This window comes from Chitinophaga sp. HK235, assembly GCF_018255755.1.
Taxonomy (GTDB): Bacteria; Bacteroidota; Bacteroidia; order Chitinophagales; family Chitinophagaceae; genus Chitinophaga.
The window spans coordinates 3,056,590-3,114,260 of the sequence record NZ_CP073766.1; the positions used below are offsets into that span (position 1 = coordinate 3,056,590).

A 57,671-nucleotide genomic window follows, 5' to 3' on the forward strand; every position below is an offset into this window, starting at 1 on the left:
CCAAACTTTACTGCAAATTATCAATATTTTTCCCGACGGCGAAGTACCATAATATTTATGTAACATTGCAACGCTAGTTCAATAACCATGGAAAAGATCATTCAAACCGACTCCGGCATCAGGATCGCACCGCTGTATACGCAGCCTGTGGCGATGGATGAGCTGCCTGGCGTCTTCCCCTTTACCCGCGGTATTCATGCCACGATGTACAGGGACAAACTATGGACCATGCGGCAATATGCCGGTTTCAGCACGGCGGAAGAGTCCAACAAAAGATACCACTATCTCCTGAGCCAGGGCGTGATGGGCCTCAGCGTGGCTTTTGACCTCCCCACCCAGATAGGCTATGATTCAGACCATGCCATGTCTGAAGGAGAAGTTGGCAAAGTAGGTGTAGCTATCGATTCGCTGGATGATATGGAAATTCTTTTCAAAGGTATTTCCCTGGAACAGATCTCTACTTCCATGACCATTAATGCCACTGGTTTTATACTGCTGGCATTCTATATCGCCCTTGCCAAAAAACAGGGTGCTGACCTGAAAAAGATCTCGGGTACCATACAAAACGATATCCTGAAAGAATACGCGGCCAGAGGCACTTTCATCTATCCTCCCAAACCTTCCATGCGCATCATCACCGATATCTTCGACTTTTGCAGCCGGGAAGTACCTAAGTGGAACACTATTTCCATTTCAGGATATCATATCCGTGAGGCAGGTGCCAATGCCGTACAGGAACTGGCTTTCACACTTTCTAACGGTAAAGCCTATCTGAAAGCAGCGCTGGAAAAAGGACTTGATATCAATGTATTTGCCAAACGTCTTTCTTTCTTTTTCAACGCACACAACCACCTCTTTGAAGAAGTGGCCAAGTTCCGTGCTGCCCGCCGTATGTGGGCCAACATCACCCGGGAACTGGGCGCTACCGACCCGAAAGCACAGATGCTGCGTTTTCACACACAGACAGGTGGCAGTACCCTGACAGCCCAACAGCCACATAACAATATTGTACGTGTGGCGGTTCAAACACTGGCAGCTACTATGGGCGGTACCCAGTCACTCCATACCAACGGATTCGATGAAGCCCTCTCTCTCCCTACAGAGGAGGCTGCCCGTATCGCCCTGCGTACTCAGCAGATCATCGGTTATGAAAGTGGTGTGGCCGACACTGTAGACCCACTGGCAGGCTCTTACTATGTAGAAGCACTGACCAATGAAGTAGAAAACAAAGCCTGGGAGCTGATCCACAAAATAGATGCGATGGGTGGCGCTGTCAGCGCGATAGAACAAGGTTTCATACAGGATGAAATCGCGCGAAGCGCCTATAAATATCAGCAGGAAGTGGAAAACAATGAAAAAATCATTGTTGGTGTCAACAAGTTTGTTGTGGAAAACAATCAACCGCCGGAAGTATTCCGGATTGATGACAGCATACGCCAGATGCAGTCTGACCGGCTGAAAGCCCTGCGTGCACGCCGCGATAACCAGGTCGCAGAACAATGCCTGCAGCGCATCAGCGCGGCAGCACAGACCACCGAAAACCTGATGCCGCTGGTCATCGATGCAGTGGAAAACTATTGCACACTGGGTGAAATAGCAGATGCCCTCCGTCATGTTTGGGGTGAATACAATGCTTAAACAATGACGAATTGTTAATTACGGGTTACGGATGAATAATTTATCTCTTAATTCATAATTCCTGATTGACAATTCGTCATTGAATTATATATTTTTGAGTCTAAAAAAATTTGAACTTGATCTATTACAATAGCTGTCCGCTTTGTGGTTCCTCACAAATACACGAAGCACTCTCCGCTAAAGACTATACTGTATCTAAAGAAACATTTCCCATATTTCATTGCGGAGGCTGTGGCGGCCGTTTTACTCAGCATGTGCCGGACAACGCCAACATAGGCCGGTATTATCAATCTGAAGAATACATCTCCCATTCTGAAACCAAACAAGGACTGATCAATCGCCTCTATCACAGTGTCCGTAAAATCACGCTGCGTTCCAAGCAAAACTGGGTACGTTCTGCAGCCCGCATCAAACAGGGCAACCTGCTGGACATTGGCTGTGGTACCGGCGCTTTCCTTCATTATATGCAGACAGGCGGCTGGACCATTACCGGCCTCGAACCGGATGAAAATGCCCGCCGTAATGCACAGACACTCTACAACATCAAGCCGCTTCCCATCGATCAGCTTTTCACACTGCCGGAGAAACAATACGATGCCATCACCATGTGGCATGTGCTCGAACATGTTCATGAGCTGCACCGTTACCTGGATCGTATCCGTCAGCTGCTGAAACCCGGAGGAGCCCTGCTGATAGCTGTTCCCAACTACACCTCCTCAGACGCATCACATTATGGTGAATACTGGGCTGCCTATGATGTGCCCCGCCATCTGTACCATTTCTCACCCGATTCCATGGCACAGCTGCTAGCCCAGCACAACATCAAACTGATCAAAAAACACCCGATGGTATTTGACGGTTTTTATGTGAGTCTGCTTAGTGAAAAATATAAAACCGGTAAAAGCCGCCTCTTTGCCGGCTTCTTCCACGGTTTCAGGTCTTACCGGAAGGGACTGAAAAATGTGGATAGATGTAGTTCGATAGTATACGAATGTAACGTTGATTAATGCTGATGATGCTGATGCTCCTGATAAGCGAAGGTTTTATTTAGTGATTAGAACGAATAAAGCGAAGGGCCCATGAATCAAAGTTCATGGGCCCTTCGCTTTTATCTCCATTTATCAGGAGCATCAGTTACATCACATTAATCACGGTACTAGTTTCATTTCATCTACCAGTCTGGTGCAACCGGCAAATTTGTCTACAATAAACAGCACGTAGCGGATATCCACCATGATATTACGGCAGATAGACGGGTCGTAGTTGATGTCGCTCATGGTGCCTTCCCAGGTACGGTCGAAGTTGAGGCCGATCAGATGACCATTGGCATCGAGGGCCGGGCTACCGGAGTTACCGCCGGTGGTATGGTTGCTGGCAATAAAACATACCGGCATTCTACCATTAACGCCATAACGGCCATAGTCCTTGTTTTTGTACAGGTCTCTGAGTTTGGCCGGCACATCAAATTCATAATCGCCGGGCACGTATTTTTCCATTACACCATCGAGGTAAGTATAAAAATCATAGTGGATGGCATCGCGGGGGCTGTAGCCGTCTACTTTACCGTAGGTAACACGCAGCGTGCTGTTCGCATCCGGATAGAAACGTTTTTTACTGCCCATTACGTCCATCTGCGATTGCATGTAAGTACGCTGAAGGCGGTTGATGTTGCTCTGCAGATCGCTGAGAGGTCTGCTGACATTGTCTACAAAACCTTTGCGTAATGCCATGGCCATACGGGTGGCCGGATCTTTCCACATCTGCGCCACAACAGCATTATATGGTTGCTGCACAAAAGCCTTGAGTTTATCCAGGGAGGTAAGACCAGACAGGTTAAATATTTTATCAGCCAGGGCGCGGCCGTCGTTGTTGCTTTCAGCGGAGAGCTGAGCATATTCTGCGCCAGCGTATTGTTTGGGAACGCCTTTGCCATACAGTTCCAGCAGGCTGGCACATACATCGTGGTCTACCTTGGCATTGTAGTTCTTATAAAATGACTGCATAGACTCCAGGAACTGCTGACGCAGTGATTCATATTGCCCCTCTCCTTTTTCGCGTACATCGGCGAGGAAGTCTATCAGGCGGTCAGCTGCTGTGAAGATCTCTGCATTTTTTACCAGTTCGCTGTAATAATCACGTGTCTGGGCGTAAGGCTGTATCTGGCGGTACAGTGCATTGAGGGTGTCCAGTACACCGGCATATTGTTGTTTGAGTGTAGCATTGCTATTAAGCAGCTGGCGGTAGGTAGCTTCGTACTGTTGTTTTTTGCTGATGCCATTGCTTTGTTTGATGCCCAGCATCTCCCCCTGCCATTTTTTCCAGGCATTGGCGGTAGAAGCGTATTTGGCTGCGTATTGAATTTTGATCTGTTCGTCTTTACGCATATAGCCGTCCATGATTTTAAGGGCGGCATCACGCATTTCCACTTTGGCAGCATCCAGCACCTGTACGGTCTGTTTTACGGCTTCAGAAGGCAGGTATTCAGAAGTGCGGCCAGGGAAGCCCAGTACCATGGTAAAATCGTTGGGTTTTACACCTTTCATGGAGATAGGCAGGAAGTGTTTGGGTGTCAGTGGCACGTTGTCCTGAGAATAAGGAGCAGGACGGCCATCTTTGCCGGCATACACGCGGAACATGGAGAAATCGCCGGTATGACGGGGCCATACCCAGTTGTCGGTATCAGAGCCGAACTTACCGATGGAAGAAGGGGGAGCACCCACCAGGCGTACATCGCGATAGGTTTCGGTGACAAAGAGGAAATACTGGTTGCCTTCAAAGAAGGGTTTCACCATTGTTTCCTGCCAGGATTCCTTTTTGGTATTCTGTCTGATTTCGTTGATACGTTTATCGATGGCCGACTGACGCTCCCGCTCACTCATGCCGGGTTTTACGTCCTGCAGAGCGGCTTTGGTAATATCATCGATCCGGACGATAAAAGAGACAAAAAGACCAGGGTTAGGCAGTTCCTCAGTGGCTGTTTTGGCCCAGAAACCATTTTCCAGGAAATTATTCTGGAGGGAAGAATGCTTTTGGATAGCATCATAGCCGCAGTGGTGGTTAGTGAGCAGCAATCCCTGGGAAGAGATTACTTCTGCGGTACAGAAGCCACCAAAGCTAACGATAGCGTCTTTGAGGCTTCCCTTGTTGATGTTGTAGATATCCGAGGCATTGATTTTCATCCCCATTCCCTTCATCTCTTTCTCATTAAGGCCGGACAGCAGTTGAGGCAACCACATTCCTTCAGTGGCATAAGTCAGCTGGGAAAGCAGCAGGAGTGCTGCCATCACAAGCGGCTTCACGATTCGTTGCAACATATCTGATATTCTTTTTATAAAACCGGCAATTTACTACAATTCAGGGAGGGCAGAAAAGATAAACCTGTGTTTCTGATCATTCATCGATATAAAGCTGCTATTGACAGAGATCTGGTAGGCCATACAATGGATTTGACGCAAATTCATGTCAATTTCAGAATATCTGTTGAGCATGCTCCGGTCCAAAGTGATGATCATAATGTTGCATATAACCGGCTGGGCTATATGTATGAGCTTTCCGCTGCTCTTTATCAGGGGGCAGGCCTGGTATAACCAGGTGCTGGCGGTGCTGTTGTCTGTTGTGTTGAGCCTTGCCATCGAACTCACCTGCCGGCGATGGCGGTCATCTGAGCATGCCTTACATCTCAAAGCCGGGAAAGCGGCGGCAGAGCTGTCATTTCTCAAATCACAGCTACATCCGCACTTTCTGTTTAATACACTCAACAACATTTATTCACTGGCCATATTACAGCATGAATATACCGCACCCAGCATCCTGAAGCTGTCTAATATGATGCGGTATGCCACTACAGACACGCATCGTGACTTTGTGTTACTGCAGCGGGAAATAGAGTGCATACACGATTATATAGACCTGCAGCAGCTGAGGCTTACCGCCCGTACGCGGGTGAAGCTTTCCGTTTCCGGTAATCCGGGGTTTAAATGTATTGCTCCGATGCTGTTGTTGCCTTTTCTGGAAAATGCTTTCCGGAATGGTGTCAGCAGTCAGGAGCCTTCTGATATTGTGATACAGCTTCAGACTACAGACCAGGGCATCCATTTTTATTGCAGTAACAAACTTTTTTCGCAGGAGGTATCATCCAACGAAACAGCCGAAGATATCAGTCATACACGGGAACGGTTGCAGCAGCTGTATCCGCAGCGGCATCTGTTGCATACAGCAGCAGACAACGGAATATACACGGTGAAACTGGACCTTTATATTTAGACTGTGGGCAAGATGTGCGAATAAATAACACAGTGCAGTAAAGTTGGCAAATACAGGCAAGCAGCGAAAGCAAAAGAGCAAAGCGCAGCAAAAAAAAGTTTTTTGCGCGCAATGCTCTCTTTGCTCATATATCGAGAAAACCTTAGTGGTACAGATAATTTAAGGCAATGATATCATTGGCATTAAATGTACGGTTGCCACCGTTGGAGCAGGCCAGCATCCAGGAATTGGCGTCCGGGCCGGAAGGTGTGCCGGGAATCTGTACAGCGCCTACAGTTGAACTACCTTCGTTTACAGCAGAACCGCCGCAGCTGTAAGAACGGTCCATGTAATCAGTATGACGCATACCGATACAGTGACCAATTTCATGCTGGATTACAGAACCCACATACAGCACGTTGGGGTTGGAACCATAGGCAGCAGCGTTAGTATTCATTTTAACGGTGCCATAAGGATTTCCGGTGCTGGTAGGGAAGCCGGAAGAGCCCAGTGTAATGTAACCACCGCTGGGGCCCTGGTTAAAGCCCTGAATGGTGATGTCAGCAGTACCGCTGGTAATGCGTTGGAAAGTCATGCGCAGGCCCAGCCTGTTGTAACGGGCAATAGCAGTGTCGGCACCAGCAATGAAAGCAGTTCCCAGTTTGGTCACTTTCACGGTGATCACGCGGGGCAGTGCGGTCACCAGTTGGTTGGTGCGGTACTGTTCACTGTTGGCGATGCGAAGTGTAGGAGTACTAACTTTTTCATTCAACTGTTCAGCAGTGAGCAAGATGTCACCTTCTACCAGATAACCATCTTCTGTTTTACGAACGTTGTCGGTGCTAAAGCCATTGGCTTTGATCTGAGCCAGCACCTGATCAGAAACGGGGTTGGGCTGAGATTCCTGTTGTGTGTTGTTTTTGTTACAGGAAGAAATCATTACACCTGCGGCCAGACAGGTAATTACGGCGAGGATTTGTTTTTTCATCAGTTCGGATTTTGGTATAAAAAGAAAAAAATATTCCCTGGCTGGTTGTTACGTAACAGCCAACGTTCAAGATACTTTCATAATGATGACTACAGTGCTCATCTGTAGACGCAATGCAACTGACAACAGGGCAATGCTACCGACAAACAACAAGTTGCATGGCGTTACATATCCAGGAAAAAGCGGGCTTTCAGTGCTCTTCTTTTAGCAGACATATTACAGCTGAGGTACGTGTTAACAATACCGGCATGCAAATTTTAATGATTGACTATGATTCAGTAATTCCGGCGGACCCGGCGACTCAGACTTGCTCTTCAGTTAACCAATGGTAATTGGCCTCTCGTATGGTTTTCTTAGATTTCGTTGCTCGTTTTCAGTTAATTTATCGTGCTACCAATATTACAACTTTCGTTTTAACTTAAAAAAAATTTTTTGTGTGTTGTGCATAAAAAATTGTGTTGATAGATTTATTGCAGTAGCTTTAATTAACATCGTAATCATCTGTCGCCGCTAACCTGCATGAAAAAGATCATTACCAAAGTCTTGCCAATACTGGCACTACTGCTATCCCGCCATCAACCCGCCGCCGCCCAGCTAAGAGTGGCGGAAACAACGATACTACAACGATATGCCCTTGATACCTTGACAGCACTCCCAACAAAGGTCCCACTGCTGGTAAAATTTATCAAGGTCCCTGACGAAAAAACCCTGGCACGCTGTGGCGTTATCAAAGCTTTATCCAGCCAGCATTATATTGTACAGACACTTCCGTCGGACAGCGCCCTGCTTAAAAAGGTGCAGTACAGCTATATCGCAGGGCCTAACCGGAAAGCTACCGATGCACTGCTGGCAAAGCTGGAATCATTGCGGGCCACAGACAGTATTACGGTACAGTTGTCTTACACTGGCGAACATTTTACCTCCCCCCTCACAACAGTAGTCCGTATCATTGCTACCTACCGGGTGGCGGTCGTAAAGGTGAGCAAAAAGGACTGGCCGGCGCTAATCGGTCGCACCGATATTATTGCGGCGGATATCATACGACAACCGGCTCCTGAAATCATCATCAATACCATCAACCCTTATATAAACCGTATTAACGTAGCGCAGCAACAGTTTCCGCAGGTACGCGGAAAAAGTATAACCGTTTCCGTTAAAGAAGATTTATTTGATACTACTGATATTGACCTTGTGGGGAGATATGTACTGTCTGCCGGCAGCTCCGATATTAACAGTCCGCATGCCACCATTATGTCCACACTGATTGCCGGTGCGGGCAACAGCGGTATCAACGCGCTGGGCGTGGCACCCGCTGCCAGACTAAGCTCTGTTGGCTTCGGTATGCTTTACCCCGACGACAATACCTATTACCGGCAATTCGGGATCACGGTGCAGAACCATTCGTATGGCTCGGATACCAGTAACCGTTATGGGGCGGAGGCTGCAGCCTATGATCAGCATATACTGGAAGCTGATACATTGGTACATGTATTTTCCGCCGGCAATGCCGGTGCCTCTGCAGCCAGAGATGGCCGCTACCAGGGACTTCCCGCTTATGCTAATCTCACGGGCAACTACAAACACGCCAAAAATGTGATCGTGGTAGGTGGCACAGACGCCAACTTCCAGGTAAGCGCATTGTCTTCCAGAGGGCCGGCCTACGACGGACGTATCAAACCGGAGGTAGTGGCCTATGGCCAGGACGGAACTTCCGGTGCCGCAGCTCTTACCAGCGGCATCGTTACCCTGTTGCAGGATGCCTACCGTCAGCAGCATGGGGTAGCCCCCTCATCTGCCCTCATCAAAGCCCTGATGATCAACAGTGCCGTATTACCCGCAGGTATACGGCCCGCCTATACACATGGATATGGCAGTCTCCATGCAGCAGGCGCGCTGGCTACCCTCACTGCCGGACATTACCGGCAAGGAATGGTCACCACCAACAGCGATGCTACTTTCGACATACAAGTTCCTCCCGGTCTGCAGCAGGTAAAGATCACCCTCTACTGGAATGATCTCCCCGCCGCCCCCGACGCACCGAAGGCACTCATCAACGATCTGGACATGCAAGTTGTTACCGCAGATAACAAAAGCTGGCTTCCCTGGGTACTCAATACCTTTCCTTCCCTTGACAGTCTGAAAAAGCCTGCCCAGCGAGGTATCGACAGCCTCAATAACACTGAACAGATCAGCATCGACCAGCCGGCGGCCGGTAATCTGCATATCAGCATCACTAAACGCAAACTGGCTACTATCAATCAATCCTTCTATATCGTATACAGCTTCGAGACACAGCCTTCTTTCGCCTGGCAGAACCCCGTGGCCGGCGCTATTCTGCCCGCAGGGCAACAAACACCCCTGCAATGGGAAACAACGTATAGTGGTAACGGTGCCCTCTCCTTCAGTACTGACAACGGCGCCACCTGGAATACCATCGCACCGCAGGTGCCGCTACAACAGCCCTGGAACTGGGTGGTACCACAACTCTTCAGCCAGGTGTTACTCAAACTAACGTTAACGGATACTTCATTTGTAAGTCCTCCCTGTTATATTTCGCCACAGCTCACGCTGAGCACCGGCTTTAACTGCAGCGATACTGCCCAGTTGTACTGGAATACCCTGCCTTCCGCCACCGGATATCAGGTGTATATCTACAATCAGGGTACCATGAAACCTTATCAGCTGGTGAAAGACAGCTTTATTTTTATTCCGAAACGAACCGTTTCCTCGGTGTATTATGCGGTGAGTCCTGTTGCACCGGCAGGCTGGGAAGGTGCGCGGAGCTATGCCGTGGATTATACCCGACAGGGAGTGGGTTGTTATGTACAAACATTACTGGCCGACAAAACGATTGATAACCAGGTATGGTTGTCTTTATCCCTGGGCTCCACCTATCTGTTAAAAAATATTTACTGGGAAAGGTATTCGCTGACCGGCTGGACGCGGCTGGGTACACAGCTTGTGAGTAACGCCACCAATTATAATTTTATGGACAGCCATCCTTATGAAGGTATAGTACAATATCGGGCGGCCCTGGAAACTGTTGATGGCAGGATATTCTATTCGGATGTGGCAGCGGTGAACATCCTATTGCAGCATGATATACTGGTGTTTCCCAACCCGGTTATCAGCCAGTTGTATATACTGGATGCCCAACAACGCAACAAGCAGCTGGTGCTGATTGATATGAGCGGACGGACCGTCATGCGGAGAATACTCAATGGTATGCAGGAAACTATTAGTATGGACCAACTGCCTCCGGGTGTCTATCATTGCAGCATTTTCCTGGGCAATCAGCGCATTTATTCGGGGAAGATCGTCAAACAATAAGCTACCACATAAAAAAGGGCCGACCAGATGATGGTCGGCCCTTTGTATAGTAATATAAGTTTATTACAGGTGGATTGCTTCGCCGTAAGCTACTTCGATCGCATCTTTTACAGATTCGCTCATAGTAGGATGTGGGTGGATGGAATCCAGCACTTCCTGGTAAGTAGTTTCCAGTTTGCGTGCTACTACTGTTTCCGCGATGATTTCAGTTACGTTGGCACCGATCATGTGGGTACCTAACCATTCGCCGTATTTAGCGTCGAAGATTACTTTTACGAAACCTTCAGTAGCGCCTGCAGCAGAAGCTTTACCGGAAGCAGAGAATGGGAATTTACCCACTTTCACTTCGTAGCCTGCTTCTTTAGCAGCTTTTTCAGTGTAACCTACAGAAGCGATTTCAGGAGCGCAGTAAGTACATCCCGGAATGTTCATGTAGTCGATGGTTTCAGGTTTGTGAGCGTATTTTTTCTCGTTGTAAGCGATAGCTTCCACGCAAACGATACCTTCTTTGGAGGCTACGTGTGCCAGCGCCTGACCAGGAACCATGTCACCGATAGCATAGATACCAGGAACATTGGTCTGGTAGTATTTATCTACTACTACGCGGCCTTTGTCGGTTTTGATACCCATTGCTTCGAGGCCGATGTTTTCGATGTTGGCAGCGATACCTACAGCGCTCAGTACCACGTCTGCTTCCAGGGTGATTTCACCGGTCTGTGTTTTCACTTTTGCTTTCACACCGTTACCAGCAGCTTCTACCGCTTCTACAGAAGCGTTGGTCATGATTTCGATACCTTTTTTCTTGTATATTTTTTCCAGTTCTTTGGAGATGTCTTCATCTTCCACCGGAACGATACGTGGCAAGAACTCAACGATGGTTACTTTGGTACCAAGGGTAGCATAGAAGTAAGCGAACTCAACGCCGATAGCGCCGGAACCAACCACGATCATGGATTTAGGCTGCTGAGGCAGTACCATCGCCTGACGGTAGCCGATCACATTTTTACCATCGATCTTCAGGTTAGGCAGCTCACGGGCACGTGCACCGGTAGCCAGGATGATGTGTTTAGCTTCGTGTACAGTAGCTTTACCGTCTTTGTCAGTAACTTCCACCTGTCCTTTCGCTTTCACTTTACCGTCGCCCATGAGGACGTCGATTTTATTTTTCTTCATCAGGAACTGAACGCCCCTGCTCATTTTATCAGCAACACCACGACTGCGCTTGATAACAGCTTCAAAATCAACTTTCGCATCTCCGATGGTGATACCGTAGTCTTTTGAATGCTGCGTATATTCGAAAACCTGTGCTGTTTTTAATAACGCTTTGGTTGGAATACAGCCCCAGTTTAAACAGATACCACCCAGGCTCTCTCTTTCCACTACCGCGGTTTTAAATCCCAGCTGCGAAGCACGGATAGCAGCCACATATCCACCAGGGCCACTACCAATTACGATTACGTCGTATGCCATATTGTTTAATTTTAATTGAAACTTGCCAAAGGTAAAACAATAATTGGGAATTGCGAATTACGAATTTGGGCGAAGATGTAAGCGGAGAAGGGACTTACCCGTTCTTCGATTACAACTTCGCCCATATTCACAATTTATGATCGGCGATTCACCATTTTATCTCAGATCCACTACTTCTACGCCAGGATACTTTTTAGCATCAAATGTAAAGGTTGCATCCGTTACATTGGCATTAGGTGTAAAGCTGGTGATTTCGTAAGTGTAGTGGTTACCGTTTTTCTCGAACACCTTCATCTTGGCGATGCTCTGGTTCTTTTTGTCTACGGAAACGATTACCTTAAAAATATTCTTGGACTTATCTGTAGGTGTCAGCTCTATATTTTGCAGCACCTTGCCTTTTTCATTGGTTTCTCCATCCAGGCGGTACAGATAATCTTTATCGTAGAAGTTGGTGAAGAGCTTAGCGGGAGTCATAGCGCCGCTGCTCTGGTCTACATTGTTGATAGTCACTTCATTCACATCCTTGGCATATGTCCAGGAGGTTTTGTTATCGCTGATGATTTCCTGGCCGGGCAGGGTAACTTTATATTTAGCTCCTTTCAGGTAAACGGTACCCTTTTTGGAATCGTTTACACCATTCTTGGCTCCTTCCACTCTGAGGACGAAATTCGCAACTACGCTTTTTAAAGATTTGAATTTATTGCTTACGCCATCCAGGACTGTTTTGGCTTTCGGATCGTTGGCAACCTTAGACTGGGCCATGCCGCTGAAAACGATACCACTTAACAATAATCCTGTCAATACAAATTTCTTCATTGTAGATTTTTTTGATTTTCTAAACCTGCCATGTCAAATGCCATGCCGGTTGTAATGTTGGTCCTTAATGGAGTGCAAAATTCGCGTTATTTTATCAAATGCGTAACACATCTCCAAAAAAATTAATACATTATAACAAATCGTTAAGGATTTCCTGTAGCTCGGAGTCGGTCTTCACCAGTACATCCCTGGCTTTGGAACCCATATTGGGCCCTACAATACCGGCAGCCTCCAGCTGGTCCATCAAACGGCCGGCCCTGTTATATCCCAGCTTCATTCTCCGTTGCAGCAAAGAAGTAGATCCCTGCTGGGTTTGAACGATCACCTGTGCAGCTTCTTCAAACAGCGGATCTCTGTCTGCAAGGCTCAGCTCCTTACCCTCGCTGTCTTTGTCGTCTACATATTCCGGCAGCAGGAAAGCATCGGGGTAACCTTTCTGATGACCGATAAATTCGGCTACATTTTCCACCTCCGGCGTATCCACAAAGGCGCACTGAAGACGGACCAGTTCCCCATTGAAAGACACCAGCATGTCCCCCTGGCCTATCAGCTGCTCGGCGCCGCCTATATCCAGGATGGTGCGGGAGTCTATTTTGGAAGACACTTTAAAGGCTACACGAGCCGGGAAGTTGGCTTTAATAGTACCCGTAATGATGTTTACAGACGGGCGCTGCGTAGCGATGATCAGGTGGATACCTACCGCACGCGCCAGCTGGGCCAGACGGGCAATCGGCATTTCCACTTCCTTGCCGGCCGTCATGATCAGGTCGGCAAACTCATCGACCACCAGTACGATGAAGGGCAGATAACGATGTCCCTTCTGCGGATTGAGCCTGCGCTGGGTGAACTTGGCATTGTACTCCCGGATGTTACGGGTACCGGCTTCCTTCAGCAGGTCGTAACGCAGGTCCATCTCAATACACAATGCATTGAGTGTATGGATCACCTTTTTGGTGTCGGTGATAATGGCATCATCTTCTCCGGGCAGTTTGGCCAGAAAGTGCTTTTCTATCAGCTTGTACAGCGACAGCTCTACCTTTTTAGGGTCTACCAGCACAAACTTCAGCTGGGAAGGATGTTTTTTATACAGTAGTGATACCAGCAAGGTATTGATACCTACTGATTTACCCTGACCGGTAGCACCCGCCATCAGCAGGTGAGGCATTTTAGCCAGGTCAGCAATAAAGTTTTCGTTGTCGATTTTCTTACCCAGAGCGATGGGCAGGTCCATGGTGCTGGACTGGAATTTCTCAGATGCCAGCAGGTTTTTGAGGGACACAATGCTCTTTTTCACATTGGGCACTTCAATACCGATGGTACCTTTACCCGGAATGGGCGCAATGATACGGATACCCAGGGCCGACAGGCTCAATGCGATATCATCTTCCAGGTTTTTGATACGGGAGATACGTACGCCGGCGGCTGGTACGATCTCGTACAACGTAACGGTAGGACCTACCGTGGCGCTGATTTTCTGGATAGAGATATCATAGTTTTTGAGGGTGTCGATGATCTGGTTTTTGTTTTTCTCCAGCTCGCCGGTATCCTGTACAATGATTTTATCGGCGTTGTGATTTTCGAGCAGATCGAGGCCGGGATAGCGGTAGTCGCGCAGATCCAGGGAAGGATCATAAGGATCTACGGGCACAGTGGGGCGCACCGTTGCCAGCTCTTCTGTATCGTCCTCTTCATCCTTAAATGTTTGCTTTATCTCAAATGCCACTTCCTCTGGCTGATTTCTCTTCTTAGGTGGTGCAGGTGATTCTTCCGGCACTTCCTCCACATACAGGAGCGGGCCCGGGTCTTCTTCCTCCTCTTCCTCTTCTATCATTTCCGGTTCCGGAGGTGCAGGCATCTTAGCCACCGGTGGCTGTGGTGGCGGTGTTGGTGCTACCGGCGGCATGTAGGGTACATGGGCAGGCATCACCGGTTCTTCCTCCTTCTCAATCAGCTGCATAGGAATCTCTTCAAGTTCTTCTTCTTCCTCCTGCAGTTGCGGAGCCAGTGGTACATTGCCTTTCAGGCTGTTGCCTCTGGCGGGTTCTGGTACCGGAGCTGTTGCCTGCATGTTGGTGGCGGGCGTAACGGGCACTGGAGTGTTTGCCACTACAGGAGCCACCGGTACGGGTTTAGGCGGTTTTACCTTTTTCTCCGGCCATTTAAAGTTGAAGTTAAATTTCCAGATGAGCCAGGAGAAACCGGCTACCAGCAAGAGTAATGCAGTACCTGTTTTACCAACAAATCCGGAAGTCCATTTGTCGAGGGCATTGCCCAGGGCTCCGCCCCAGGGGAAATCGGCTCCGTTGGCCACAAAAGCCATGGACATACTGATAAACAGAAGGCCAAAGATGATGTATTTGACATTGCGCCAGACGCGGAAAACGCGGCGGCCTACAATAAAATTGACACCTATGATAAAAAAGAAATAACAGAACAGATAGGCAGCAATGCCTACCCCATTGTAAAAGAAGTTGTGTGACACGTAGGCTCCCAGGCGGCCCAGCAGGTTATCCACCTTCACATCTCCGATGAGGAGTTCTTTGGTGGAATAGCGGAATACTTTGTCCTGGTCATCTTCCCAGGTGAAGAGATACGAGGTGAAGGCAATGAAGCAATAGACAGACAGCAGCAGAAAGAACACGCCCATTACTTTATGGGTGCGTTCGTCCTTAACGAGTTCTTTTACTTTCACCTCAGGCTCCTTGTCTTTCTTCAGCACATCAGGATTGGGGGCGGGTGCCTTTGGCTTTTTGCTTTCCGGTTTTTCGGTTTTCAGTTTATTCTTGGACATAATCTAGCTTCAAAATTGGGATTACCTGGCCCGGGGTGGCAGCTGCAGTATCCAGTGCGCGATAAATTCCGGTACCAGGGGATCAATGGTCTGTTCCAGGTCACCATATTCTCCTACGGTGCATGTTTTACAGCGCTGGAACAAATGATTTAATCCGTCGAATTTCCGGATGGTGACCAGCATATTCCCATTTTCACGCAGCGCGCGTTCTATGGCATTCAGATTGGTGGTGGCTTCTACCTGCATGTCTCTTGTACCGTTGATGGCCATAAACGGGCATTTGATCTGTTTCAGGTAATCCAGTGGCTTGTATAATAATATTGATGACAGTTCCCGATCAAAATGTATATCATTCACGAATGTTTCTTCCGACACCTGTTTTTTGACTTCTTCCGGCGAAGCGCGGTAGATATCGCGGAGTGCCGACTTTGCTCTCGTAGCGGCCACTACATAGTTGGTATCGCTGGCCAGAGCATCCCAGTATGGTTTAAGACTTTCCACACGGGCTTTTATTTCGGCATCGGATTCTCCGGCCATTCTGCCGTCCATGATTACTTTCTGGTCTACCAGTTGTCTGCCGGTAATACCCGGGCCTGCCATTGAAACTACAAAAGCTATCGATTTATTGTTAGCTGCGGCAATTTGTGCGACGATGGCGCCTTCGCTATGTCCAAGCAGACCTACCGTATACGGATCTACGTCTTTTCTTGTTTTGAGATAGGCGATGGCGGCGTTGGCATCTCCCGCAAAATCATAGATGTTTGATTTTTCGTACACGCCTCCGGAGGCGCCTACCCCGCGGTCATCGAAGCGCAGGCTGGCGATGCCGTTGCGGGCCAGAAAGTCGGCCAGTACCAGGAAGGTTTTATGGCCGGCCATTTCATCATTGCGGTCCTGAGGGCCGGAGCCGTTCAGCAGCACTACCACCGGGTATCTCCCCCACTCTGCCGGACGGGTAAAGGTTCCGGCCAGGGAGACATGGTCATGCTCGTTAGTGAACTTTACCTCATCAGTATGATAAGGATATGGCGGCTTTGGCTCCTGTGGCCGTTTGTACACATCGCTCTGTCTGATTTCCCTGCGTGACAGGTTAAACTCGCCCTGCTGGCCGTTCCAGGTGAATATCCCCTGAAACTGTTTGCTGGCTTCATTCCATACACCAGTGTAGGCAAACTTGATAGTATCTACGCGCAGCAGCAGCGTATCCTGACGGTAAATAACATGGTCCAGGGTGATGGCTTCATCGTTGTAATCGGGATTACGCAATTCTCCCTTATAACCATCTCTTTCTTTTTCCAGCACCACAGTCAGGCGTTGTTTGTCGCCGTAGTAGGATTTGGTTACCCCGTACCATTTACCGGTAATATCTTTTGACTGTTGCGCCCATGCTACTGTACATAAGCTGATACTCAACCACAGCAACCAAAGTCCTTTATGCATATATGATCTGCTTTACGCTTTAATTTTCAAAACTCCCATGAGCAGACTAATCCAGCCTGCGATGAACACCAGCCCTCCGATGGGTGTGATAATACCGATACCTCTCAACCCTACACTACCAGTGGCTTTGAGCATGGTGAGCGCATAGAGGGAACCGGAGAACAGGAAGATGCCGATGATAAAACATCTGCCGGCCCATTCCAATTGAGCGCCCGGAACATGAGCAAAGAGAATGCCGGTAACTAATAATGCAAATACATGATAGAACTGGTAAGTAACGCCTGTCTGGAAAGTAGATACTGTTTCGGGGGGTACCAGCTCTTTCAGTTTATGTGCGCCAAAAGCGCCTAAAATCACTGCCAGTGCACCCAAAGCAGCTGCCCATACTAAAAAACTCTTATGCATGTTCAATATTTTTTGTAAAGGTATCCAATGAAATATTATCGGATGAAATTATATGCCTGGACTGTTCATAAAAAGGTCTGCGTTCGGCCATCTTTTTTTCCACAAAGTCGAGCAGGTCTTCATCATCGAGGTCCTGGATCAGCGGCCGTTTGTGTTTTTTGCGTTGCAGCCTTTCCACCATTGCTTCGAGGGAAGGGTTGATCCAGATGGTGATGCCGTGTTCGTTCATGAAGTCCATGTTGTCCTGAAAGCAGGGCGTGCCGCCGCCGCAGGAGATCAGAAAATTGTCCTGCCGGGACAGTTCACGCAGCAACAAGCTCTCCTTTTCCCGGAAATAATCTTCGCCTTTGGTGGCGAAGATGTCGCTGATAGCCATTTCTTCCGCCTCTACGATCACTTCATCCAGATCATAGTAGGGCAACTGCCAGTGATCGGCCAGCTGTTTGCCCCAATAGGATTTTCCGGCTCCCATGAAGCCGAGCAAGAATATTTTCATAAGTCAAAATAACGCAACAGTTAGTAAAATTCCTTTCCTCACGCCGGATGTGTCCATGCCAGGCACAGACCATTCTCTATTATATATTGCAAATATAACCGGGTATTTGAATCCGGCTTCACAAAATTAGCGCTGATAAAGCCCATCGGCTGATAGACAAAGGGTTGCAGCACCAGGTTCTCTCTAAAATCAACGCTTCCCAGCCCGTACCATTTAAACATTGCTTCCTTAGCGCTCCAGCAGATGGTTTTATGGGGTAATGCATGTGTAGGATCAATAAAATCCCGTTCGTCGGGTGACAGGAACTTATGCGACACCTTTTCTATCTTATCTTTCACTTCTTCTATATCTATCCCTACAGCGGCTTTGGTACTCACGATGGCTGCTACATGATCTCCGCAGTGGGAGATGGAGAAATGGTAGCTATCGCAGGTCAGTACTGGCTTACGGGATCCTGATATCTGAATCTTTTCGATGGGGAATTCAGGGAAAAGCGTTACCAGCAGATATCTGCCTGCAAAATGCTGTAATCTTTTGTGTGGATGATGGATCTCGGGGCTGATGTTAACCCGCTCCCGGAAGAAACTTTCCTGCTCTTCGATGCTCCACACGCCCAATCTGGTTTCCGGATCAATTTGTATGGTACGTATTAATGGCATATCTTGCCAAATTAAAGCAAAAAAGCATAAATAAAAGAAAAGGTTTCGCTTTTAACGCACCTTTATAAAATGCCCGAAGCTTTTATGCTACTACTAAAACACCTAACATGATCCTGTCAGACAAACGGATATTGGAAGAAATTGAAAAAGGCACTATTATTATTTCGCCTTTTGACCGGAAGTATCTTGGTACCAACTCTTATGACGTGCACCTTGGCAAATATCTCGCCACCTACAAAGATCGTATTCTGGACGCACGCAAACACAATGAAATCGAGCATTTCGAAATACCGGAAGAAGGTTATGTGCTGCAACCCGGTACCCTTTACCTGGGCGTAACCGAGGAATACACCGAAACCCATGCGCATGTGCCTTTCCTGGAAGGCAAGTCCAGCACGGGCCGCCTCGGTATAGACATTCACGCTACCGCTGGCAAAGGCGATGTAGGCTTCTGCAACACCTGGACCCTGGAAATCTCCTGCGCACAGCCCGTAAGGATCTACGCCGGTATGCCCATCGGCCAGCTGATTTATTTTGTAGTGGAAGGCGAAGTGGAAACGATGTATAACAAAAAAGGCAATGCCAAATACAACAGCCGCACCATCAAACCAGTGGAAAGCATGATGTGGCGCAACGATTTTTAGTTCCTGTAAACCAGGCGTTTTTAAAAGCATTTCAAAATACAAGGGGCGAAGATCAATTGGTTTGATCTTCGCCCCTTGTGTTCTGTTTTTATAGCATTCAAACTACTCCAAAGAAAAGGAGTCTCATCATTCCATTATTTTTTACCCATACTTTTTTTTAAGGCACCTGATATATCACCTCATGGGCTTCTGTAAGCGTGGGCACTTCCAGCTTGCTGATAAGCCTTTCCATGGCGGCGGAGGGCACGATATGTTCCCGCTGCGTGTTTTGCTGCAACAACCGCGCAGCCGGCACTTCCACGTATACGATGGTCACCGCCGCATCATAGGCAGTGAACAGACTTATCAGCTGTTCACGCATCTGCCGGGTGATGTTGGTAGCATTCCAAACAAAGGAACGACCTTTACGGAGGTACTCCCTGGCCTGTTCTTTAGCCGCCTGAATCACAGTACCATTGCCGCTTTTGTCGGTGGGACTTATTTTCATAGTCCTGCGGATATCATCCAGGGAGATGACCGGCCATTGCCGGTAATTCCTTTGCACCCAGGTATCCTTTCCTGCGCCGGGCAAGCCACTCATCATGATCACCTGTGTATTGGGCTGCTGATAAGGCACATAGTCCGGTGATGTTTCTTCCTTCATCAGGTAGTACATCCGTGCAGCAGCATTCTCAAATGCCCGGGGCACGCCCCAGCATTCATTTTCCCGGCACAGCTCCTCGAAGCAGTCCAGCCGGTACAACAGGTCAGCCTGATCCTCACAGATGCGGCCCAATGCATCGGCCCGGGCCAGCAGTGCCAGCAGACGCGTGTTGACTTCCAGACTGGCCGTGATCACCGCTTTCTGCGGATCTTTTTTATCAAAGACCCAGAGCGGCAGCCCATGGTAGCGTACCAGTTTCGCGATCTCCTCACGGATAGGAAAAGGTGTAGACACCTCCCGATACAGGATCTGCCGGGCACGCATCTCCCCTTTCCGTGCATGGCCGGCAGAAGTGATACTGCCATCCGGTGCACATACAGTGGTGGAATATTTTTCCACGTCATGCAGCAATGCCGCGGCCCACAGGATCTCCTGCTGCTGTAGCGGCAGCTCCTGGTATGCGGGCAACTGCTGCAATGCTTCCAGCACCATCTGCGTATGTACGGCAACGTTACCTTCCGCATGATGCCGTGCATCCTGGGGCACGGAAGCCATCACTCCTACCCATTCGTATTTTTTTTCCAGGTAAGCCCAGTCTTTATTATCTGTAATCTGCCACATAATTACCTCCTTCATAATTTAACCTGGCCCTGCGCCAGTGGCGGGTCCAGTGCTGATCTGTTTTTACATGCCCTTTACGGACATATTTAAATACGTTGCGGGAAAATTCACTCACGGCATAACCTGCAGCATTACGCGACACGAGGCCTTCCATAATAGTCGGTTCACCAGTAAACGCATCATACGGATCAAAGGCACCACGGCCAGACACCAGCGACAGCGTATCCTGTTCAAACTCCTGGCGTATAGCCGGCGGCGTTACCACCTTCACTACCGGTACCACCGGCAAATCCAGCATGGCCGCATAAAAGCAGGTCTCTTCCCAGCTCAGCCAACGATCATGTTCCCGGACACCAAACACATAAAAATGATGGTCCAGGTTTTTATATTCTATAGAATGCACCGCGTACAGGTTTTCCAGGAAGATCTCCAGATCACCCAGCTCATTTTTAATACTTTGCCAGTAGCGGCGTATGCTCTCAGTCCATGCAGAGGTAGTGGGTGCGGCATGTGAACGCGCAAACACTCCATGCCGGGAGAGACAGTTATTTTCTCCGTCCAGTTTTTCCGTATGTATCAACTGCGGGATATTTACCAGATGCTCCCAATAGTCGTGCTGGATGCGGTCATCGCTGGTAGTGCCCGGTGAAAACGGATAATGATAGGTACGGCCATATTTTTGGGAAATCGCCATAATCAATTACGAATTTCGAATTACGGATTATGAATGATGGATGAATGAACCATCAGTAAGTTGAGTGTTTGTAACCGTAATTTTTATGAAAAAATAAAATCACAGGCCTGTTCCGGGATGGAACGGCGAAGGAAACATATTAATATGCCTGTGAGATTACATGGCACAAAGGTTTATCTGTTTTATGAATGAGGCGCAAAGATAATAAACTTTTTTAATCCTCTTGCCATCCATCCTGTTCTTTCGGGCGTCATACGCTATAATTCTTTATATTGGCTTCAAGACAATCAACAAATCTATCATCATGAGAAAAATACTTCTTTGCGCCGCCGCGGCTGCAGCCATAATTGCCTGTAACAACGGCAACAGCTCCCAGGGCGGTGGTAAGGCAGACAGTGTGCTCAACAACGCATTTACTGCTTATACACAACATTTTATCGATCAGTTATGGAAAGAAAACCCCGATTGGGCCACTAATGTAGGTTATCACAAATACGACTCTGTACTGATTGTGCCCGACAGTGCTGCTCAACAAGCCAGCCTGGCTTTTGCGCAACAGCACCTGGATTCTCTCAAGTCCTATGAACTCAGCAAACTGTCTGATGCCAACCAGATAGACTATCAGCTGATAGAAAACTATCTGAAATCCGTACAATGGAATATTAAAGAACAGAAACACAACGAGTGGGACCCTTCCACTTTTAATGTGAGCCAGACTTTCGCTTTTATACTCAATGAAAACTATGAGCCGCTGGAATCCCGTCTGCGCAGCTTTTCAGCCAGATTGGGCAATGTGCCGGCCTACTATGAAGCTGCCAAAAAACAGATCAAGGACCCTGTACCGGAGCTGACTTCACTGGCGGTAGATCAGAACAACGGTGGCCTGTCTGTTTTCGAAAAAGATTTCGTAGACTCTTTACAGAAAACCAGTTTCAGCGCCGATGAAAAGAAAAACATGATTGCCCGTGCACAAACCGCCACCAAGGCTATCAAGGACTATGCTGTCTGGCTCAAGGCACTGAAGCCTGCTAATCCTCGCAGCTTCCGCCTGGGACAACCCCTGTACGATCAGAAATTCAACTTCGATATTCAATCTTCCTATACGGCATCTCAGATCTTTGATTCCGCTGTAGCCCGCAAAGCCTATGTGCATAAAGAAATGGCCCGTATCAGCCGCGAACTGTGGCCTAAATATTTCGGCAGCAAGCCGATGCCTTCCGACTCACTGGAACTGATAGGACGTATGATTGACACCCTGTCCGTAAAACATGTGAAGCCAGAAGAATTCCAGGCAGCTATTGAAAAACAGCTCCCTACACTGATCGCTTTCATCAAGGAAAAAGACCTGCTGTATATCGATCCCAAGAAACCGCTGGTCGTACGTAAAGAACCAGCTTACATGGCCGGTGTGGCTGGCGCCTCCATCAGCGCTCCCGGCCCGTACGACAAAGGTGGCAATACCTACTACAATGTTGGCAGCCTGGAAGGATGGCCTAAAGAAAAAGCAGAAAGTTACCTGCGGGAATACAATCAGTACATCCTGCAGATACTGGACATCCACGAAGCCATCCCTGGCCACTATACTCAGCTGGTATATGCCAACCAGTCGCCCAGCCTGATCAAATCACTGATGAGCAACGGCGCTATGATTGAAGGATGGGCTGTATATACCGAACAGATGATGCTCGAAAACGGCTATGGCAATAATGAACCGGAAATGTGGCTGATGTGGTACAAATGGAATCTGCGCGCAGTCTGCAATACCATCCTCGACTACAGTGTACATGCAAAAAACATGAGCCGCGAAGATGCTATCCATCTGCTGACCAAAGAGGCCTTCCAGCAACAAGCCGAAGCTGAAGGCAAATGGAAAAGGGTTAGCGTGACCAGTGTACAGCTCACCAGCTATTACACCGGTTACAAAGAAATCATTGACCTGCGGGAAGCTTATAAAAAGAAGATGGGCAAAGATTACAGCCTGAAAACTTTCAATGAAAAATTCCTGAGCTATGGCAGCGCGCCGGTGAAATATATCCGCCAGCTGATGCTGAAACAATAGAAATTTGATTATTGGGGTATTTGGCTATTTGGTTATTTAGGGATTTGAATCAAATCAGAAAATCCCTAAATAACCAAATAATCAAATAATCAGGTATCGCAGGTAACCTCGTCCCATGGCTGGTTGCGATAGTTGATCAACCAGTTGAGCGCGTAGTGTCTTTCGTAAACAATACCCCGGTGAGTAGGTGCTTCTTCATTTTTCAGGATAGCATCCACACAAGACCAGTGGGCACGATAATAAAGATCGTTGGCATCCAGTATTTCGGTAGCAGGACGCAGTTCCTTTACTAAAGCGAAAAAGGAGGCCGGATCAGTTTCAAGCCCTTTGAAGGGATATACTTCCTGCGGCACCATATCCAGATTACAGAGATCATTCATATACCCCAGCTCCGGCACTTTGTTGAGTGCCCACATCAGTACCCAGATATCTTCACATTTCCAGGTTTCCTTTCTTTTCAAGTCTTCTGTAGGATTATCCAGGAAGGATTTTTCTGCCGGTGTGGTATGTTCCCACAACTGATGTTGCTGCAGATAACCGATGATTTCTTTTCCTTCGAGATATCCGAAAGCGACTGCATTGACAGCTGAAAGCACGGCTACACGGGCTGCTACTTCGGCCGGAGTGCGGAGCACCACATTACTTTCGTCTGTAATGGCCGGCAGCATAGCACTTGAGCGGATACCCATAGACTGCAGCTGTTGCAGGCTGCGGGCTTTTCTTTCCAGTGCTTCCGGAGAAGGTAATGTCTGGCTGTCAAAATATTTTGCGTCGATATTGACAGTAAGATGGGTGGCGGTAGAGTGTCCGTTTACATCAAGCAGCAGGGCACCTGTTTTATCCCAGAAGCCTTGTACATCCGTATTAAAGATCACATTGCCTTCGGAGAAGAAGAAAGCGTCCAGCTCGTAGGCTAGTTCCATCACTGCCGAACGGAGGTCGCCGTTGAAAGAAGGCTCCGCCATGATCACCACCTCTGTGTTGATGGTCGGGATTTTTGCCAGCAGCCGCTCTTTCAGTTCCTGATTGTCGGCGGATATCTGCTGTACAAAAGCATACATACCGCGCAGGTTAACGATGATGGGTTCATCACTGTGTTCCAGGGTATATCCTGGTACAGTCCGCTGTCTGTAAGTGATAGTAAGGGTGTTACCCTTTCTTAAACGTCTTTTTTTCGAAACTACTGTAATAGACTCCCAGTGCTCGTCCTGTCCTGTTACTTTCAGGGAAGATGCATCAAAGTGCGCACGCATGCGCGTCAACACCTTTCCCATATCTACCTCGTGCGTGTAGAGGGTACAATTTTCCATGCTAATTTTTTCGAGGGGGCAAATGTACCCAAAGCTCTCGAAAATCAGTTTTGGAATTTTCATTTTTCCTGATTCGGGAATAGTTATTGCCCCGATTTCAGGTAAAAAACCCTATAAAACATGAAACGTAATCATTACCGGCTTGCCTTTCTCCTACTATGTCTGATCATGGCAGTGGCTGGCTGTGTACCACCCAGGCGGCCAGCACGGCCACCGCAACCGCCTAAGCCACACATGCCGCCACAGGTAGACCTTGTATTATTTTTTAATACTGTTCCGTTGCTGCAACAGCTGTAAGATCCTGTTAAGTTTCACCGGATCATTGATATAGGGAGAAAGGTCAAACAGTTCTACTTTGCGGAACTGTACAGGATGGCTCTCGCTCTGCAGGGAGATAGAGCCTTCGGTGAGAAGTATTCCGTCTTTTTTCACGGCAGGGTCTGCATGTAATACATTTCCCCCTCCTATCTGTGGTTTGTTGTATACAAGCACTGTATCTCTTTCCACGATGTGTTTGATTACAGAATCGCGGAGTACCAGCGCTTCCACATGTACCCACTGGTCGCCATGATAGGTTTTGGAGGTGGAGCTGATGCAATGGTCTGTAATCAGCTTACCGTTCATTACCACGTTGGTACCGGGAGTACAGAGGTTGGCCGTGCTTCTGGGATCTTTACCGTTGCCACCCAGCAGCTGTTCTTCCAGGGAGATGGGGAAGTCCTGGTTTTTGGTCATGGTGGCAGCAGGCTGTCCGTGCAACATAATACCGCTGTTGCGGAAAGCCCAGCCTGGCCCGCCTTTCACCTGGTTACCGGTGAAGCGGTATTCAGCCACAACGAGGTAAGCAGAGAAATTCTTTTTATAAAAGATGTGCCCATACCGCTCTTTAAACTCATCGTATTTATCGTAGTTGACGGTTAAGAGGCCATCCTGTACGCGGAAAGTATTACCGAAATTATCATTGAGGTCGTAGCCGGTTATTTTGACGTCCCAGTCTTTGAGATCCTTTCCATTGAAGAGTTTCAGCCATTTATTCGGGGCAATTTCCTTTTGCGCAAAGCTGTGCAGGCCGGATAGTAACAATAACGTGGTCAATAACTTTTTCATATGTTCAAAGTGTTTGGCCGGTTAAGATAATGGATCAGTCAGAGAAATACAAGAGATTAACTGGCATATATTTCGTACACGACACCTGATCTGAAACCTTGATTTATGAAGCTTTTATCGCTATTCTTTATCTTTTTGCTGTTGTGTATGAAACCGATCCTGGCACAGGAAGATGTTGACTCCTGGCCAACAGTTTTGCATGGGCAGTTAAAGGCACTGGAGAAAGCGCAGCTGGAGCAGTGGCCTGCTCATGCAGACACCCTTCTGATGCTGGGGCGCGAGCATCCGGGAGAATGGTTACTGCAATATTATGCAGGGTGGGCTTATACACAACTGTCGTTCAGGGCAAAAGGTGAGAAAAAGGAAGCGTACTGCGAGCTGGCAGCTCCTTTTGTAAAAAGGGCGCTGGAATTGCAACCGGAGAATACGGAATCGCTGACGCTGATGAGTTACTGGCTCTCTGCCCGTATTAATGCAGACCATTCGCGGGGAGCAGCCCTGGGTATGGAAAGCCGGCATTATGCAGACAGGGCGATCAGTGCCGATCCCAGCAATCCGAGGGCCTCTCTGATGAAGGCGTTGAATATTTACTATACACCAGCCATTTTTGGAGGTGGTAAAAAAAGAGCGCGGGCTGCAGTGGTAGAAACCGGTGAGAAGTTTGCGCGCTTTACGCCAGTCAATGAACTGGCGCCCAACTGGGGGAAAAATATTTATGAACACCTGAATGCTTCCTATCAGTAAATGGTAGTGTGTAAATATTTACGCACCGTACCGATCCCGCCACAGGCGTAACAGCGTCACACCTCGATCTATATAATTAATAATCAATTATTTAGATTGTTATTGCAAAAAGTGCAGGGTTTTCGCTGCTTCTCCCCAAACTGTATATATGCTATGATAAAACAATCAACAAATGGTCATGTACCACCCAAAGCTGGAAAGCTTTACGAAAGTTCAAATATCATCAATGTCACGCCGGAAGGCAGAATTGTATCTATTTTCACGGGGGCATGGCTTTTGGGTAGTGCTATCAGCAAAGTAGATAAAAAGCCGGGGGCAAGCCTCTTAAAGCTGCTGGGTGCCGGTTATTTGCTGTACCGTGGTATTTCCGGCAATGATCTTGTCAATGGATTGCTGGGCAGACGAAAACGGGATAAACATGCCACTTCTATCAATATCCGGGCATCCCTGAAGATTGACAATCCGAAGGAGGAGGTATATTATTTCTGGCGTCAGCTGGGTAATCTGCCGGTATTCATGAAACATTTGCAATCTGTTGAAGAACTGGACCCGCTGCATTCACATTGGACAGTGAAAGGCCCTGGTGGCATCGGCACACTTGAATGGGATGCGGAGATAGTGAAGGAAATACCTGGTGAGATGCTGGGATGGCGTTCATTGCCGGGGTCGTCTATTGCTACGGCGGGGCGTGTAACCTTCCAGGATACACTGAACGGAGGTACAGAACTGGATGTGATTATCACCTACCGTCCACCGGCCGGTTATATGGGCAGCGGTCTTGCCTGGTTATTGAATCCCTCTTTTGAGAATATGATAGACCGGGATATCAAACGTTTTAAGAACTATATGGAAACCGGAGAAATTATCAGTTGAATTACAAATTAGAAAATTACGAATTACGAATTGATGAGTAAATCGTCCCTTCGTAATTCGTAATTTGCTCTTATTAAGAAAGCGCTTCCTTTTTAAAGCGGTAATATTTGCCCTGTGCTTTATTGATCAGCCTTAAAACACGCTCGCGGGTATCATTATGCAGACCGTCGATTTCCTTTTCAAATACCTGTTTAAGGTCGGAGAGGTCTTCACCGCTACGATTCATCATACCATTGATTTTGTTACGCCAGTCATCCGCAGTATGCCTGATTTTTCTACGGGTATGATCGCCACTTTCCGGAGCTGTCAGCATACCGATTACAATCCCTGTAGTCAACCCTGCTATTGCTCCTGCTAAAAATTTGATGGTAGACATAATGTGTAGATTTTTATGGTTTTAACAAAAAAGTGCGTGCGTGGTTTAAAACCTGCACAACGAAAGCAGAATTTCCAAATATCAGGCCATAACAGCCACCACAAATGTTAATATACGGTAAAAGGAAGAAGTGGAATTTATAAAGACAAACGTGGAAGGTGAGAAACCTTACCGGAACAATACCTGGAATTGACATTGTTCCGGACAGGTGGATACGACAAGCGTGTTAGATAATGGTGGAATTCATAAAGTCAAACGGAGCAGTAAAATAGGCAGTTTTTTCAATTTTTCAATACTTTTTGAAAGAGATGAAAAAATAAATTTTCTTAAAAAGTCAAATCCTTCCGGGTAACGGTGTACCAGGAAGGATTTGCGCTATTTTACCGGAGCATTTCAGGATTCCAGCAACTGAGTGATTAATCTTTCAAAATCGGCTTTGAACTGTTCATAGTGTTCGCCGGTGCCAGGACCGGAGAAGCCGGTATGTACTTCTTTTACATTTCCTTTTTTATCGATGAAGATAGTGGTCGGGAAACCTTTGATACCGGTCAGCTGTGGCAGGGTCTTCTCCCCTTTTTCCGGGTCAGCTGGTGTAACACCAGTGATGAGCACCGGATACTGTACATCAAAACGTTGCAGGAAGCCGGTGAGGGCTTTTTTGGACTTGTCAAAGTCGGGCGTACGCTCGTAAGCCAGGCCGATCACTTCCACGCCGCGGTCTTTGTTTTTCTTGTACCACTGGCTCAGGAAGCCGGTTTCGTCCATACAGTTGGGGCACCAGGAGCCCATGAGGGTGATCACTACCACTTTGTTTTTGAAGCGGTCGTCGTTGATGCTCACTTTATTGCCGCTGAGGTCCGGAAAGGTGAAATCCAGTTTGGACTGGCCGGGTTTCATCGTTGCCAGGGTGCGTTCATCGGGCAGTTTGGCGGAGTCGTTTTTCACAGCGGTCCAGTCTTCCACGTGGTCGCCAATGCCAGCGAAGAAGCGGCCGTTGACGATACTGTCTTTTTTCACCAGGCCTGTAAAGAGGTAAGCATGAGAGCCATCGAAGGTAGAGAGGCGGAGTGTATCGCCATCCATGATACCGTCGAGGAAGCGGTAGTCGCCGGTGGTAGTGAGGAAAGTTCCGTATACCAGGTCGCCCATCTGTTTGAATTCGCCGATGGCTTCGCTGGATTTATCCTTGTCTACAAATTTTGTCACCCAGCGTCCTGTCACCTGCTGAGCGGGAGTTGCGCCTTTTTTGAAACGTTCTGCTGTATGAGGTTGGGCAGTAAAGGGGATAGACACGTCTTTATCTGCGAGGTGCCTGATCCATTGTCCTTCGAGGCTGCCACCTTCTGCAAAGCGGGCTTTGAATTCAGAATCAAAGAAAGGCATTTTGATAAATACGGAATCACCGTTCACTTTTACATCATCTACCAGCAGTTTATCAGTGGCGTTGAGTACATACAATACTTTTTTGCCAGCGGTATCCTTTACCTGGAAATTGAATACGATGTTGGCGCCGTCAGCCCGGTGCAGGCTTGCTTTCCATACGCCGTCGCTGAGTTCTTTTTTAGTGTTGCCGGTATTGCAGGCGGCCATGCCGATACCTGCGAGACAATAGATCCAAAGTTTCTTCATAAGTTGCTAGGTTACTTATTATAGTTCCTTTCTCCAAACAGCAGGCTGCCGATACGCACCATGGTACTGCCCTCCTCCAGTGCGATGGGATAGTCAGCGCTCATGCCGATGGATAGTTCCCTGAAATAATCCTTGTTGTTAAAAAATGTTGTTTTAACAGACCCGAATAACTGGTGGAGCTGGTGGAACTCTTGGCGGACCTGTGATTCGTTGCTGGTGTTGGTGGCCATGCCCATCATGCCGGCGATATGTACATGTTCGAAATCGGCAGGGTGCGATTCCCAGAAGGCGAGCAGTTGCTGTAACTCCTGCTCATCCAGGCCAAACTTGGTTTCTTCCGCGGCAATATGTACCTGTAGCAGGCAGTTGATGACACGCTGGTGTCTGGCGGCCTGTTTGTTGATCTCCTGCAGCAGCTTCAGGCTGTCTATTGCATGGATGGTATGTACAAAAGGGGCCAGATACTTCACTTTATTGGACTGGAGGTGTCCGATATAGTGCCATTCGATGTCTGCCGGCAATACTGCCTGTTTTTCTACTAATTCCTGTACGTAATTTTCGCCAAAGATGCGTTGTCCTGCTGCATAAAATGCCTCTATATCTTCTACCGGTTTGGTTTTGGAAACCGCCACCAGTTTGGCATGATAAGGTGTCAGGGCAGACAGTACCTCTTTATAGGCGGTGATGTTGATAGCCATCTGACAAAAATAAAAAAATTAGGGATTGGGGCCACATAAAAAAGGGCCGACCGCGCTTGCTGGTCAGCCCTTTGGAATATTTGGTGATGATTTACCCCAGGATGGAACGGCTGATCACGATACGCTGCACTTCTGAGGTACCTTCGTAGATCTGTGTGATCTTGGCGTCGCGCATGAGGCGCTCAACGTGGTATTCTTTTACATAGCCATAACCGCCGTGTACCTGCACAGCTTCAGTGGTTACCCACATAGCTGTTTCGGAGGAGAACACTTTAGCCATAGAGCCGCTGAGGGTGTAATCGAGGTGCTGATCTTTTTCCCAGGCTGCTTTGAGGCAAAGCAGGCGGGAAGCTTCGATACGGGTAGCCATATCCGCCAGTTTGAACTGGATGGCCTGGTGCTGGGAGATTTCCTTGCCGAAAGCTTTTCTTTCTTTGGAATATTTGAGGGCCAGCTCATAAGCACCGCTGGCGATGCCCAGCGCCTGGGAAGCGATACCGATACGGCCGCCGGCCAGTGTTTTCATGGCGAATTTGAAGCCGAAGCCATCTTCCCCTATTCTGTTTTCTTTTGGCACTTTAACATCCTGGAACATGATGCTGTGGGTATCGCTACCGCGGATGCCCAGTTTATTTTCCTTGGCGCCTACAGTCACGCCCGGGCTGTTTTTTTCGATGATCAGGGCATTGATACCTTTGCTGCCCTTTTCAGGGTGGGTTTGTACCATTACGAGGTATACGCTGGCGGAGTTACCGTTGGTGATCCAGTTTTTGGTACCGTTTACCAGGTAGTGGTCTCCTTTATCTTCGGCGGTGGTGCGCTGGGAGGTGGCATCTGAACCGGCTTCCGGCTCACTCAGCAGGAAAGCGCCGATGATCTCGCCTTTGGCCAGGGGCACCAGGTATTTCTGTTTTTGTTCTTCGGTGCCATAGGTTTCCAGGCCCCAGCATACCAGTGAATTATTAACACTCATCACTACGGAGGCAGAGGCATCTATTTTGGAGATCTCTTCCATCGCCAGTACATAGGAGATGGTGTCGAGGCCGGCACCCCCATATTTGGGGCTTACCATCATACCCAAAAATCCCAGTTCACCCAGTTTCTTGATCTGTTCGGCAGGGAATTTCTGGTGCTCATCGCGCTCTATCACCCCGGGTAATAGTTCCGTATTGGCGAAATCACGTGCAGCCTTTTGAATCATCAGATGCTCTTCCGTAAGTTGATAGTCCATGGTTTATAGTTGTTGTTTTATGAATAGTGATCCATCCAAATTATTTATAAATCAGGACGTAAAAAAATGCCACTCGTAAAATTCAACGTTGTCAACCATATCCCGGAAATTATTGAATAAAATAGCAGGATAACGTAACAGTATTGGATTTGGTTTATACATTATATAGAACTTTTTCATCATTGCCAGTCCTGCTGCTTTGGGGGTTCTCTTAAAATCCTGTAGCTTGCCGGTAATGAAAACTTTATGAAGAATATTAAAATAATAGAAGTCAAGTCGGAAATAGGGGCTGGTACCCGTGGCGCCAGCCTGGGCGTGGACGCGATCAAGATAGCTGCACTGGACTTCATGAGCAACTTTTTTGTACACTTCCCCACCGAAGCAATCGAAACGGAAAACAAACTCCTGTTTGAACCTATTGAATCGCCTTATGCCAAGCGGATCAAAGGCACCGTCAATATGTATGAGCGTATCAGTAAAAGTGTATGTGAAACGGTGAAAGCCAACTGGTTTCCGGTAGTGCTTTCAGGTGACCACAGCACTGCCGGCGCCACTATCGCCGGGCTGAAGATGGCGCACCCCAAGTCCAAGCTGGGTGTTATCTGGATTGACGCCCATGCCGACCTCCATACCCCTTACACCACCCCTTCCGGCAATATGCACGGGATGCCGCTGGCCACCGCCATTGCGGAAGACAACCTCGACTGCAAGGTGCATGACCTCGACGAACCGACCACAGGTATGTGGAATGCCCTTAAAAACATCGGAAAAATCGCCCCCAAGGTGTTACCGGAAGATATTGTATTCATTTCCCTGCGGGATTATGAGAAGGAAGAAGACTACCTGATCAAGCAGTACGGCATGAAAGTAATCACCACCAACGAGGTACGCCGTAAAGGGCCTGAAAATATCTCCCGATCGGTGTTCCGCTACCTGAGCGATTGCGATTATATCTATGTGTCTTTTGATGTGGACAGCCTGGACGCTTCCATTTCCAAGGGTACCGGCACACCGGTGAGCAACGGTTTAAGGGAGCGTGAGGCCGAAGACCTGATTGCCAAATTCATGCAGCACCGCAAGATCTGCTGTTTTGAGATCACGGAGGTAAACCCTACGCTGGACCGGGAAAATCTGATGGCGGAGATAGCCTTCAACATCCTGCAGCGCAGTGTGAACGTACTGATGATGAACTGATTACCGGATTTTAAACCAGGCAATGAGCCAGCCTGTCACTTCGCTGTAGCTGCGTATTCCTTTGTCCTGTTTATTAGCCTTCAGATATTTGTCGTATAGGATGGTAGAGTAATCTTCCACTTTACCGGTATACTGCTCATAGAACTTAACAATGTTTTTATAGTCGGCTTTTACGCCGGGCACGGCCCGGTGCCATACTTCTTTTGCCATGGCAGTATCTCTGACGGCCAGCTGTTTAACACTATAGAGGAACATATCGAAGTTGGCCGAATAACGGAAATGGCTATCCGCTGAACTGTTGGCAGCCAGGTATCCTACGAAATTAGCATCTTCTTCGGGAGCATATCCCAGCTGGTGGGCTATCTCATGGCAGGTGACGATAGGCAGCAGTACAGATGGTGTGGTGGTGTTTACCTGGGCTTCTCCGGAGAAGGGGTTGAGGTAACCGGTCACCCCGGGATAGTTAAGCCATTCGCCGAACATGGCGGGTTTTACGCTGGGTGACTGATAACGGAAGGCAGGCCATTGACCGGCGGCGGTACTATACGCCATCACCGCTTTTTTAAAGACAGGCACAGTGGTATCGGGCATTGTCATACCCAATGTGTCTCCCAGTTTCAGTTTTTCCGCGTTGGTCAGCTTCAGCAGGGTATCCGACAGCTGGTACAGCTGTTGGGTGTTATAAGCACCGGTAATGATGCCGGTATCGCGCAGAAGGGTGTTACGTTCGTAGTTGAAGCCCCACAAGACAAGAAAGGCCAGGTAAAGCTTCAATATAAAATGAATGCCACGCAGCAACAGCAGACCGGAAACACTCCATTGCATCCGGATGAGTTTATAACATAGTTTTAACAGAAAAAATATGGCTGTTCCGATCCAGGCTATATATATTACGTCCCCAACACTAAATGGTACTATACCTGTTAACTGACGAAATGCCCTACTACTCCACATATACCACCTATGGAAGTAGCAATCACTGAAGTGATGGCTCCAGGCGAACAATCCCTTTAACAACAGTATAACCGCAAGTGTTAATACAATACGAACGATCTTCTTTTTAATTTTGGCACTCGTTTCCATATAAGCGGCGAAACATGATAGATGAAATTTTACAAAGGCAACTCAGCACGGCCCTATCCGAGCAATTAAAGGTGAAAATACATATTAATGACGCAAAAAGTGTACACGGCGGTGATATTAACCAAACATTTCGTATAGCCACCAACGAAGGGTATTTTTTCCTGAAACTGAATGATGCCAAACGTTATCCTGAAATGTTTGCTGCAGAATATGCCGGCCTGGAGGCGCTGTATGCCTCACATGCGCTGGCGGTGCCACAGCCATTGGCTTATGGCACCTGTAATGGTCAGACCTACCTGTTGATGGAACATGTGGTCAAAGGGGTGGCCATACAGGATTTCTGGGAAGATTTTGGTGCCTCGCTGGCACAGCTGCACAAGAAAACACAGCCGCATTTTGGTTATGCGGCACCTAATTATATCGGTACATTAAAACAATACAATACACCTTATACCAACTGGCCGGTGTTTTATGCATTCAACCGGCTGTTGCCGCTGACAAAGATGGCCTATGACCAGCAGATCATTGACCAGAACATGATGTATCAGATGGAGCGTTTATGCAAACGGTTGCCACAGCTGTTTCCGGCAGATGCACCGGCGTTGTTGCATGGGGATTTGTGGTCAGGGAATTTTATGGTGGGGCAGGATGGTAAGGTATGTGTATTTGACCCTGCTGTATACTACGGGCACCGGGAGATGGACCTGGCGATGACGCGTTTGTTCGGGGGCTTTGATACCCGGTTTTACTATGCTTATCAGGCAGCCTGGCCGCTGTCACCGGGATGGCAACAGCGGATAGGGGTTTGCCAGTTATATCCGTTGCTGGTACATACGTTGTTGTTTGGTGGAAACTATTATAACAGCATCAAGGAAATACTGCAGGCCTATTGATGGGCGGCGGAGTTGACGAATTCCCGCATGCGGGCATATTCTTCATAAACGATCGGATAGTATTTTTCCACGCCCTCTACTACTTCGCGGAAGAGCTGAGTGGCCGCTTCGGGATGCTGTGGTTCGCCGGTGCGGAGGTTATTTTCGAGTTCCTGCATTTTGGCGCTGATCCAGGTGAGGCCTACCATGGCGAAATTAGGTTTGAGTTTATGGACCTGGAATTTGGTTTTTTCCCAGTCATTCTTTTCCACCATATTTCGCAGCTTCTGCATTTCATCCTTAATTGTTCGTATAAAAATTTCAAACAGGTCAGCCGCATAGGAGATATTGTTCTCATAGAGGGCTGTGAGATACCTGACGTCCAGTTCCCCATGGAACTCAAATCCGCTGATGTTCTGCACTTCTTCTTCCATTATTAGTTCTGTTTCTTCTTCGTTGAGATATTTGTTAAAGATCTGCCATAGCTGATCGGGTGTGTATGGTTTGATCAGAATATCGGTTATTCCGGCGGCCCTGACGGTGGCGGCAGTATTTTCCATCGCTACAGCGGTAGTGGCAATCACGGGAGTAGCCACATTTGGTTGATTTTCATCTGCTCTGATCTGCTGTGTCAGTTCCAGTCCATTCATACCAGGTATACGGATGTCCATGAGGACAAGGTCGTATTGCCGGGCATTGAGGAACCATTTCGCATCGGGTCCATTGGTGGCCAGCTGGTAGTTGATTTTATATTTTTCCAGGAGGCTCATGATATAACGCAGGTTCATCGGATTATCTTCCACCACAAGTACCCTTGCATCTTCAAAGGTACGTTGTTTCAGCTTTTTACCTGGTTTTGTTCCGGCGGCTGAAATTGGTTTTCTGCTGTCCATAAACGGCAGGTCAAAGGAGAAGCAGGTACTATATCCCGGATAGTCTTCCACTTCGATAGAGCCGCCCAGCAGTTCCACCAGCTGTTTTACGATGGCGAGGCCCAGGCCGGTGCCGCCGTAGTTTTCGCGGATATCTCCTTCTGCCTGTTTATAGTTACGGAATATCAGTTCCAGTTTATCCTTTTTGATGCCGATGCCGGTATCGCAGACGCGGAATCTTACCCATAACTTATTATCCAGCCAGCTTTCCTGGGTGGCTTTAATGGCTATTTCCCCTTCTTTGGTGAATTTTTCCGCATTACCTAACAAATTGATGAGTATTTGGTTCAATAACACGTCATCACCGATCAGCCAGGTGTTAAGGTTAGCATCGAGTTCGGTGGTGATGCTAATGGGCCGGCGGCCCAGTTTCAGCTCAAAGGTATGGCGGAGTGACTGAATTATTTCGCGGGGATTGAATTCCCGTTGGTTGACCTGCAGTTCGCCGGCTTCGATGCGGGAGATATCGAGGATATCGCTGACGATGCCGAGGAGGATGCCGGAGGAATGTTTGAGGATGTTGACATATTCTTTCTGCTGCGGGTCGAGGTTTGTTTCCTCGAGGAGGTGAGCCATTCCGATGATGGCATTGAGGGGAGTGCGTATTTCGTGGCTCATACTGGCCAGAAAGTCTTTCTGGGCGTGGCGGGCTTCTTCAGCGTGGCGGCGGGCATCTTCGAGTTCCTGTTGGAGGCGTTTCTGGCCGGTGATGTCCATGTGAATACCGGCGCCGCCGATGATTTTACCGTTTCGGTCGTAGACATTGGCGGAGCTGGCGAGGACCCATCTGCGGGAGCCGTCTTTGAGTGCGATTTCCATGTCGTAGAGCAGGGGGACGTTTTCGGAGAGGCGTTTCCTGCGGAGGGCATGGGCAAATTTTCTGTTTTCTTCCGGCACAAATACTTCCGTGATATTTTTACCGATCAGCTCTTCTTCGGTATAGCCGGACAGGCGGCAGAAGCTTTCATATACGCGGGTGATATTGCCTTTCAGGTCGGTTTCGCACATGGCCGCGTTGAGATTATTGAGCATCACCCTGAATTTGTGCTCATTCCGCTTGATTTCTTCCTGTACGTGATGTTTTCGGGTGATGTTGACCACCTCCCAGATGCTACCGATGAAGTGTTGTCCATCGAAGACGGGCATGTAGGTGACATCTACGATCATACCGTTTTCGAGGACTACTTCCCAGCCGAAAAAGGGCTTTTTTTCCTGGCGGAGGGTGTTCATTCTTTCCTCAAAAGTTTCCGTGCCGGAGATGAGGGGCCGGAAATAGCTGATGAGTTCATCGAAAGCTGCATTTTCCGGAAAAGGTCCGGGCAGGTGTTGCAGAAATATCTCGTTGGCCCATTGCCATTGGAATTTTTCATTGGTCACGAGGATGCCGGCATTAGTATGCCGGAGCCAGGCAATGATAGGCAGCGAGAATATGTCTGGCTCGCCCGCAGTGCCGGTTTCTGGTGACAGGATTTTCCTTTCATTCTTTCCTTTGGATGTCATTTTTTATGATGGCCAGGGGGAGTTCAGGTTTTCAATTTTCGTTGTATTGCTAAAAACAGGTATGAGATGAAGGTTGAAATCCTTACCTTTGCGGCTCACTCCTGTTGACATGCAACAGCAATATGGATGATATTCGATTATATAAATATATATAATTTGATTATCGATGGTGAACAAATTTATGAAATTTTTGCAATTGCAAATATTTAATTACCTTTGCATCCCTCTAAAAGTGAGGACATTGATATTGATATGAAACCACTCCGCGAATTTGATATAGCCTTTGTTGGATTAAAACCAGGGGTGCATTCATTTCACTATGAGATCGGAGAAAGTTTCTTTGAGCATTATGAAGGGGAGAGAGATTTCAGCAATTGTAAGGCGACAGTAAATCTGACGCTTGACAAGAAGAGTAACTTCTTTTTGCTGAAGTTTGAGATTGGCGGCACGGTAACAGTCACCTGCGACCGTTGCGGAGAGCCCTTTGAGCTGCAGTTATGGGATGATTTTAACCAGATTGTGAAACTGGTGGACAATCCTGAAGAGCTTGCCAGCGAAGATGCTGACCCGGATGTAGCCTATATTTCCAAGACAGAGAGCCACCTTCATGTGGCGGAATGGATTTATGAGTTCATCCTGCTGAGCATTCCGATGCAACGCATACATCCCAATGCTGCCGATGGCAAAAGCGGATGTGATCCCAAAGTGATTGAAATGCTGGAACGTATGAACCAGCAGGCTAAAGAAAAAGATAACCCAATCTGGAAAGGGTTGGATAAATTTAAGGACAATTAAAAATTAAATAAAATGCCAAATCCTAAACGCAGACATTCTCAGCAAAGATCAGCAAAGAGAAGAACGCATTATAAGGCGGTAGCGGATACATTAAGCACAGACAGCGCAACCGGAGAAGTGCACCTGAGACATCGTGCTCATTGGGTAGAAAACAAACTGTACTACAAAGGAAAAGTAGTATTGGAAAAACAGAGCAGCGCTAAATAATAAATTTTACTAATTTTACCCGAGCTAACAAGACAAACTTGAGTTACATGAGAATCGGGCTTGATATGATGGGTGGCGACTTCGCCCCCGCAGAAGCAGTAAAAGGAGTAAAATTATATTTAGACGCCGTTGCATCTGATGCGCATCTGGTACTAATAGGGGACGAGTCACAACTGGCCCCTTTACTAGCGGATGCACAGTTGGACCAATCAAAATATTCAGTTGTTCATTCATCCCAAGTAATTGGGATGGATGAACACCCTACCAGGGCACTGAAAGAGAAGCCACACTCATCCATCTCTATCGGCTTTCATTTACTGAAAAATGAGAAAATAGATGCTTTTATCAGCGCAGGTAACACCGGCGCCATGATGGTAGGCACCTTTTATTCTATTAAAGCCATAGACGGTGTGCAACGTCCTACTATTTCTACTCTGGTCCCCCGTGAAAACGGTTCACAAGGATTACTACTGGACGTAGGTATCAATGCCGACTGCAAACCTGAAAACCTGGTACAATTTGCCATCCTCGGCTCCCTCTATTCCAAGCACATACTGAAGATTGATAATCCGAAAGTAGGCCTGCTGAATATCGGTGAAGAAGAAGGCAAAGGTAACCTCCTTGCCCAGGCAACTTACCCGCTGTTAAAAGAAAACAAACTCATCAACTTCGTTGGCAACATCGAAGGAAGAGATCTCTTCTCTGGAAAAGCGGATGTAATGGTATGTGAAGGCTTCACCGGCAACATCGTACTGAAACTGGCCGAATCATTCTATGATATTTCCGTTAGACGCAATATCCAGGATGACTATCTGAAACAGTTTGACTCAGAATCATACGGCGGAACTCCCGTACTGGGCGTATCCAAACCGGTGATCATTGGTCACGGTATCTCCAAGGGCCTCGCCTTTCAAAACATGATCCTGCTGGCACAACAAATGATTGAAAGCAAATTGCTGGAAGAAATCAAAGAAAGCTTCCACAGCAATAGCTAAATGAAAAGATATTTTTAAAAGCCGTCTCCTTCCCGGAGACGGCTTTTTTTATGCCTGGTTTTGAAAGTCATCCCATTACTGTCACACTATCTATCCCCGTTTTTGTATCTAAACGGAAAGAGCATTTGTAATTATAAGAACAAACAAAAGCGGAGCAGCCGGATGAACTGGTGAAGCGGGATTTACCTGCAAATCAATGCCCCATTGACACGGTATCGCATCAATGGGGCATCTGACAAAAAATATCTCTACTCCTGATAAAGGGGCAGTTTTACATAAAAAGTAGTGCCTTCATTAAGCTTGGTTTCAAACCAGATCTCCCCTCTTGTCTGTTCAGCAATGTTTTTACACATCGCCAGCCCCAGCCCGGTACCAGAGGATTTAGTGGTAAAATTGGGCACAAAGATCCTGGACTGTACTTCCGGTGAGATCCCTCCTCCGTTATCAGCCACACTGACAATTACATAGCGGTCGACTGTTTCCTGCAGACGTATCACTATATGCCCGGTGGTTTCTTCCGGAATAGCCTGGATAGCATTGAGCAACAGGTTGGTAAACAGCCGGTTCATCTGGGTTTTGTCTGCAAATATATACAACGGGCGTCCCGGCTCTATATATTCGATATCACAGTCTTCCTGGGTCTGATACAGACTGGTGAGCGAAGACAACACTTCATTGAGCAACACCACTTCATTGTTGGATTCTCCAATGCGGGCAAAGGCAGAAAAGTCTGACGCGATATTGGACAGGTGCTCAATCTGCTCTACCAGCGTACGGGCCACATTGGTAGACAGGTCTTTCACATTGGGCGAATCACTGGCGATGGCCCGCTGCAGGTACTGGATACTGAGCTTCATAGGCGTCAGCGGATTTTTGATTTCGTGGGCCACCTGCCGCGCCATCTCCCTCCAGGCCCCTTCACGTTCGCTCTTAGCCAGTCTGGCCGCACTCACTTCCAGTTTACGCACCATCTTGTTATATTCTTTTACCAGTGCACCAATCTCATCATCCTTATCCCATTCTATCTCATCATTACGCTGTCCGAGGTTCACGTGCCGCAGCTTTTCCGTTACCAGAGAGAAAGACCGGGTAATGGAATTGGTGATCAGCAACGCGACCATGCCTGCGATGAGGAAGATAAATGCGTTGAAATTGATCAATGCCACGAGGAAGTTGGAAATCTGCTGGTTACGTTCAGTCTGTGTGGCAAAATAAGGTACGTTGAGGTAGGCCATCACATCGCCGGAACGGTTGCGGAGCGGCATATAACCAGACAGGAAAGGCATGGTGCCTATCTTTTCCGTTTGAATAAACTGGATATGCTGCTGCCGGGATATCTCGTAATAAGCCAGTGGTTCCATTTTACCGGAGATCAGCCCTTTCTCCGTCATCAGCGGCTGGGTAGTGAGCCGCAGGTTACCATCAGCATCATATACGTTGATATCGAGTGCCCGCTCATTGGCGATATTACCCAGGGCGGTGGTCAGCTTCTCCTTAAACACCGGATCATACATGTTATCTATCTCGTCCATATCCCGCTGATTGAGGAAAATCGTTTCCACATCAGTAGCCACCTCTCCCATCGTTTTACTCAGTTTCTCCCTGTTCTGTGCCTCTGAGCGCCAGATAAAGAACATGGTAGTTGTAACACCCAGTATCACAAATGAAAACACCACCACAAAGATGATCGTGCCATGTACTTTTTTGCGGATACTGATATTGATCAGTGCCTTGACGTTGCTGAGCCGCATCCTTGCTTTGATCAGCAGGTCGAAAGCCTTGTATACCACAATGATCAGCAGAAAGAGACAGAACATATACGCAAACAGCGTGATGAACTCTACAAAGGTGCGGCTCTGTTTTACCACGATCACCACCTTTTCGGGAGAAGCCCTGTAAATCATTTCGGAATGCCCGTCTACATCCCTGACGGTCAGTTCTCCGGAAGGCACATCCCCAGGGTACAGGCGGATAGGGAACGGGTAATCGCTGTAATGACTTACCAGCACACCCTTGTCGTAGATAGCGTAGGAGTAGTTTCCCGAAGATTCCCGGTTATGGTCGTACATATCGCCTTCCACCAGCAGCTCGGGGTATAACCTTTCGGTGCTGAAGGTTTTAGGCTTCACCACATATATCAGCGTCCCGGTGCCGGAATGATCCAGCGGATTGTGGAATTCCTTTTTGCCGATATAGTTGTAATCATTGAAGCTGGGCTCGTAATAATAAAGGTCATTGCTATTGACATCAGAAGGCGAGGATTCCGCTTCGAAGTACAAGCGGCGGTGGAACGAAGTAAGGCTGGTGGTATCGCCGGAATAGATGGGTTGTCCGTTTTCATCAAAAGGATAAAACGACACATCAAAGCGGCTCAGGTAACCCTGGAAATAATTTTGCAACAATACTTCCTCCATTCTGGACTTGGACTGCTTATGTCCTTTGTCCATGAAGAAATACTGCATGTATTCATCGTTTTCAATTTTTTTGCCTATATCGTTGAGCAGCATTTCCAGGTAGGGGTCCCGCTGCTTGGACAAGTCAGCCGCCAGTTTTTCACGGGCAGACAGCTCTTTCTGGTCATTAAAATATACCAGTGCACCGGAGGTGGTGATAGTGAGCAGGAACAGCCAGAAGAGGAAAGGCACGGTGGCCATGCTGCTTTCGAAGCGATCTGCCAGGAAATCGAGCAGTACAATATACAACAGCAGCCAGATGACCATGCCTACCGCAAAAGGCAGTTCCGGGTTGTGCATACGCCACAGCAGCCAGATGATACCGATGGCAGCCAGCCAGATGTATTTGGTCCGGTACTGGAAATTGGTCAGCTCGTTGAGCAGGTAGTTAATGATCTGGGAGAAGAATAAAAAGCTGAAGGAGATAAAACCCAGTACGATAAAACCGATCAGACTGTATTCTGTGAGGCTGAAAGGATTGGTGACATCAAAAGATATCCTGGAGTCTATCACAAGGCTCTGGATAAGATTCGCCAGAAACTGTTCCACCATATACAACAGGAGGCTGGCAAAAATGATGACAATGCTTTGCAGCCAGCGTTTGCGGATAACCGGCAGATTGATGGTTTTCACGTGTTCCCTGAAAAACACGATCATCCAGAAAGTGAGCAGTACGTTGAGTAAAAGGTCACCCAGCGAATAAAAGATCTCATCTTTTGCATAGATGGCCGGATCGAAGATATTCAGTGCCCGCAGATTGAACGGGAAAGGATAAGCATAGCTCAGCACCCTCAATCCGAATACCACCAGGAAAAGGAACAGAAACCCATACAAGGGGTTGGTGGTTTTCGCCAGCAACGTAGCAAAGAGGTTGAAAAAAATCAGTACACAGATGCATCCCAGTACACGTAACAGCACGCTGAGGTTATTGGGAGGCTGGGCACGGATATTTTTATTGTAGTCAAGAAAAAACAATGTCTGATCATTACTGCTTTTGACCGGGAGGATGGTATGGTCGGGCAGGATGAGGCCAGGGAGATCCATATGGATAGAATATTCCGGCCCCAGCTCTGATTTGTTGTAAAAGTGGCTGATGAGGAAACTGTTGCGGATGGCGTATTCCATGCGCACGGGGATGGTCGCCACGATAAAGTGCTGGTGATTGCCGGAAGGTTTCAGCTGGCGGGTGATGACTTCGTAGTAACCGTTTTTCAGTTTCAGGAACTGTGTGCCAGGCTTGAGTACATCATGGAGATCTTCAGGCTCTACCTGGCTGGTACTCCAGAAAGTAAGCCAGGAGCCTTGTGTACTGGAGTCATAGGCGAAGACTTCATAATCGCGTTCTCTCAGTTTGTCCAGCGTCTTTTCATCGTAGGTACGCTGAAAAAGACTGCTAATCATAGTAGTATCCTGCAGGAGTTTATCGAATGACTGCTCCCTTTTCTGCAGACTTTTCTCGATACTTCTTTTCACACCCTGCGGAGAAGAATAGTAAGCCCAGTAGTTACTGAACAGAAACGCGAAAGTAAACAGCCATGCCGCTATGATCAGGAGATAGCCATGCCGGAGGAAAAAAAGGCGTATTTCTTTTATATCAATCAAAACGAAATTAATTTGTCCCAGGGCTGAAGCCCTGGGCTATAATTGTTTATGTTCCAGACGGAGGCTTAGGTAGCTTTAGGTGCTGAGCTATAAGCTGAAGTCTCTTTTTTGTTTTTGAATGGATGTTGAAGCCCTGGTTTTGTGCATGGAGCTAAAACCGAAGTCTCTTTTTTGCTTTTGGAGAGGCTGAAGCCCTGGTTTTGTGCATAGAACGAAAGCTGAAGTCTCTTTTTTGCTTTTAGAGAGGCTGAAGCCCTGGTTTTGTGCATAGAACGAAAGCTGAAGTCTCTTTTTTGCTTTTGGAGAGACTGAAGCCCTGGTTTTGTGCATGGAACGAAAGCCGAAGTCTCTTTTTTGCTTTTGGACGGAGGCTGAAGCCTTTGTTTTGTGCACGGGGGCTAAAGCCGAAACCATGGCTGGAATCCTATTATAGCCCAGGGCTTCAGCCCTGGGAGCTAAATTAAATTTCCATGGCTTTCACTTTATTCCAGAGTGTATCCATTTCCGTTAGATTCATGTCATTGAGGTGGCGGCCCTGTTCGAGGGCGAGGGCTTCCATTTGCTGGAAACGGCGCTGGAATTTTTTGTTGGTCCGTTCCAGTGCATTTTCCGCGTCGATGTTGATAAAGCGGGAATAGTTGACCAGGGAGAAAAGTACATCACCGAATTCGGCTTCCATTTCGTCCTGGTTGCCGGTGTTGACTACTTCTTCCAGTTCGCCTACTTCTTCTTTTACCTTGTCCCATACCTGGGTGGTATTGTCCCATTCGAAGCCTGTTTGTTTGGCTTTTTCCTGGAGGCGCATGGCTTTTACCAGGGCAGGCAGTGAAACGGGGACTCCGCTGAGGACGGATTTTTTACCTTCCTTCAGTTTTAGTTTTTCCCAGTTTTGTTTTACCTGTTCTTCATCTTCCACTTTCACATCTCCATAAATATGCGGGTGTCTGGCGATCAGTTTATCACATACGCCGTTGATCACATCGTTGATATCGAATTGTTGTTTTTCAGAAGCTATTTTAGCGTAGAAGACGATATGCAGGAGGATATCTCCCAGTTCTTCGCGGATAGACTTCCAGTCTTCATCTGTGATGGCATCTGCCAGCTCATAGGTTTCCTCAATGGTCAGTTGCCTCAGTGTCTGGATGGTTTGTTTGCGGTCCCAGGGACATTTTTCCCTTAAATCGTCCATGATCTGTAACAATCTGTTGAATGTAGCTGTCTTTTCCATAACCGTAAAAATACACAGAGATTTTGTCATTTTGGCATTTTGAAAAGGGGAGCCTGGGGAGGGTAAAATTGCTTTCTGTTTAAATGGCTTTTTAATTACATTTGCGAGCTGTAAAAATTCAGCGATTTTAATATTTGATAATTGGTTTCCTGCCGGTTCGCATTAAGGGCAAATAATCAGGCATCAACATAAGAAAATCCCAAAATGTATTGATATGAATCCGAAACACATTACGCTTATTTCATCCGAACTGAGTATATCCGCCAAACAGGCAGAGAATACAATGAACCTGTTGGCCGAAGGCTCCACAGTACCATTTATCAGCCGTTACCGTAAGGAAGTGACGGGGAGTCTGGATGAAGTACAGATTGGTCGAATTGAAGACCTTCAGAAGCGTTACAAGGAAGTGGACGACCGTCGTGAGTTTATCATCAAAACCATTACGGAGCAGGAGAAAATGACGCCTGAGCTGCTGGAGAAGCTGGAATCCACCTGGGTACTGGCAGAGCTGGAAGACATTTACCTTCCCTACAAACCCAAACGCAAAACACGTGCGACCATTGCTATTGAGAAAGGGCTGGAGCCGCTGGCCAAGCTGCTGTTTGACCAGCAGGACGGCGATATCAGCGCTGCTGAAACCTTTATCACTGAGCTCGTAGCCTCTTCCGAAGAAGCCCTGAAAGGCGCCCGCGACATCATTGCGGAATGGATCAATGAAAATGCGGAATGCCGTGATAAACTGCGTAAATTATTTACCCATACCGGCAAGCTGACTTCCAAAGTAGCAGAAGGCAAAGAAGAGGAAGGCAACAAATACAAGGATTATTTCGAGTTTACAGAAGACCTGCGCGAAGTGCCGTCACACCGTGTGCTGGCCATTCTGCGTGCAGAGTCTGAAGGTATACTTTTCAGCACCATCGCACCTGAAGAGGAAGAAGCGATGGGCATTATCAGCAAACAGTTTGTGACCGGCAGAGGCGCTGCTTCCGAGCAGGTAGCCAAAGCTGGTACCGACGCCTACAAACGCCTGCTGCGTCCCTCTCTGGAAAATGAATTCAGAGCCGTAGCCAAAGATAAAGCTGATGGTGAAGCCATTGACGTGTTTGCTGAAAACCTGCGTCAGCTGTTGCTGGCTGCACCACTGGGACCTAAAGCCGTGATCGCCATCGACCCGGGTTACCGTACCGGCTGTAAAGTGGTAGCACTCGACAACCAGGGTAACATGCTGGATCACGATGTGATTTTCCCGCTGGAGAAAAACTATAAAAAAGATGATGCAGAAGCCCTGCTGAAAAAATGGGCTGAGCGTTATGATACCGCTGCCATTGCCGTAGGTAATGGTACTGCCGGCCGCGAAACCGAAGAGTTTGTCAAAAAAATCGACTTCGGCAAAAAGATCAACGTGTTTATGGTGAATGAAAGCGGTGCCTCTGTATACTCCGCTTCCGAAGTTGCCCGTGAAGAGTTCCCTGACCAGGACGTTACCGTTCGTGGCGCAGTATCTATCGGCCGCAGGCTGATAGATCCGCTGGCAGAACTGGTAAAAATCGATCCTAAATCCATCGGTGTAGGACAATATCAGCACGACGTAAACCAGTCATCCCTGAAGCAGAGCCTGGACCGTGTAGTAGTTAGCTGTGTGAACAACGTAGGCGTAAACCTCAACACCGCCTCCAAACACCTGCTGGCCTATGTTTCCGGCCTCGGTCCTTCTCTCGCAGAGAATATCGTAAAATACCGCAAGGAAAACGGAGCCTTCAGCAATCGTACGCAGCTCAAGAAAGTACACCGCCTCGGCGATAAAGCCTTTGAACAATGCGCAGGCTTCCTTCGCATTGAGAACGGTGACAACCCGCTCGATAACTCCGCCGTACACCCTGAACGCTATAAACTTGTGGAAGAAATGGCCGCCAAACAAAACTGTACCATACAGGAACTGATTGGCCAGGACGACCTGCGTAAAAAGATCAATCCTAAAGATTTTATACGGGAAGATGCCGGTATGCTCACGATAGAAGATATCCTGAAAGAGCTGGCTAAACCCAGCCGCGACCCACGTGATGAAATCGCTATCTTCGAATATGCAGAAGGTATCCACAAAATTGAAGACCTCAAATCCGGTATGGTACTGCCCGGCGTAGTAACCAATATCACCGCATTTGGTGCCTTTGTAGATATCGGTGTAAAACAGGACGGTCTGGTACATATCTCCCATATGTCCAATAAATTCATCAGCAACCCGAATGAGGCTGTGAAGCTGAATCAGAAAGTTCAGGTAACCGTATTGGAAGTAGATATCGCCCGCAAGCGTATTTCCCTTTCCATGAAAGATCAGGAGAAAGGCGGCAGCAGCCAGCAGCAAGGTCCGCGTAAAGAACGCAGAGACACCCCTGCCGGTAAGGGCAACAGAGATAACAGCCGTGGCAAAGAAAACAAAGAGGCTCCGCTGAATGATTTCCAGGCTAAGCTGGCAGCGTTAAAAAACAAATTCGGAAACTGATTATTATGATGGTACTGATAACATGATCAGTATTATTTTAGATGATAAAAGAGAATCCCCCGTTGATACAAATCAATGGGGGATTCTCTTTTTATTTTATATCAAAACTCATCAGCGGTTTAGCCATTGCAGGAATTTCTCCGGATAATCGGTATCCTTTTTTTCGCTGAAGAGCATACGTTTTTTATTGATGGAGAAGCCTATGTAGATGATGTCCCGTTCCATATCTATGGCGATGGCGGCTGCGTCGGAGCCGGAGCCAGAAGGCATATAACCTTCGTTGAATAATATTTTGTTTTCCACTTCGATGGGCGGGGTTACTTTAAACCGTTCCATGAAGGCTTTTCGGGATTTGCCCAGGAGTGTGTTGAAGCGGGACTTCAGTGGTTCTCTGTCCAGCAAGGCAACTTCGACAGCATAGTGCCCATTGTATTTTTCAAAGGTATTCCAGGAGGCGACGGGGTCGGCCTGGATAGTATCTCCATTGGCGATCATGGTATCGATAGGTGGTGGAGAGGCATCATCCGCCAATACGATGGCCCTAACCTCCTGTGCGGGCCCGTTGCAGGCAACGGTGCATATACCTGTCAGCATAGCAGCTACAGGCAGTAACTTCAAAGTCATGGTTAAATTTTTAATCTTCATAGTAAAGGGGTTCCAAAAGCCAACAGGTACCACTACCCTGCCTTACGGCTGCTATTAGACATGTTTGATAGCCAATGTCCGGTTAACAAATCAAATAATAAAAATGTTTAATGGTTCTTCAATATTGCTGTTATAATGTTTGCATTATTTTCCTTTGAAGCTGGGTGTTCGTTTTTCCATAAAGGCCTGCATACCTTCTTTCTGGTCTTCCGAAGCGAAGAGGAGGTAGAAATTTTTCCTTTCGAAATGGAGGCCTTCATCGAGGGTAGTATCAAATGCTTTGAGGACGGCTTCTTTGGCCATTTTCACCGCCAGCGGTGCCATGGTTGCTATTTCCTGCGCCAGTTTGATTGCTTCCTGGAGGAACAGTTCCACCGGCACGATACGGTTGATCAGGCCGGCCTGGAAGGCTTCCTGGGCTGTAATAAAGCGGCCGGTGAGCACCATTTCCATGGCGAGGGCTTTTCCGACTGCACGGGTAAGGCGTTGAGTGCCGCCTGCTCCGGGCATCACGCCCAGTTTGATTTCCGGCTGACCAAAACGGGCTGTTTCACTGGCTACGACCATATCACAGAGCATCATCAGCTCGCAGCCACCGCCGAGGGCAAAGCCACTGACAGCTGCGATGATGGGCTTCTTCGTTTTTTTGATGGTATCCCAGGTGCTGAACTGGTCAGTGTTGTACATATCCATAGCTGATTTCTCGGCCATCTGTTTGATATCAGCGCCTGCGGCAAAAGCTTTTTCATTACCACTGATCACGATGACCCTTACCTGGTCGTCGGCATCGAGGAGTTTGAGCGCATCGCGCAACTCCCCCATCAGCTGGAGATTGAGGGCATTCAGTTCTTTAGGCCTGTTTAACTGGATGTGGGCTACATAGGGCACCACCTGCTGGTGTATGATGATAAATTCCGGTTGCATCACTAAAGTTAAAGAAATAAGGTAATATTTTAACTTTTCACTTTATCAATAGAATGACAGGACTCCCACTATAAATACAACGAACACGGTTACACAGACAAACAGATAAGCGATGCACAGCAAACTTGCTTTGACAAAGGATTTCCAGAACGACTGCTTATAAGCGTTTCTAAGGCCGAGCACCAGGTATCCGAAGGCACCCCAGTACGCCAGATCCAGCGGTGTCTGATCCCGGATAAAATACCGCAGCACCAGGCCCACAAAAAGAATGATGAATAAAAACGAATGAAAATGAATGGTGAAGATGGCATGGTCTGCATAAACCATTTTACTCCTGCGGTGGCTCCATTTCATCAGCAGTGCAAACAGCGGCAGCAGGATGAACATCACCTTGGGCAGGTTATGGCTAAACATCTCTTTCAATACTTCCTTTCCTTCTTTTTTATTTTCCCTGAGTTTTGCCATACCGCGCTGCATGCGGGCATCCCAGCCGGTACTGCGTTTATGTTCGGGCAAGGCAGCCTGCGCTGAGTCGTACTCCGCAACACTATTATATTCCGGGTCCAGACCATTTATATTGATATCGGTCAGGTCAGCAGCTGCTTCTCTCTCAGCAAGACGATTGACAGCATGTGCATTTTTTCCATGATCAGGTCCGTTGGCGAGGGTGAAGAAAAAGAAGAAAAATACAAACGAAACGAAGACATATAGTTTGATCGGATTGACATACATGGCTCTTCTGCCGGCCCAGTATTCTTTGGAGAGTAAGCCCGGGCGGATGGCCAGGTATTTGAGTGTCAACAGAAGCTGGGAGTCGTAGTGAAATATGTCAGCAACAAAGTGGCCTACCAGATGGCCAAAGGTTTCGTGTTGTACAGTATTTTCCTGTCCACAGTGGGAGCAGAAACGTTCAGGGACTTCACTGCCGCAATTGAGACAGTGTTTATCTTTACGCAAAGGTTGTGTTTTCAAAGCGATTTAGCAGGTTGACAGGTGAAATTCGGGGCCAAGATAAATAATAATCATTATGTCTGTTATAGGGTAAAAAAATTTTAATATGAATTTTGCGTTTTACATTTGTCGAAATTGTCACCATTAAAAATCATCGATTTTTACATTCATGAAGAAAACGATCCTATTGGCACTGGGTGTGCTGGCATTGAGCAGTAAAGCTTATACACAATATTATTTTCAGGACATCTACAATACAGAGCAGACCAACACCACGCTGGCCATGCTTAAAACCAATAAGGTGAAAACCCAGCGGGTGATGACGCTTGACGCCAATATGGAGATAGACCGTGACTTCCGTTGTGAACGCAGCCTGACGCCTACCTATCAGCAGATGAAATCACAGACACAGTCCAGCGCCACCGGTTATTCGTCTATGACCTCCTCCTTCTCTTCTAAAGGACAACTGACCAAAACCGTGGACAGTTCCAGCGCCAGTATCACCACCACCCTGTACCGCTATGATGCGCAGGGACGGTTAGTATCTGTCAACAGCAACTCCGTAGCCCTCGCCAGCAAAATACGTTTTGATGAAAGCCGTAGCTATACCTACGATGCTTCCGGCCACCTGCATCAGATGGTCCAGAAAAAAAGTACCAATGCCGATTCGGCCCTCATCACTTTCAAGACCGACAGTGCTGGTCATGTTACAGAAGAACTGGAACAAAGGAAAGGTACCCCTTCCAAACGCACCTACTACAACTACGACAAAAACGGCCGGTTGACAGATGTATACCGTTATCAGCCTGCGAAGAAACGTATGTTGCCCGACTATATCTTTGAATACAATACCCAGGGACAGGTGGCTAAGATGACAACCGTGAACGCACAAACGTCTTCCTACACCATCTGGCAGTACGAGTACCAGCCCAGCGGACTACCATCCAAGGAAACCTGCTATGGCAAAGGAAAAGAGCTAATGGGCATGGTAAAATACATCTATGAACAGAACCCTTAGTTGCAGTTAAAAATTCTGGAATACATAAAATATTTTGTCTCAGCGCTAAAAAAATTTTGCAACTTCGAAAAGATTGCTATCTTTGCAATCCCAACGAAAAAAGCACAGTGCTGAAAACGTTGAAAAAGTTCTTATATTTAAAACATCAGCGGAAGTAGCTCATTTGGTAGAGCACGACCTTGCCAAGGTCGGGGTGGCCGGTTCGAGCCCGGTCTTCCGCTCGATTATTCCCTACAAACCCTGGTGGTGGAATTGGTAGACACGCGGGACTTAAAATCCCGTTCGCAGCAATGCGAGTGTGGGTTCAACTCCCATCTGGGGTACAAACCGTCGCAACTATTTGAAAGACAATAGATTAGCGACGGTTTTTTTATATTCAAATTTTCGAGATTACTCCCCATTTTGTTTTCATTTTTAGCCATTTACGCGTTCAACTCTCATCTGGTTCAATTGTTCCGCTAACTGAAATAAACTAAGGAAGAATAAGTCCTGACCTACAAATGAATAGCAGTACTTTTTTCTGTCTTCTGATGTAATCTGTGCATAGTCCGTCCAGTGTGTAAGTACCCCATCTAGGTAACAGTGATTAATTGGAGTTTCTGGATTTTTGCAACTCCGCTTTCCATTCGCAAGGCGTCATGTTCTTCAAAGATTCGTGAGGTCTTCTTTGGTTATATTCTTCCATCCAGGTATAGGTTAATTCCCTTACCTGGTGCAAGTCCTCAAAGATATAGGCATCGAGGACAGCTTCTCTGTAAAGACGATTAAATCGTTCGACATAACCATTCTGCATTGGTCGGCCTGGTTGAATGTATTGTAGCCGGATACCGTGCTGGTGGCACCACTGTTCAAAATAACCTGAAGTAAATTCCGGACCATTATCAGTTCTTATCGCGGCTGGTTTGCCTCTGGATTCAATAATTCTTTCCAATACCCGTACAATTCGGTATGACGATAGTGAAGTATCGACTTCTATACCCAAGACCTCCCGGGAGCCATCATCTATCACGTTAAATGTTCTGAAGCGTTTGTTTCCAATCAGGCTATCACTCATGAAATCCATGCTCCAGATGATATTAACATTGGTTTGCTGTTGTAATGGTTGTTTAATGCGTGCTGGCACTCTGCGTTTCAGCTTCCTCCTCTTATTCAGCTTAAGCAGCCTGTATACCCGGTATACTCTTTTATGATTCCAGTGATGACCTGCACGCCTCAAATAGGCGAAAAGCTTGCGAAAACCGTAGGAAGTATGCTTAAAAGCAAGGTCCTGAAGGGCATCAATCAGTACCTGGTCATTTCTACGACTACGATAATAAAACTTTGAACGGGGAAAGGAAACTATTCGACAGGCCCTGCTCACAGAAATACCCTGATCTGCGACCAATTCTTCTGCTACTTGTCTTTTTGTGGAAGGGCCCAGCCTTTTTTTGTGAATAGATCCTTCAGTATCTGATTGTCAAGGGATAGGTCAGCATACATTCTTTTGAGCCTGGAATTTTCTTCCTCCAGGTCTTTGAGGCGCTTCACATCTGAAGCCTCCATGCCTCCATACTTGCTTTTCCAGTTATAGAAAGTAGCTTCAGAAATGCCATGTTCGCGGCAAATGTCCTTTGTGGCAAGCCCATTTTCCTGCTGCTTCAAAATAGACACAATCTGAGTTTCTGTGAATCTGGTCTTTTTCATGATAGTAGTTCAGTTTAAATTTAGCCTTTTTTATCTAAGTTTAAACTGTCACCAGAAAAGGGATACTTACAAGTCAACCTTTACAGTGGTTTCAACGTGTTTATTACAATAATGACATGAACGCATAACGACTAATTCGTTGTTTAGCCCTTCCAGTGATAGGGCGCGACAGAAACTGGGATGGCAACCAGTGTATGATAACCTGTTGGAGGAGATTTAAACATATCCTATCCAGTCGAACCGTTGCTACTATTAAAAAAACATAGATCAGCAACGGTTTTTTATATCCAAATTCCTGACATCACAGATACCGTTTTAAATGCAGACAGATGGCAACAGCTAGTTGCCCAATATATTCTCATCAAAAGGTTTATCCAACGGTATATTCTTTTCCTTACAATATGCTGCAGATTCTGTTTCAGATATGAAGAAAGAATCACAGAAATTAGTCAACTCTCTATCCAGCGCAGAGATATATCTGGCATCCGCTGTAATGTATTTTTCTACCTGCTCTACGAAGCGTTCAAAATCAGGATTGATCTTACAAAGCTTATCAATAGTAATAAAATCTAACTCCTTATACTGAGCAGGAAGCACTATTTCACTCTCAAATGGATTGCTGCTTAATCGGATTATTCCTATCCCAAAAGCCTGGTTCAAACGTTTAACTTCATCCATCAGGGCATCGCTCAATTCAAATGTGACGAGGTAACCGTAATTAGCCCAACTTGAATTGGAAACCGCCTGAAAAAAACATTTTTTTAGCTCGTAATCTGTTTTAATTTCCTTTTTTATTTCATACGCCATCAGCTCAAAGGTACCGAGCCTGTTAATTGCTTTCAAAAATGCCAGGCTTGTTTGCGTATGCAAATTTAGAAACCTTATCCCGATCATATCAGGATGTATCCATTTCTGATGACTATCCTTTGAGTTTGATTGTTCATGAAAAATAGTCTTTGCATATACTCGCGTAGAATTAAGAAAGCTACTTAATAGTTTATGCAGGCTTCTTTCTTCAAATCCCTGGCTTCCGGCTGTCACAGGAGAGGAAGTAGCCTGCTCTGTATTATCTATGGCGGCTAATGCTTCCATGCTAATCTCACTTTCATACTTCGCCAGGAAATAAGTGTAGTTACCTCCTTTTTGCGGAATTCTTTTTACCCTGGAATCGCGATTGCGGATAAAATTTCCAAGCAAAGCAGAAACTGTGGAGGCTGGTGTTTTCGCACCCTTAAAATCATAATAATTATTATCCTTAATTCTCTTATAAACCTGCATGTAATTAGCAGGTGTCTTAATTTCCTCAAGAGAAGCTATAATGGCGTCATTTAAAGTCATTCCCATAGGAAACAGTGATTCTGGTTAAACAATTATAAAAATTTCCAATTGGATAGTTTGTGATCTAGTGCTTTATAGTCTGGCAGATATTTTCTCACTTCTCTCCAAAATACATTAGAATGATTTTTCACCTTAGTATGACAAAGTTCATGAATCAATATATAATCTATTAATGCAAAAGGCAACTTCACAATATCAAAGTTGATAGTCAGATTATTTTTATGAGAACAGCTTCCCCATCTTGATGTCATTTTTCTAAACTGTACTGTTTCATAGATCAACAATGTTCTACGACAAAGAACAGATAAACGGGGAAGTATTTTTTCTCTCGCTTTAATCTTGAAAAATTCATCAAATGCCTTTAAAATATCCGCTTGTACATCACCCTCTGGATGTATATAAATAAGAAACTTAGCATACGTGAAAGTCAAAATGGGCTTTACTACCGATTCACTATAAACTACCTCAACGTAAAATGTTTTCCCCAGATAAGGCATTCGAGAGCCCGTAACTATGAGATCCTGTTTGTTTATATTTACTACTTCCAGTTTTTCTGTAATCCATTTTCCTTTTTGGACAATTAATTTTGCAGATTCAATCTCACCAATGTTCTTTCCTTTGAGAACGACTCCCCTCTTATTGTCAACAGAAAGATAGTGCCTTTTCAAGCCTGGCGCTTCCTCAAGTGAATAATAAATGGTGGTATTCCCGTATTGCGCTTTAGGCATCTTTGTTTTTTATGAGAAGATTCACAATCACGGCAGCTTTATCTTTAGCTTCGCTCCGATCAAATTTCTCACGCAAAATTACGGCAATCTTCTTTTCCATATCATCTTGAACGGTTGATTTTATTTCCCAATCAACTATTTTAAGCTCTCCTGCAACTACATCAAAAATCCTTCGGGTTACGGATGAAGATTGACCATCATAGTGAAGTTTTATCAAACTATAAACTGCCACCTCCATAGAGGAGAAGAAACCATGATCTCTGCTGTCCTTCTTTTCATTGGCAATACTATCTTGAATATCTTCATAGGCTTTCAGCAAATCTAACTGGGTAATACGCTCAGCTTCCCGCTGTTTTAGTAACTCTTCTAACCTATCCGCCAATGGCTTAAAGAAAGCAGGATTTCGATCCATCCCCACCTTAATTTCATATTTCAGATTATTCCTGATCTTTAATTCCCTGGTGCCCGTAGAAGCGTTCTTCAATTCCAGTTGAAATTTATCCTTGTCAAGGATTGATACGGGCTCCTCCAGCAAATGATTTACTCCCGAAGCAATCAAATGAGCATCTATTAAATCCTGCAACATTTTACTTTCATCCTTGCTAATCCCCAATCCATCATCGTCCCTATAGGTATTTCTGGCTTGTAACCGAATTTCATTGAACAGATCGAAATCCTTCTTGAATTTCATTGCCGCTACCTTCGGCAATAAAATGGCAATACTCTTGTTAAATTTTTTCAGCAATTCCTTAAATGTATCCCGACGATCTAGTGGCTCAATAAACTGAATGGCTTTATCAATATAGGTATCCCGCTCATAGAACCGATCAATACCCATAGGTTTAAAAAATTCTACCAATTTTGTATGATACATTTCCAGCCAGGGAATTTCCTCACTCAAATTTTTAAGTATCTCGTCCGGCTTGACGTCGCCTCCATAGATTTCAATAGCCTGCACCAAATAATCCGTAATGCCATAATAATCTACGATATAACCAGCCAGCTTATCATTTCGGGCGCGATTAACCCTCGCAATTGCCTGAAGCAGGGTATGCTCCTTCAATGGCTTATCCAAATACATACACGAAGCTATTGGGGCATCAAATCCCGTCAATAACATATCTGATACAATCAGAAACGCGGTATTATCATACTTTTTCTTACCACTTTTCTCTGTAACATTTTCATTTCCAAATGGAAGCCTGTAATCATCCGTAACCTGTTTTACAGTATCCGGATCCGTGTAAATATTTTCTTTGAGATCTAATGGATGTTTTTTATTCCAATCTACTATTTCGTAATAATCCGCCGCAATTTCATCACTTTTGGCGTTACCCATGCTGATGATAAGCTTCGATTCAAAGTCGTGATACCCTTCTTTTTTTAGCTGTAACATGATTCTTTGATACTTCACCGCAGCATCTCTTCCATCACATACGATCATTGCTTTATGGCCATCAGGATATATTTTTCCCCGATAGTGATCCACCAAATGCTTACAAATCGCTGCAATCCTTTCTGTAGATAATTCGTATTTATTTAACGCCTCTCTCTTCAGTTTTTCCCTTTTATCTTCATCCAGGTGACCAAATTGTTTATCAAACTCCTCATCAAGTTCTTTCTTCCTCACCTCCAACAGCGCAATACCCTGATCGTATAACAGGTCAACTGTGGCACCATCTTCCTTGCTTTCCATTAGAGTATACACATCCAGGTAATCATTGCCATAAAACTCTGCCAACGTGGATTTGTCGTCTTTGGAAATTGGTGTACCGGTGAAAGCTATAAATTTAGCTTTGGGCATCACTGTTCGCATAAAAGCCGCCAAGAATCCATATTGGCTTCTATGCGCTTCGTCTACCATTACATATAAATTCTCCTTCTCACTTAATTCCTGTAAAACAACTTCTTCTCTACCTACTTCTATCCATTTTCCATCGATGTTACTTTTTATCACCTTCGTCAAAACTCCATCCTTGATATGACGCTCCGTCTTAAAACGATTACCATCCTCTTGTTCTAAGGTTTCATCTTCTTCTGTCGCCTGTTCTTCATTCTCCTGGAACTTCTGGATGGTGGTTGTAATAATCCCTCCATAGTCATTTCTGAGTAATTTGTCCAAGTTCTTCACCGAAGTTGCCTGCATCACATTTTTATATCCTACCGCCCGGAATGTTCCGGTAATCTGGGTATCCAGATCATTACGGTCTGTCATGATCAGTACCGTAGGATTATTAAATCCATACTCCGGCGCCTGGAGCTTACGGGTCAGATATACCATCGTTATACTCTTCCCGCTACCCTGTGTGTGCCATATCACCCCACCCTTATCTTCCCGTTGTAGTTTTTCTATTGCTTTGTTTACCGCCCTGATTTGCTGATAACGCGGGAGCTTCTTTACCACTCTTCCTTCCTCCAATTCAAATAATACAAAATGCCGGATGATATCCAGGAAAAGACGAGGTTCGAAAAGATAATACAGCAGCTTATCCTGTGCAGTGGCTTCCCGCCCGACCAATGCATCCAACACTGTCGTATCTTTCGACTTGTAATTGGAATAGAATGCCTGGGCGGAATTAATTGCACCATACTTTCCACCTACTTTCCAGATAGCGGCACAAATCTGATTATAATAAAATAATCTCTCAGAGTTTTTCTGGTAAAAAGTAAGGTCGTTATAGCCGATATCCCAAGCATCTTTAGCAGTAGGGGATTTACATTCAATCACTGCCATTGGAAGACCGTTTACATATAATACAAGGTCCGGCACTGAATTACGGGCTTTACCAGTGAACTTCATCTGGCTCACTACTATAAACTCATTCAATCCCAGATTTTCTGGTGTATAATCAATATACCTGACTCCTACATACTCCACCTTCCCATTGATCATTTGACTGAGGGTCAGCTCAGCGCGGCTGATTAATTCCCAACTCCGCTGATTAGCTTCCATGAGCGAACTGCCAGTAATGCTGCTTATTGCATCTACAGCTTTGGAAATATTAAGCTTATCAAGGTCAGGATTAATTCTTTGTAGTGCAGCTTTCAGTCTATTTGTTAAGAGGAGATTGGTGGAATTCATTTCCTCTTTTATTTCCGCTGCAGACATCCGGTGATAGCCTAATGTCTGCAGCAGTTCAATGGCGGGTAGTTCGCTATGGTGGAATTCAGGGGAATTACTCATGGAATCGGGTTTAGATAGACGGTAATTGATTTGTTAACTTATTGGGACTTCTTCATCTACTTTGACGCGGATTTTGCCGGTGAGGAGTTGTTGCATGAGGCCACGTTTCAGCAACTCTGTTTTTCCCTTCTTTTCATTTAGAATAGCCAACTTCTTATCGACAGTACCTAATATTTCAACAATTTTTCTTTGCTCATGTAAAGGAGGCAAGCCAATCGGATAATTCTCCACGAATTGCCTGGGAACCCTTCTTTGTCCAGCACTGCCTGTCATATTACGTTCACCTTTCAGACGAAATTCTGTGCTTATAGTGTGGTAATATATAAATTCCTTTAATGCATTATCACCTACTCGAATAACATGAAATTCTGTACTCCCAAAACCTACTCCATTAATAAGCCCTTCAATAAGGGCGCCTTTACCATTTTCAAAACAAGGAGTTATTTTTGCTAGAATAACATCATCATCTTTAAAGCATGTGAATCCCTTGCTTACCTCATTATACTTCCGCCTATGATCGCTAATTAACTTTGCATCTTCTGAAACATCTGTCATTCCGATAAAAGAGACATCATCGGAATTATCCATTACAATTTTTCCGGGATTCAATGTCGCCAATTCTCCAATGTTGCTTACCTCCCAACTTTCAGGAATTTCTCCTAAATGTGATGATTTGAATTTCGTATGCCCAATTCCTTTAGTAAGGAGTTGCTGCATTAGACCTTTTTTCAGAAAATTAGTTTGCTCAAGCAGGGTTTCGATAACAAGGACCTTTTCATCCAATGCACCTAATATATTGGCTATGAAAAACTGTTCCTTTCTTGAGGGAATCACTAACTCCAAATTACCTAAGTTAGATCTGCTAATTCGTTGGCGGGTTGAGCCTCCAGATAATTCAGTAAGTCTCTTTCTAACTTGATAAAAATTTAAAAGCT

Annotated in this window: 44 protein-coding genes and 2 tRNA genes (1 of these 46 running past the window's edge); 17 read left to right on the forward strand and 29 right to left on the reverse strand. The window is 46.6% G+C overall.

Annotation, left to right across the window (positions count from 1 at the left end; all coding sequences use genetic code 11):
* The first annotated feature begins 87 nt into the window (after window positions 1-87).
* Together KD145_RS10605 and KD145_RS10610 are read left to right on the forward strand one after the other, a co-directional pair.
* Window positions 88-1,638, forward strand: coding sequence for a methylmalonyl-CoA mutase (locus KD145_RS10605; RefSeq protein WP_212005859.1), 1,551 nt, complete (start codon window positions 88-90; stop codon window positions 1,636-1,638).
* A 116-nt stretch (window positions 1,639-1,754) separates the two neighbouring features.
* Window positions 1,755-2,645, forward strand: a complete 891-nt coding sequence (locus tag KD145_RS10610; protein ID WP_249219791.1) for a class I SAM-dependent methyltransferase — start codon at window positions 1,755-1,757, stop codon at window positions 2,643-2,645.
* 141 nt (window positions 2,646-2,786) lie between these two features.
* On the opposite strand, the gene KD145_RS10615 is transcribed toward KD145_RS10610, so the two are convergent.
* Window positions 2,787-4,952 (reverse strand): S46 family peptidase, encoded by a 2,166-nt coding sequence (locus KD145_RS10615; RefSeq protein ID WP_249219792.1) that lies wholly within the window; start codon window positions 4,950-4,952, stop codon window positions 2,787-2,789.
* Between the two features lie 145 nt (window positions 4,953-5,097).
* Here KD145_RS10615 and KD145_RS10620 point away from each other — a divergent pair, with 145 nt between their 5' ends.
* Window positions 5,098-5,901 (forward strand): sensor histidine kinase, encoded by an 804-nt coding sequence (locus tag KD145_RS10620; RefSeq protein ID WP_212005861.1) that lies wholly within the window; start codon window positions 5,098-5,100, stop codon window positions 5,899-5,901.
* Between the two features lie 142 nt (window positions 5,902-6,043).
* Here the strand turns inward: KD145_RS10620 and KD145_RS10625 are convergent, their stop codons facing one another.
* Entirely contained in the window at window positions 6,044-6,868 is an 825-nt protein-coding gene (locus KD145_RS10625) for a M57 family metalloprotease (RefSeq protein ID WP_212005862.1), read from the reverse strand.
* A 519-nt stretch (window positions 6,869-7,387) separates the two neighbouring features.
* Here KD145_RS10625 and KD145_RS10630 point away from each other — a divergent pair.
* Entirely contained in the window at window positions 7,388-10,198 is a 2,811-nt protein-coding gene (locus KD145_RS10630) for a S8 family peptidase (protein ID WP_212005863.1), read from the forward strand.
* 63 nt (window positions 10,199-10,261) lie between these two features.
* Here the strand turns inward: KD145_RS10630 and lpdA are convergent, their stop codons facing one another.
* The 7 genes from lpdA to KD145_RS10665 form a co-directional block, all read right to left on the reverse strand.
* Complete coding sequence (gene lpdA, locus KD145_RS10635) at window positions 10,262-11,668, reverse strand: dihydrolipoyl dehydrogenase (RefSeq protein WP_212005864.1); 1,407 nt, start codon at window positions 11,666-11,668, stop codon at window positions 10,262-10,264.
* A gap of 156 nt (window positions 11,669-11,824) precedes the next feature.
* Window positions 11,825-12,484, reverse strand: a complete 660-nt coding sequence (locus KD145_RS10640; RefSeq protein WP_212005865.1) for an outer membrane lipoprotein carrier protein LolA — start codon at window positions 12,482-12,484, stop codon at window positions 11,825-11,827.
* A gap of 130 nt (window positions 12,485-12,614) precedes the next feature.
* The gene (locus KD145_RS10645) at window positions 12,615-15,275 is read right to left on the reverse strand and encodes a DNA translocase FtsK (protein ID WP_212005866.1); all 2,661 of its coding nucleotides are present in this window, start codon (window positions 15,273-15,275) and stop codon (window positions 12,615-12,617) included.
* A 21-nt stretch (window positions 15,276-15,296) separates the two neighbouring features.
* Window positions 15,297-16,715, reverse strand: a complete 1,419-nt coding sequence (locus tag KD145_RS10650; protein ID WP_212005867.1) for a S9 family peptidase — start codon at window positions 16,713-16,715, stop codon at window positions 15,297-15,299.
* A gap of 12 nt (window positions 16,716-16,727) precedes the next feature.
* Entirely contained in the window at window positions 16,728-17,120 is a 393-nt protein-coding gene (locus tag KD145_RS10655; RefSeq protein ID WP_212005868.1) for a DUF423 domain-containing protein, read from the reverse strand.
* Window positions 17,113-17,616, reverse strand: coding sequence for a shikimate kinase (locus tag KD145_RS10660; RefSeq protein WP_212005869.1), 504 nt, complete (start codon window positions 17,614-17,616; stop codon window positions 17,113-17,115). The genes KD145_RS10655 and KD145_RS10660 overlap by 8 nt, the downstream gene beginning before the upstream one ends.
* A gap of 38 nt (window positions 17,617-17,654) precedes the next feature.
* Window positions 17,655-18,275, reverse strand: coding sequence for a 4'-phosphopantetheinyl transferase superfamily protein (locus KD145_RS10665; RefSeq protein ID WP_212005870.1), 621 nt, complete (start codon window positions 18,273-18,275; stop codon window positions 17,655-17,657).
* 107 nt (window positions 18,276-18,382) lie between these two features.
* On the opposite strand from KD145_RS10665, the gene dcd reads away from it, so the two are divergent.
* A complete protein-coding gene (dcd, locus tag KD145_RS10670; RefSeq protein WP_113617921.1) occupies window positions 18,383-18,919 on the forward strand; it encodes a dCTP deaminase in 537 nt (178 codons plus the stop codon).
* A 157-nt stretch (window positions 18,920-19,076) separates the two neighbouring features.
* Here dcd and KD145_RS10675 read toward each other — a convergent pair whose 3' ends face one another.
* Complete coding sequence (locus KD145_RS10675; RefSeq protein WP_249219793.1) at window positions 19,077-20,198, reverse strand: AAA family ATPase; 1,122 nt, start codon at window positions 20,196-20,198, stop codon at window positions 19,077-19,079.
* The gene (locus tag KD145_RS10680; protein ID WP_212005871.1) at window positions 20,164-20,877 is read right to left on the reverse strand and encodes an RNA ligase family protein; all 714 of its coding nucleotides are present in this window, start codon (window positions 20,875-20,877) and stop codon (window positions 20,164-20,166) included. The genes KD145_RS10675 and KD145_RS10680 overlap by 35 nt, the downstream gene beginning before the upstream one ends.
* Window positions 20,878-21,181: 304 nt before the next feature.
* Between KD145_RS10680 and KD145_RS10685 the strand changes: the two genes are divergently transcribed.
* The gene (locus KD145_RS10685) at window positions 21,182-22,936 is read left to right on the forward strand and encodes a DUF885 domain-containing protein (protein ID WP_212005872.1); all 1,755 of its coding nucleotides are present in this window, start codon (window positions 21,182-21,184) and stop codon (window positions 22,934-22,936) included.
* An 89-nt stretch (window positions 22,937-23,025) separates the two neighbouring features.
* On the opposite strand, the gene KD145_RS10690 is transcribed toward KD145_RS10685, so the two are convergent.
* Together KD145_RS10690 and KD145_RS10695 are read right to left on the reverse strand one after the other, a co-directional pair.
* Window positions 23,026-24,246, reverse strand: coding sequence for a DUF4272 domain-containing protein (locus tag KD145_RS10690; protein WP_212005873.1), 1,221 nt, complete (start codon window positions 24,244-24,246; stop codon window positions 23,026-23,028).
* Window positions 24,247-24,504: 258 nt separating this feature from the next.
* Window positions 24,505-25,353, reverse strand: a complete 849-nt coding sequence (locus KD145_RS10695; RefSeq protein WP_212005874.1) for a DUF1080 domain-containing protein — start codon at window positions 25,351-25,353, stop codon at window positions 24,505-24,507.
* 105 nt (window positions 25,354-25,458) lie between these two features.
* On the opposite strand from KD145_RS10695, the gene KD145_RS10700 reads away from it, so the two are divergent.
* Both KD145_RS10700 and KD145_RS10705 read left to right on the forward strand, forming a co-directional pair.
* The gene (locus KD145_RS10700; protein ID WP_212005875.1) at window positions 25,459-26,097 is read left to right on the forward strand and encodes a hypothetical protein; all 639 of its coding nucleotides are present in this window, start codon (window positions 25,459-25,461) and stop codon (window positions 26,095-26,097) included.
* A gap of 153 nt (window positions 26,098-26,250) precedes the next feature.
* Window positions 26,251-26,970 carry an SRPBCC family protein gene (locus KD145_RS10705; RefSeq protein ID WP_212005876.1) on the forward strand — a complete coding sequence of 240 codons (720 nt, stop codon included), beginning with the start codon at window positions 26,251-26,253 and terminating at the stop codon, window positions 26,968-26,970.
* 73 nt (window positions 26,971-27,043) lie between these two features.
* Here the strand turns inward: KD145_RS10705 and KD145_RS10710 are convergent, their stop codons facing one another.
* From KD145_RS10710 to KD145_RS10725, 4 genes are all read right to left on the reverse strand, one after another.
* The gene (locus KD145_RS10710) at window positions 27,044-27,346 is read right to left on the reverse strand and encodes a YtxH domain-containing protein (protein ID WP_212005877.1); all 303 of its coding nucleotides are present in this window, start codon (window positions 27,344-27,346) and stop codon (window positions 27,044-27,046) included.
* Window positions 27,347-27,739: 393 nt separating this feature from the next.
* Window positions 27,740-28,975 (reverse strand): TlpA disulfide reductase family protein, encoded by a 1,236-nt coding sequence (locus KD145_RS10715; RefSeq protein ID WP_212005878.1) that lies wholly within the window; start codon window positions 28,973-28,975, stop codon window positions 27,740-27,742.
* A gap of 11 nt (window positions 28,976-28,986) precedes the next feature.
* Window positions 28,987-29,673, reverse strand: coding sequence for a YggS family pyridoxal phosphate-dependent enzyme (locus KD145_RS10720; protein ID WP_212005879.1), 687 nt, complete (start codon window positions 29,671-29,673; stop codon window positions 28,987-28,989).
* Window positions 29,674-29,764: 91 nt separating this feature from the next.
* Window positions 29,765-30,904 (reverse strand): acyl-CoA dehydrogenase, encoded by a 1,140-nt coding sequence (locus KD145_RS10725; protein ID WP_212005880.1) that lies wholly within the window; start codon window positions 30,902-30,904, stop codon window positions 29,765-29,767.
* A 246-nt stretch (window positions 30,905-31,150) separates the two neighbouring features.
* On the opposite strand from KD145_RS10725, the gene KD145_RS10730 reads away from it, so the two are divergent.
* Window positions 31,151-32,098, forward strand: a complete 948-nt coding sequence (locus KD145_RS10730) for an arginase (protein WP_113617905.1) — start codon at window positions 31,151-31,153, stop codon at window positions 32,096-32,098.
* Here KD145_RS10730 and KD145_RS10735 read toward each other — a convergent pair whose 3' ends face one another.
* Window positions 32,099-33,181: a DUF3810 domain-containing protein gene (locus tag KD145_RS10735; protein WP_212005881.1), complete on the reverse strand. Its 1,083-nt coding sequence runs from the start codon at window positions 33,179-33,181 to the stop codon at window positions 32,099-32,101.
* 14 nt (window positions 33,182-33,195) lie between these two features.
* Here KD145_RS10735 and KD145_RS10740 point away from each other — a divergent pair, with 14 nt between their 5' ends.
* Window positions 33,196-34,074: a fructosamine kinase family protein gene (locus tag KD145_RS10740; protein ID WP_212005882.1), complete on the forward strand. Its 879-nt coding sequence runs from the start codon at window positions 33,196-33,198 to the stop codon at window positions 34,072-34,074.
* Here the strand turns inward: KD145_RS10740 and KD145_RS10745 are convergent.
* A complete protein-coding gene (locus tag KD145_RS10745; protein ID WP_212005883.1) occupies window positions 34,068-36,485 on the reverse strand; it encodes a PAS domain-containing hybrid sensor histidine kinase/response regulator in 2,418 nt (805 codons plus the stop codon). The two genes, KD145_RS10740 and KD145_RS10745, sit on opposite strands and share 7 nt — an antisense overlap.
* A 252-nt stretch (window positions 36,486-36,737) precedes the next feature.
* On the opposite strand from KD145_RS10745, the gene KD145_RS10750 reads away from it, so the two are divergent.
* Genes KD145_RS10750 through plsX form a run of 3 tightly spaced genes read left to right on the forward strand, consistent with a single transcriptional unit; the run spans window position 36,738 to window position 38,482 of the window.
* Complete coding sequence (locus KD145_RS10750) at window positions 36,738-37,280, forward strand: DUF177 domain-containing protein (RefSeq protein ID WP_212005884.1); 543 nt, start codon at window positions 36,738-36,740, stop codon at window positions 37,278-37,280.
* A gap of 12 nt (window positions 37,281-37,292) precedes the next feature.
* The gene (gene rpmF, locus KD145_RS10755; RefSeq protein WP_106528459.1) at window positions 37,293-37,487 is read left to right on the forward strand and encodes a 50S ribosomal protein L32; all 195 of its coding nucleotides are present in this window, start codon (window positions 37,293-37,295) and stop codon (window positions 37,485-37,487) included.
* A 47-nt stretch (window positions 37,488-37,534) separates the two neighbouring features.
* Window positions 37,535-38,482, forward strand: coding sequence for a phosphate acyltransferase PlsX (gene plsX / locus KD145_RS10760; RefSeq protein WP_212005885.1), 948 nt, complete (start codon window positions 37,535-37,537; stop codon window positions 38,480-38,482).
* Between the two features lie 248 nt (window positions 38,483-38,730).
* On the opposite strand, the gene KD145_RS10765 is transcribed toward plsX, so the two are convergent.
* Complete coding sequence (locus tag KD145_RS10765; protein WP_212005886.1) at window positions 38,731-42,537, reverse strand: HAMP domain-containing sensor histidine kinase; 3,807 nt, start codon at window positions 42,535-42,537, stop codon at window positions 38,731-38,733.
* Window positions 42,538-42,997: 460 nt separating this feature from the next.
* Complete coding sequence (gene mazG / locus KD145_RS10770) at window positions 42,998-43,765, reverse strand: nucleoside triphosphate pyrophosphohydrolase (RefSeq protein WP_113617898.1); 768 nt, start codon at window positions 43,763-43,765, stop codon at window positions 42,998-43,000.
* Window positions 43,766-43,979: 214 nt separating this feature from the next.
* On the opposite strand from mazG, the gene KD145_RS10775 reads away from it, so the two are divergent.
* Window positions 43,980-46,265: a Tex family protein gene (locus KD145_RS10775; protein WP_212005887.1), complete on the forward strand. Its 2,286-nt coding sequence runs from the start codon at window positions 43,980-43,982 to the stop codon at window positions 46,263-46,265.
* 111 nt (window positions 46,266-46,376) lie between these two features.
* On the opposite strand, the gene KD145_RS10780 is transcribed toward KD145_RS10775, so the two are convergent.
* From KD145_RS10780 to KD145_RS10790, 3 genes are all read right to left on the reverse strand, one after another.
* Window positions 46,377-46,889, reverse strand: a complete 513-nt coding sequence (locus KD145_RS10780; protein WP_212005888.1) for a hypothetical protein — start codon at window positions 46,887-46,889, stop codon at window positions 46,377-46,379.
* A 165-nt stretch (window positions 46,890-47,054) separates the two neighbouring features.
* A complete protein-coding gene (locus KD145_RS10785; protein ID WP_212005889.1) occupies window positions 47,055-47,834 on the reverse strand; it encodes an enoyl-CoA hydratase-related protein in 780 nt (259 codons plus the stop codon).
* A 45-nt stretch (window positions 47,835-47,879) separates the two neighbouring features.
* Window positions 47,880-48,791, reverse strand: coding sequence for a DUF3667 domain-containing protein (locus tag KD145_RS10790; RefSeq protein WP_212005890.1), 912 nt, complete (start codon window positions 48,789-48,791; stop codon window positions 47,880-47,882).
* A gap of 163 nt (window positions 48,792-48,954) precedes the next feature.
* Between KD145_RS10790 and KD145_RS10795 the strand changes: the two genes are divergently transcribed.
* From KD145_RS10795 to KD145_RS10805, 3 genes are all read left to right on the forward strand, one after another.
* On the forward strand, window positions 48,955-49,803 hold the full coding sequence (locus KD145_RS10795) for a hypothetical protein (RefSeq protein ID WP_212005891.1): 849 nt from the start codon (window positions 48,955-48,957) through the stop codon (window positions 49,801-49,803).
* A gap of 148 nt (window positions 49,804-49,951) precedes the next feature.
* Window positions 49,952-50,024 (forward strand) — tRNA-Gly (locus tag KD145_RS10800).
* A 16-nt stretch (window positions 50,025-50,040) separates the two neighbouring features.
* Window positions 50,041-50,126: transfer RNA gene (locus KD145_RS10805), tRNA-Leu, on the forward strand.
* A 263-nt stretch (window positions 50,127-50,389) separates the two neighbouring features.
* On the opposite strand, the gene KD145_RS10810 is transcribed toward KD145_RS10805, so the two are convergent.
* The 5 genes from KD145_RS10810 to KD145_RS10830 form a co-directional block, all read right to left on the reverse strand.
* Window positions 50,390-51,486, reverse strand: a protein-coding gene (locus KD145_RS10810) for an IS3 family transposase (protein WP_374223485.1) whose coding sequence is annotated in 2 segments (ribosomal slippage) — window positions 50,390-51,240 and window positions 51,240-51,486 — 1,098 coding nt in all. Because the reading frame shifts where the segments join, the coding sequence is not laid out codon by codon here.
* A 339-nt stretch (window positions 51,487-51,825) separates the two neighbouring features.
* Window positions 51,826-52,830, reverse strand: a complete 1,005-nt coding sequence (locus KD145_RS10815) for a hypothetical protein (RefSeq protein ID WP_212005892.1) — start codon at window positions 52,828-52,830, stop codon at window positions 51,826-51,828.
* Between the two features lie 26 nt (window positions 52,831-52,856).
* Window positions 52,857-53,552 (reverse strand): M48 family metallopeptidase, encoded by a 696-nt coding sequence (locus KD145_RS10820; RefSeq protein ID WP_212005893.1) that lies wholly within the window; start codon window positions 53,550-53,552, stop codon window positions 52,857-52,859.
* Window positions 53,545-56,736 (reverse strand): type I restriction endonuclease subunit R, encoded by a 3,192-nt coding sequence (locus tag KD145_RS10825; RefSeq protein WP_212005894.1) that lies wholly within the window; start codon window positions 56,734-56,736, stop codon window positions 53,545-53,547. The genes KD145_RS10820 and KD145_RS10825 overlap by 8 nt, the downstream gene beginning before the upstream one ends.
* A 33-nt stretch (window positions 56,737-56,769) precedes the next feature.
* Window positions 56,770-57,671: the 3' portion of a restriction endonuclease subunit S gene (locus tag KD145_RS10830; RefSeq protein WP_212005895.1), read on the reverse strand. It continues 391 nt past the right edge of the window; 902 of the gene's 1,293 nt are visible here — the last part of the coding sequence; its start codon lies off the right edge, out of view; its stop codon occupies window positions 56,770-56,772.

What these genes read in the sequence shown, in the direction of transcription:
- KD145_RS10815 (WP_212005892.1), bottom strand. Translation starts at nt 52,830, where the DNA reads ATGGGAATGACTTTAAATGACGCCATTATAGCTTCTCTTGAGGAAATT.
- KD145_RS10700 (WP_212005875.1), top strand. Translation starts at nt 25,459, where the DNA reads ATGAAGCTTTTATCGCTATTCTTTATCTTTTTGCTGTTGTGTATGAAA.
- KD145_RS10695 (WP_212005874.1), bottom strand. Translation starts at nt 25,353, where the DNA reads ATGAAAAAGTTATTGACCACGTTATTGTTACTATCCGGCCTGCACAGC.
- KD145_RS10785 (WP_212005889.1), bottom strand. Translation starts at nt 47,834, where the DNA reads ATGCAACCGGAATTTATCATCATACACCAGCAGGTGGTGCCCTATGTA.
- KD145_RS10780 (WP_212005888.1), bottom strand. Translation starts at nt 46,889, where the DNA reads ATGACTTTGAAGTTACTGCCTGTAGCTGCTATGCTGACAGGTATATGC.
- KD145_RS10630 (WP_212005863.1), top strand. Translation starts at nt 7,388, where the DNA reads ATGAAAAAGATCATTACCAAAGTCTTGCCAATACTGGCACTACTGCTA.
- KD145_RS10605 (WP_212005859.1), top strand. Translation starts at nt 88, where the DNA reads ATGGAAAAGATCATTCAAACCGACTCCGGCATCAGGATCGCACCGCTG.
- KD145_RS10705 (WP_212005876.1), top strand. Translation starts at nt 26,251, where the DNA reads ATGATAAAACAATCAACAAATGGTCATGTACCACCCAAAGCTGGAAAG.
- KD145_RS10615 (WP_249219792.1), bottom strand. Translation starts at nt 4,952, where the DNA reads ATGTTGCAACGAATCGTGAAGCCGCTTGTGATGGCAGCACTCCTGCTG.
- KD145_RS10650 (WP_212005867.1), bottom strand. Translation starts at nt 16,715, where the DNA reads ATGCATAAAGGACTTTGGTTGCTGTGGTTGAGTATCAGCTTATGTACA.
- lpdA (WP_212005864.1), bottom strand. Translation starts at nt 11,668, where the DNA reads ATGGCATACGACGTAATCGTAATTGGTAGTGGCCCTGGTGGATATGTG.
- KD145_RS10620 (WP_212005861.1), top strand. Translation starts at nt 5,098, where the DNA reads ATGTCAATTTCAGAATATCTGTTGAGCATGCTCCGGTCCAAAGTGATG.
- KD145_RS10655 (WP_212005868.1), bottom strand. Translation starts at nt 17,120, where the DNA reads ATGCATAAGAGTTTTTTAGTATGGGCAGCTGCTTTGGGTGCACTGGCA.
- KD145_RS10750 (WP_212005884.1), top strand. Translation starts at nt 36,738, where the DNA reads ATGAAACCACTCCGCGAATTTGATATAGCCTTTGTTGGATTAAAACCA.
- KD145_RS10775 (WP_212005887.1), top strand. Translation starts at nt 43,980, where the DNA reads ATGAATCCGAAACACATTACGCTTATTTCATCCGAACTGAGTATATCC.
- KD145_RS10675 (WP_249219793.1), bottom strand. Translation starts at nt 20,198, where the DNA reads ATGAAGGAGGTAATTATGTGGCAGATTACAGATAATAAAGACTGGGCT.
- KD145_RS10795 (WP_212005891.1), top strand. Translation starts at nt 48,955, where the DNA reads ATGAAGAAAACGATCCTATTGGCACTGGGTGTGCTGGCATTGAGCAGT.
- KD145_RS10660 (WP_212005869.1), bottom strand. Translation starts at nt 17,616, where the DNA reads ATGAAAATATTCTTGCTCGGCTTCATGGGAGCCGGAAAATCCTATTGG.
- dcd (WP_113617921.1), top strand. Translation starts at nt 18,383, where the DNA reads ATGATCCTGTCAGACAAACGGATATTGGAAGAAATTGAAAAAGGCACT.
- KD145_RS10690 (WP_212005873.1), bottom strand. Translation starts at nt 24,246, where the DNA reads ATGGAAAATTGTACCCTCTACACGCACGAGGTAGATATGGGAAAGGTG.
- KD145_RS10735 (WP_212005881.1), bottom strand. Translation starts at nt 33,181, where the DNA reads ATGGAAACGAGTGCCAAAATTAAAAAGAAGATCGTTCGTATTGTATTA.
- KD145_RS10680 (WP_212005871.1), bottom strand. Translation starts at nt 20,877, where the DNA reads ATGGCGATTTCCCAAAAATATGGCCGTACCTATCATTATCCGTTTTCA.
- KD145_RS10720 (WP_212005879.1), bottom strand. Translation starts at nt 29,673, where the DNA reads ATGGCTATCAACATCACCGCCTATAAAGAGGTACTGTCTGCCCTGACA.
- KD145_RS10665 (WP_212005870.1), bottom strand. Translation starts at nt 18,275, where the DNA reads ATGCCATTAATACGTACCATACAAATTGATCCGGAAACCAGATTGGGC.
- rpmF (WP_106528459.1), top strand. Translation starts at nt 37,293, where the DNA reads ATGCCAAATCCTAAACGCAGACATTCTCAGCAAAGATCAGCAAAGAGA.
- KD145_RS10740 (WP_212005882.1), top strand. Translation starts at nt 33,196, where the DNA reads ATGATAGATGAAATTTTACAAAGGCAACTCAGCACGGCCCTATCCGAG.
- plsX (WP_212005885.1), top strand. Translation starts at nt 37,535, where the DNA reads ATGAGAATCGGGCTTGATATGATGGGTGGCGACTTCGCCCCCGCAGAA.
- KD145_RS10825 (WP_212005894.1), bottom strand. Translation starts at nt 56,736, where the DNA reads ATGAGTAATTCCCCTGAATTCCACCATAGCGAACTACCCGCCATTGAA.
- KD145_RS10725 (WP_212005880.1), bottom strand. Translation starts at nt 30,904, where the DNA reads ATGGACTATCAACTTACGGAAGAGCATCTGATGATTCAAAAGGCTGCA.
- mazG (WP_113617898.1), bottom strand. Translation starts at nt 43,765, where the DNA reads ATGGAAAAGACAGCTACATTCAACAGATTGTTACAGATCATGGACGAT.
- KD145_RS10685 (WP_212005872.1), top strand. Translation starts at nt 21,182, where the DNA reads ATGAGAAAAATACTTCTTTGCGCCGCCGCGGCTGCAGCCATAATTGCC.
- KD145_RS10715 (WP_212005878.1), bottom strand. Translation starts at nt 28,975, where the DNA reads ATGAAGAAACTTTGGATCTATTGTCTCGCAGGTATCGGCATGGCCGCC.
- KD145_RS10730 (WP_113617905.1), top strand. Translation starts at nt 31,151, where the DNA reads ATGAAGAATATTAAAATAATAGAAGTCAAGTCGGAAATAGGGGCTGGT.
- KD145_RS10710 (WP_212005877.1), bottom strand. Translation starts at nt 27,346, where the DNA reads ATGTCTACCATCAAATTTTTAGCAGGAGCAATAGCAGGGTTGACTACA.
- KD145_RS10745 (WP_212005883.1), bottom strand. Translation starts at nt 36,485, where the DNA reads ATGACATCCAAAGGAAAGAATGAAAGGAAAATCCTGTCACCAGAAACC.
- KD145_RS10640 (WP_212005865.1), bottom strand. Translation starts at nt 12,484, where the DNA reads ATGAAGAAATTTGTATTGACAGGATTATTGTTAAGTGGTATCGTTTTC.
- KD145_RS10820 (WP_212005893.1), bottom strand. Translation starts at nt 53,552, where the DNA reads ATGCCTAAAGCGCAATACGGGAATACCACCATTTATTATTCACTTGAG.
- KD145_RS10645 (WP_212005866.1), bottom strand. Translation starts at nt 15,275, where the DNA reads ATGTCCAAGAATAAACTGAAAACCGAAAAACCGGAAAGCAAAAAGCCA.
- KD145_RS10625 (WP_212005862.1), bottom strand. Translation starts at nt 6,868, where the DNA reads ATGAAAAAACAAATCCTCGCCGTAATTACCTGTCTGGCCGCAGGTGTA.